The 57,671-nt window shown below is 40.8% G+C and carries 47 protein-coding genes, 1 pseudogene and 1 riboswitch (2 of these 49 running past the window's edge); of the genes and pseudogenes, 29 read left to right on the forward strand and 19 right to left on the reverse strand.

Annotated features, from left to right (window positions below):
• On the forward strand, positions 1 to 897 hold the 3' portion of the coding sequence (locus Q4600_RS06325) for a S8 family serine peptidase (RefSeq protein WP_303513888.1). Its footprint begins 4,134 nt before the window's first position; the window shows 897 of its 5,031 coding nt (coding positions 4,135-5,031); its start codon lies off the left edge, out of view; it ends in the stop codon at positions 895 to 897.
• Positions 898 to 1,053: 156 nt separating this feature from the next.
• Here the strand turns inward: Q4600_RS06325 and Q4600_RS06330 are convergent, their stop codons facing one another.
• A complete protein-coding gene (locus Q4600_RS06330) occupies positions 1,054 to 1,380 on the reverse strand; it encodes a DUF2956 domain-containing protein (RefSeq protein ID WP_248956151.1) in 327 nt (108 codons plus the stop codon).
• Positions 1,381 to 1,537: 157 nt separating this feature from the next.
• Between Q4600_RS06330 and Q4600_RS06335 the strand changes: the two genes are divergently transcribed.
• From Q4600_RS06335 to Q4600_RS06350, 4 genes are all read left to right on the forward strand, one after another.
• On the forward strand, positions 1,538 to 1,813 hold the full coding sequence (locus tag Q4600_RS06335; protein ID WP_303513889.1) for a YecH family protein: 276 nt from the start codon (positions 1,538 to 1,540) through the stop codon (positions 1,811 to 1,813).
• A gap of 216 nt (positions 1,814 to 2,029) precedes the next feature.
• On the forward strand, positions 2,030 to 4,831 hold the full coding sequence (locus Q4600_RS06340; protein ID WP_303513890.1) for a xanthine dehydrogenase family protein molybdopterin-binding subunit: 2,802 nt from the start codon (positions 2,030 to 2,032) through the stop codon (positions 4,829 to 4,831).
• Entirely contained in the window at positions 4,831 to 5,355 is a 525-nt protein-coding gene (locus tag Q4600_RS06345) for a (2Fe-2S)-binding protein (RefSeq protein WP_248956154.1), read from the forward strand. Before Q4600_RS06340 ends, Q4600_RS06345 begins: the two co-directional genes overlap by 1 nt.
• The gene (locus Q4600_RS06350) at positions 5,352 to 6,437 is read left to right on the forward strand and encodes a hypothetical protein (protein WP_303513895.1); all 1,086 of its coding nucleotides are present in this window, start codon (positions 5,352 to 5,354) and stop codon (positions 6,435 to 6,437) included. The genes Q4600_RS06345 and Q4600_RS06350 overlap by 4 nt, the downstream gene beginning before the upstream one ends.
• Before the next feature lie 60 nt (positions 6,438 to 6,497).
• Here Q4600_RS06350 and gltS read toward each other — a convergent pair whose 3' ends face one another.
• Both gltS and Q4600_RS06360 read right to left on the reverse strand, forming a co-directional pair.
• Complete coding sequence (gene gltS, locus Q4600_RS06355; protein ID WP_102528453.1) at positions 6,498 to 7,721, reverse strand: sodium/glutamate symporter; 1,224 nt, start codon at positions 7,719 to 7,721, stop codon at positions 6,498 to 6,500.
• Positions 7,722 to 8,195: 474 nt separating this feature from the next.
• Positions 8,196 to 8,405, reverse strand: a complete 210-nt coding sequence (locus Q4600_RS06360) for a molybdopterin-binding protein (RefSeq protein ID WP_102528454.1) — start codon at positions 8,403 to 8,405, stop codon at positions 8,196 to 8,198.
• Between the two features lie 352 nt (positions 8,406 to 8,757).
• Positions 8,758 to 8,835, forward strand: a riboswitch (cyclic di-GMP riboswitch).
• Positions 8,836 to 8,885: 50 nt separating this feature from the next.
• Between Q4600_RS06360 and Q4600_RS06365 the strand changes: the two genes are divergently transcribed.
• The 3 genes from Q4600_RS06365 (at position 8,886) to Q4600_RS06375 (ending at position 13,933) form a co-directional block, all read left to right on the forward strand.
• Positions 8,886 to 10,310, forward strand: a complete 1,425-nt coding sequence (locus Q4600_RS06365) for a hypothetical protein (protein ID WP_102528455.1) — start codon at positions 8,886 to 8,888, stop codon at positions 10,308 to 10,310.
• Between the two features lie 203 nt (positions 10,311 to 10,513).
• The gene (locus Q4600_RS06370) at positions 10,514 to 12,280 is read left to right on the forward strand and encodes an alkaline phosphatase (protein WP_303513898.1); all 1,767 of its coding nucleotides are present in this window, start codon (positions 10,514 to 10,516) and stop codon (positions 12,278 to 12,280) included.
• A 369-nt stretch (positions 12,281 to 12,649) separates the two neighbouring features.
• Entirely contained in the window at positions 12,650 to 13,933 is a 1,284-nt protein-coding gene (locus tag Q4600_RS06375; RefSeq protein ID WP_303513900.1) for a tetratricopeptide repeat protein, read from the forward strand.
• A 76-nt stretch (positions 13,934 to 14,009) separates the two neighbouring features.
• Here Q4600_RS06375 and Q4600_RS06380 read toward each other — a convergent pair whose 3' ends face one another.
• Positions 14,010 to 15,017, reverse strand: coding sequence for a class I SAM-dependent rRNA methyltransferase (locus Q4600_RS06380; protein WP_303513901.1), 1,008 nt, complete (start codon positions 15,015 to 15,017; stop codon positions 14,010 to 14,012).
• Positions 15,018 to 15,262: 245 nt separating this feature from the next.
• Here Q4600_RS06380 and Q4600_RS06385 point away from each other — a divergent pair, with 245 nt between their 5' ends.
• Entirely contained in the window at positions 15,263 to 17,239 is a 1,977-nt protein-coding gene (locus Q4600_RS06385; RefSeq protein ID WP_229370764.1) for a GGDEF domain-containing protein, read from the forward strand.
• Positions 17,240 to 17,241: 2 nt separating this feature from the next.
• On the opposite strand, the gene Q4600_RS06390 is transcribed toward Q4600_RS06385, so the two are convergent.
• From Q4600_RS06390 to arfB, 3 genes are all read right to left on the reverse strand, one after another.
• On the reverse strand, positions 17,242 to 17,631 hold the full coding sequence (locus tag Q4600_RS06390) for a DUF3859 domain-containing protein (protein ID WP_303513903.1): 390 nt from the start codon (positions 17,629 to 17,631) through the stop codon (positions 17,242 to 17,244).
• A gap of 34 nt (positions 17,632 to 17,665) precedes the next feature.
• Entirely contained in the window at positions 17,666 to 18,112 is a 447-nt protein-coding gene (gene aroQ / locus Q4600_RS06395) for a type II 3-dehydroquinate dehydratase (protein ID WP_248956161.1), read from the reverse strand.
• 132 nt (positions 18,113 to 18,244) lie between these two features.
• A complete protein-coding gene (gene arfB / locus Q4600_RS06400; protein WP_303513905.1) occupies positions 18,245 to 18,661 on the reverse strand; it encodes an alternative ribosome rescue aminoacyl-tRNA hydrolase ArfB in 417 nt (138 codons plus the stop codon).
• Between the two features lie 159 nt (positions 18,662 to 18,820).
• On the opposite strand from arfB, the gene Q4600_RS06405 reads away from it, so the two are divergent.
• The 14 genes from Q4600_RS06405 (at position 18,821) to Q4600_RS06470 (ending at position 34,460) form a co-directional block, all read left to right on the forward strand.
• On the forward strand, positions 18,821 to 19,174 hold the full coding sequence (locus Q4600_RS06405; protein ID WP_229370767.1) for an STAS/SEC14 domain-containing protein: 354 nt from the start codon (positions 18,821 to 18,823) through the stop codon (positions 19,172 to 19,174).
• Between the two features lie 58 nt (positions 19,175 to 19,232).
• Complete coding sequence (locus Q4600_RS06410) at positions 19,233 to 19,427, forward strand: DUF3012 domain-containing protein (RefSeq protein ID WP_102528464.1); 195 nt, start codon at positions 19,233 to 19,235, stop codon at positions 19,425 to 19,427.
• Positions 19,428 to 19,654: 227 nt separating this feature from the next.
• Positions 19,655 to 20,737, forward strand: coding sequence for a CsgG/HfaB family protein (locus Q4600_RS06415; RefSeq protein ID WP_157936222.1), 1,083 nt, complete (start codon positions 19,655 to 19,657; stop codon positions 20,735 to 20,737).
• A complete protein-coding gene (locus Q4600_RS06420; RefSeq protein ID WP_303513910.1) occupies positions 20,737 to 21,582 on the forward strand; it encodes a hypothetical protein in 846 nt (281 codons plus the stop codon). Before Q4600_RS06415 ends, Q4600_RS06420 begins: the two co-directional genes overlap by 1 nt.
• Positions 21,575 to 22,384: an ETEC_3214 domain-containing protein gene (locus tag Q4600_RS06425; protein WP_102528467.1), complete on the forward strand. Its 810-nt coding sequence runs from the start codon at positions 21,575 to 21,577 to the stop codon at positions 22,382 to 22,384. The genes Q4600_RS06420 and Q4600_RS06425 overlap by 8 nt, the downstream gene beginning before the upstream one ends.
• 4 nt (positions 22,385 to 22,388) lie before the next feature.
• A complete protein-coding gene (locus Q4600_RS06430) occupies positions 22,389 to 23,651 on the forward strand; it encodes a transglycosylase SLT domain-containing protein (protein ID WP_102528468.1) in 1,263 nt (420 codons plus the stop codon).
• Positions 23,644 to 24,213, forward strand: coding sequence for an LPP20 family lipoprotein (locus Q4600_RS06435; protein ID WP_241906428.1), 570 nt, complete (start codon positions 23,644 to 23,646; stop codon positions 24,211 to 24,213). The genes Q4600_RS06430 and Q4600_RS06435 overlap by 8 nt, the downstream gene beginning before the upstream one ends.
• Positions 24,214 to 24,416: 203 nt before the next feature.
• On the forward strand, positions 24,417 to 24,833 hold the full coding sequence (locus Q4600_RS06440) for a hypothetical protein (RefSeq protein ID WP_102528470.1): 417 nt from the start codon (positions 24,417 to 24,419) through the stop codon (positions 24,831 to 24,833).
• Between the two features lie 268 nt (positions 24,834 to 25,101).
• Positions 25,102 to 25,359, forward strand: a complete 258-nt coding sequence (locus Q4600_RS06445; protein ID WP_303524365.1) for a hypothetical protein — start codon at positions 25,102 to 25,104, stop codon at positions 25,357 to 25,359.
• Positions 25,360 to 25,440: 81 nt separating this feature from the next.
• The gene (locus Q4600_RS06450) at positions 25,441 to 26,748 is read left to right on the forward strand and encodes an efflux RND transporter periplasmic adaptor subunit (protein WP_303513913.1); all 1,308 of its coding nucleotides are present in this window, start codon (positions 25,441 to 25,443) and stop codon (positions 26,746 to 26,748) included.
• A 9-nt stretch (positions 26,749 to 26,757) separates the two neighbouring features.
• Complete coding sequence (locus tag Q4600_RS06455) at positions 26,758 to 29,928, forward strand: efflux RND transporter permease subunit (RefSeq protein ID WP_303513914.1); 3,171 nt, start codon at positions 26,758 to 26,760, stop codon at positions 29,926 to 29,928.
• Between the two features lie 245 nt (positions 29,929 to 30,173).
• Complete coding sequence (gene mepA / locus Q4600_RS06460; protein WP_303513915.1) at positions 30,174 to 31,067, forward strand: penicillin-insensitive murein endopeptidase; 894 nt, start codon at positions 30,174 to 30,176, stop codon at positions 31,065 to 31,067.
• A gap of 377 nt (positions 31,068 to 31,444) precedes the next feature.
• A complete protein-coding gene (locus tag Q4600_RS06465; RefSeq protein ID WP_248956167.1) occupies positions 31,445 to 32,368 on the forward strand; it encodes a TAXI family TRAP transporter solute-binding subunit in 924 nt (307 codons plus the stop codon).
• A 133-nt stretch (positions 32,369 to 32,501) separates the two neighbouring features.
• A complete protein-coding gene (locus Q4600_RS06470) occupies positions 32,502 to 34,460 on the forward strand; it encodes a TRAP transporter fused permease subunit (protein ID WP_303513917.1) in 1,959 nt (652 codons plus the stop codon).
• A gap of 77 nt (positions 34,461 to 34,537) precedes the next feature.
• Here the strand turns inward: Q4600_RS06470 and Q4600_RS06475 are convergent, their stop codons facing one another.
• On the reverse strand, positions 34,538 to 35,074 hold the full coding sequence (locus Q4600_RS06475; RefSeq protein WP_102528476.1) for a prepilin-type N-terminal cleavage/methylation domain-containing protein: 537 nt from the start codon (positions 35,072 to 35,074) through the stop codon (positions 34,538 to 34,540).
• A gap of 735 nt (positions 35,075 to 35,809) precedes the next feature.
• Here Q4600_RS06475 and Q4600_RS06480 point away from each other — a divergent pair.
• Both Q4600_RS06480 and Q4600_RS06485 read left to right on the forward strand, forming a co-directional pair.
• Positions 35,810 to 38,638, forward strand: a complete 2,829-nt coding sequence (locus tag Q4600_RS06480; RefSeq protein ID WP_303513920.1) for a hypothetical protein — start codon at positions 35,810 to 35,812, stop codon at positions 38,636 to 38,638.
• 184 nt (positions 38,639 to 38,822) lie between these two features.
• The gene (locus Q4600_RS06485; protein ID WP_229372539.1) at positions 38,823 to 41,495 is read left to right on the forward strand and encodes a TonB-dependent receptor; all 2,673 of its coding nucleotides are present in this window, start codon (positions 38,823 to 38,825) and stop codon (positions 41,493 to 41,495) included.
• A gap of 673 nt (positions 41,496 to 42,168) precedes the next feature.
• Here the strand turns inward: Q4600_RS06485 and Q4600_RS06490 are convergent.
• From Q4600_RS06490 to Q4600_RS06510, 5 genes are all read right to left on the reverse strand, one after another.
• Entirely contained in the window at positions 42,169 to 42,909 is a 741-nt protein-coding gene (locus Q4600_RS06490) for a cupin domain-containing protein (RefSeq protein WP_102528479.1), read from the reverse strand.
• Positions 42,910 to 43,193: 284 nt separating this feature from the next.
• A complete protein-coding gene (locus Q4600_RS06495) occupies positions 43,194 to 44,279 on the reverse strand; it encodes a hypothetical protein (protein ID WP_102528480.1) in 1,086 nt (361 codons plus the stop codon).
• 166 nt (positions 44,280 to 44,445) lie between these two features.
• Positions 44,446 to 45,576, reverse strand: coding sequence for a hypothetical protein (locus Q4600_RS06500; protein WP_102528481.1), 1,131 nt, complete (start codon positions 45,574 to 45,576; stop codon positions 44,446 to 44,448).
• Positions 45,577 to 45,615: 39 nt separating this feature from the next.
• Positions 45,616 to 45,984 carry a cytochrome c3 family protein gene (locus tag Q4600_RS06505; RefSeq protein WP_102528482.1) on the reverse strand — a complete coding sequence of 123 codons (369 nt, stop codon included), beginning with the start codon at positions 45,982 to 45,984 and terminating at the stop codon, positions 45,616 to 45,618.
• 11 nt (positions 45,985 to 45,995) lie between these two features.
• Positions 45,996 to 47,507, reverse strand: a complete 1,512-nt coding sequence (locus tag Q4600_RS06510) for a flavocytochrome c (RefSeq protein ID WP_102528483.1) — start codon at positions 47,505 to 47,507, stop codon at positions 45,996 to 45,998.
• A 323-nt stretch (positions 47,508 to 47,830) separates the two neighbouring features.
• On the opposite strand from Q4600_RS06510, the gene Q4600_RS06515 reads away from it, so the two are divergent.
• Positions 47,831 to 48,622 carry a TetR/AcrR family transcriptional regulator gene (locus Q4600_RS06515; protein ID WP_102528484.1) on the forward strand — a complete coding sequence of 264 codons (792 nt, stop codon included), beginning with the start codon at positions 47,831 to 47,833 and terminating at the stop codon, positions 48,620 to 48,622.
• 42 nt (positions 48,623 to 48,664) lie between these two features.
• Here Q4600_RS06515 and Q4600_RS06520 read toward each other — a convergent pair whose 3' ends face one another.
• Together Q4600_RS06520 and Q4600_RS06525 are read right to left on the reverse strand one after the other, a co-directional pair.
• Positions 48,665 to 49,273: a protein tyrosine phosphatase family protein gene (locus tag Q4600_RS06520; protein WP_241906430.1), complete on the reverse strand. Its 609-nt coding sequence runs from the start codon at positions 49,271 to 49,273 to the stop codon at positions 48,665 to 48,667.
• A gap of 10 nt (positions 49,274 to 49,283) precedes the next feature.
• Entirely contained in the window at positions 49,284 to 50,300 is a 1,017-nt protein-coding gene (locus Q4600_RS06525; protein ID WP_303513929.1) for an aldo/keto reductase, read from the reverse strand.
• A 298-nt stretch (positions 50,301 to 50,598) separates the two neighbouring features.
• Here Q4600_RS06525 and Q4600_RS06530 point away from each other — a divergent pair, with 298 nt between their 5' ends.
• Positions 50,599 to 51,885, forward strand: a complete 1,287-nt coding sequence (locus Q4600_RS06530; RefSeq protein WP_303513930.1) for a glycerophosphodiester phosphodiesterase family protein — start codon at positions 50,599 to 50,601, stop codon at positions 51,883 to 51,885.
• Between the two features lie 52 nt (positions 51,886 to 51,937).
• On the opposite strand, the gene Q4600_RS06535 is transcribed toward Q4600_RS06530, so the two are convergent.
• Positions 51,938 to 52,279: a DUF4156 domain-containing protein gene (locus tag Q4600_RS06535; RefSeq protein ID WP_102528486.1), complete on the reverse strand. Its 342-nt coding sequence runs from the start codon at positions 52,277 to 52,279 to the stop codon at positions 51,938 to 51,940.
• Between the two features lie 197 nt (positions 52,280 to 52,476).
• On the opposite strand from Q4600_RS06535, the gene Q4600_RS06540 reads away from it, so the two are divergent.
• Positions 52,477 to 52,800, forward strand: coding sequence for a hypothetical protein (locus Q4600_RS06540; protein WP_102528487.1), 324 nt, complete (start codon positions 52,477 to 52,479; stop codon positions 52,798 to 52,800).
• A gap of 145 nt (positions 52,801 to 52,945) precedes the next feature.
• Here Q4600_RS06540 and Q4600_RS06545 read toward each other — a convergent pair whose 3' ends face one another.
• On the reverse strand, positions 52,946 to 53,866 hold the full coding sequence (locus tag Q4600_RS06545) for a manganese-dependent inorganic pyrophosphatase (RefSeq protein WP_102528488.1): 921 nt from the start codon (positions 53,864 to 53,866) through the stop codon (positions 52,946 to 52,948).
• 340 nt (positions 53,867 to 54,206) lie between these two features.
• On the opposite strand from Q4600_RS06545, the pseudogene Q4600_RS06550 reads away from it, so the two are divergent.
• Positions 54,207 to 54,461 (forward strand): annotated as a pseudogene (locus tag Q4600_RS06550) (phosphoribosylformylglycinamidine synthase subunit PurQ); the annotation flags it as partial.
• 97 nt (positions 54,462 to 54,558) lie between these two features.
• Here Q4600_RS06550 and Q4600_RS06555 read toward each other — a convergent pair.
• The gene (locus Q4600_RS06555; protein WP_229372555.1) at positions 54,559 to 55,155 is read right to left on the reverse strand and encodes an Sbal_3080 family lipoprotein; all 597 of its coding nucleotides are present in this window, start codon (positions 55,153 to 55,155) and stop codon (positions 54,559 to 54,561) included.
• A gap of 903 nt (positions 55,156 to 56,058) precedes the next feature.
• Positions 56,059 to 57,671, reverse strand: partial view of an aminotransferase class V-fold PLP-dependent enzyme gene (locus Q4600_RS06560; protein ID WP_303513938.1) — the 3' portion only. The gene runs 658 nt beyond the window's last position; only the last 1,613 of its 2,271 coding nucleotides appear in the window; the start codon falls outside the window, past its right edge; its stop codon occupies positions 56,059 to 56,061.

Consider the following 57,671-nt stretch of genomic DNA (forward strand, 5'->3'; position numbering starts at 1 on the left):
GAAGAAATCTATAATCGCTTTACGGGTAACCGAGCGCCGGATGCAGCAGCGTATTTTGATGTTGAAACCATAATATCTACTAAATTGGATTTTGCACCAGGACAGCATGAAATCATGTTTGGTTATAAAGCTATTCATACTAGCAATGATCACTTTGGTTCCATTGGTCTTCACGGTTACTACGGTGAACGTGGCACCTTTGGCCCTGTAACTGGTTGGTTAAGCGATGGGTTTGCTTTTAATGATGTTAACGACAAAGTGTCTGATGGTATGTTGGTGTGTGCCAACTACCAAGGGCCTGAAAGCTCAGGTTTGAAAGTGACTTTCTCAGCTCGTGTATCTGCTAATGCTGTCGGTGTTGATAACGCACTAACAGTCAATAGCCAATATTCAGATTCTGAGTTAGTGACCGTGACTGAAGTGGTGAGCTCAGCGAGTAATATTCAACTAGCAAGCTTGAGTGATCATACTGTTGCTGAGAATACTGACTTAAGCCTTGATGTGGTTTATGTTGACCAAAAAGGGACTGTAAATGGTATTCAAGTGTCAGGTGAAAATATCACTGCGGTTGCCGATGGCGATACTGTCACTATCACGCCTGATGCAGATTGGCATGGTGAAACATTAGTGACCGTGATGGTGCACGATATGGCATATCCATCTGACAGTGCATCAACAAGCTTTATGTTAACAGTTACCTCTGATGGTATTGAAAATGGTTGTACTGACTCAGATGCAACTAATTATGATGCCAACGCTAATACCGATGATGGTTCATGCGCCTTCCCAGTTGAACAAGTGGCTGAAGAGAAGAAGTCTTCAAGTGGTGGTAGTTTAGGCTGGTTAGCATTAGGTGGATTAGGTTTACTGGCAATTCGTCGCCGTAAAACTCATTAAGTAATTAGGGCCTGTTGATCTTTCAACGTTTTTTATCTTGAACAGAAGTTAACCTGTAAAGAGCAACAGACTCCAGGTATGTTAAGCAAACTAACCTAAACAAAAGGCCTCGTGAGAGGCCTTTTTTATTGAGGAAGTTAACTTTTAACCTGAGCTCTATTGGCCGTTTAATAAGGCGTAGCTTAAAAAGCCAACCCAGCTAGCGACTAATAAAATCCATGGAAGTTTAGCGTTTGATGGATGTGCAATAATGTTTTCTTCCTGCTCAGTATTTTCTTGTTGAGATTTTAGCTTTAGGCTTTGCTTACGCAGTTTGTCCCTTCCTCGGGCTTTGGCCTTTTGCTGCTTTTTGTATTCAGCAATGCCTTTTTCGATGCCTAGCGCAATTAACTTGGTTTGTTCTTTGGTTTGCGAAGGCTTTTGAGTGGCTTTTGCTACCTTCATTGCTTCATTTTGGGTTTCTTGAGAAATACTCTTTGCCATCACTGCCTACTGTCACCATGTAAATTCTCGCTACACTATACCCAATCTTGCTACCGAAGATAAATTGTAGATTAATTATTGTTAAACCATGAGCTATCGCAATGAGTGGGTGTGCGCTTTGTCGTAAAATGGTTTTTTCAATATAAGGAATCGTTAAATGTCTGACTCAATTCATGGTCGTAATGTTATTAAGTTGATGAAAGCGCAGAATACGCCACAGCCACATCAACAATGGCTTGCTCTTATGGCGCAAGAGTTTGGCGAAAATGCACAGTTTCACACATGTCGTGCTAGTGATATGACGGGTTCTCAGTTGGTTGATTTGTTTATCAGCAACGGCCGTTTAACTGAAACTGAAACTGGCTTTGAGATCAATCAATGTGGTCATTGTGCGGGTAAAGAGCATGGTAAAGAGACTCACTCACACGATTAAATGAGACAGAATTCAGTTTTGATTATTCATAAAAGCCAGTCTCTGACTGGTTTTTTTATGGGGGTAAATAATGTAACTGGATTCTTTAATCGTGACAAATGCGCTGTCTTAATGAGATATATTGTCATAGCACTAAAGCATTTTTTAATTAAGATATTGATGAATTACCTATCACCTGCTTAAATTGTAAACAACATAGGATGCAGGAAATCATGGATGAACAAACTTAACAGTCACCCCATTAGTCGTCGCAGTTTTATTAAAACTATCGCTGGTGGCGCTGCCGTCAGTTTTACTATTTCAAGCCTTCCCATCTCTTTGCTTGCTGCAGAATCCCCACCTTTAACCGATATTTCCCCTGAGCCAGCATGGGCACCTGAGCCTGGTGTTGCGCAATGGCGGATCGATGGTAAGCCAAAAGTCATGGGGCAAAAGATATATGCTCGTGATTTTCGTGCTCGCGATTTAGCGGAATATGGCTGGCCATATCAAGCTGAAGAAAGGGTGGTGTATGCCCTAAGAACCAATCGGATAAATACGATTGTAATGGATTATCAGCTTTCAATGCTCCCAGCCGAATTACAACCCATTACCATTATTGATGCGCACAAACTGGTTGAAGATAAAGTGGATATTAGCTGTGATATGAAAAAGCCATTTTTTGTGTGTGCCAAGAATAGGAACAAGAGTAAGAGTAAGAGTAAGAGTAAGAGTAAGAGTAAGAGTAAGAGTAAGAGTAAGAGTAGGCATGTTGCTGATTATTACGGCCAGCCTGTAGCTTTGCTAATTTTTGCAAATTTTGATGTCTATCGCCGTGCTAAAAAAATCCTGCAATTTAATCAAGATACTATTATTTATGGTGATACAGTTACTCCACTTCAGCCGAGTATTTATGGTAACTCTTATGAATATGTAAAAGGCTCATTGAATGATAATCCCTTCAATGTGGTACATGATGAGCCTGAGTACTATAAAAGTCACAGTCCTTTAGTAAAGAGCAACATTAATTCTGCCATTGAGGTTAACACTGCCTCTGGAGTGTGGCAGCAATATTCTGCTAATTATGTCACTCAAGTTATGGATCCTATGTTCATGGAGCCTGAGGCTGGTTTAGCTTGGTATGACAAGCAATCGTCTCGTCTGCACTTATTACTCGGTACTCAATCACCCACAGGGGATATATCTGGAGCAGCAGAAATATTTCGAAATGCAAAATGTACTTATAATGTCAGTGAAGTAGATTTGATTGCTTGCTATCCAGGAGGAGGATTTGGTGGGCGTGATAGCTCTTACTTTACCATGTATTTAGCCATGGCAGCGCCCTATGCTAATGGCTATCCATTGCGCTGGGCACAAGACAGATTTGAGCAATTTCAAGTCGGGTTAAAACGTCATCATACTGAATTTACAGAAAATTTATGTATTGATGATAATGGCCTTATTCAAGCTGTTACTGCGAGTTTTACATTAAATGGGGGAGGAAGAAAAAACTTAAGCCCTTATGTTGCTGAACTTGCAGCGTTAAGTGTCTGTAATGCATATAATATCCCGCAAATCATCGCTTATGGTGAAGCCCTAGATACACCTGATTTAATTGGCGGGTCGCAACGTGGGTTTGGTGGACCACAAGCCTTTATTGCTTTAGAAACCTTATTGGATCAGGCTGCAGAAGATACAGGTCGAGACCCTTTCACTATCCGCCGTTTAAACTTGCTTGATAATCAGAGCACAACGGTAACAGGTGCACCTATTCAGCAAGATTTACAATTACCCCAAATTCTTGATGTATTAGAAGCTCAGCCATTGTGGACTAACCGTGAGGCAACAAAGCAACAGTTTGCCACTCAAGGGCTTAAATATGGTGTGGGGTTAGCGTTAGCAAACGAAGCGTATGGTACCGGTGGTGATGGTATGTTTGGCGCTGTGATGATTAACCCTGATGGCAGCATTACTGTTCGCACCCCCTATATCGATATGGGTAATGGCGCAGCCACGGCGCTTGGCTTAGCACCATCTGTTTGGTTAGGGAAAAATGCCAGTAATATTATGATGGGCGATGCTGGATTTTTTAATAATCTTGGCTTAACGAAGATAGATGCTTACCCTTCTTGCGAACCATCAGATGTTCAAGATGACCCTGCGAAACAAGTGGCACAGTTATCGGGTTCATCAAGTGCTTGTCTTGGGGCTTTTTACCAATACCATGCCGTATCATATGCGGGGCTAAGTCTACTTATAGGCTCTGTTATCCCGGCTTTACAGCAGCTTTGGCAAACACAAGTGGACTATAAACTGTTAGCTTTCTCCCAAGGAAGTATCAGTCTAGAAGGGTTTCCTGCTATTGAATGGAGCCAGATTGTTGAAGTAATTTTTAGTCAGCAACTACCCAATAGCGCTGCCGTTCATGCCAGCTTTGTTGGCGAGTTCGTCAATGCTGACTTTAGCTTTTCTTCATCAAGCCAAAACCCAATCACTCTGCCTTTAGACTATATTGCCCTTGGCACCTCGCCTAATGCTTTACAGACTGTCACTCGAACTAATATGACTACACTACCAAAGGTTAATTCACGTTATGGGCGTAGCACTTACGCACCGAGTGGGGCATTAATTGCGGTATCTGTCGATCCTAACACTGGTTATGTTGTTGTTGAAGATTGTATTACAGCGTTAAGTGCAGGTGTGCAACATTGCCCGCAATTGGTGAGTGGCCAATCTCAAGGTGGTGTTGCAATGGCAATGGGTTATGTACTGTCTGAAGACTGCCCTTTAAGTCCTGAAGGACCAGGTGCTGGCAATTGGAATTTAGATAAATATAAGCTAATGAAAATGGGTAATGTACCTTTAAATCAACAGTTGCTGGTTATGCCTCCTGCCGATAATGAAGCGACTGCGCGGGGCATTGCTGAGGCTGTAATGTGTCCAATTCCTCCAGCTATTCTCAACGCATTAGCGATGGCAACTCAACATCGTTTTACACAGTTACCTGTAACGCCAGCGGCAATAAGGACGGCAATCTAATGGATAATTTACGGATTTCTTTTGTGGTAAATGGTGAGGAAACTGAAGCGCCTACTACTGATGGTGATATGGCTTTAGTTGATTATCTACATGAACGACTAGGGTTAACTGGGACTAAATTTTGTTGTGGTATAGGAGAGTGCAGAGCGTGTACTGTTGCCACTAGAAATGGCCCTAACGCAGCAATGCAAACGACTTTATCTTGTTCAACTCCGGTTGATAGTTTGACAGGCTTAGAAATTTTTACTGTAGAAGGATTACAACAAGGAGATGAGTTGTTACCTCTTCAGCAAGCTTTTTTAAGGCACTTTTCTTTTCAATGTGGCTATTGTACTCCTGGATTTTTGATGGCCACCTGGGTGTTATTGCAGAAGTTACAGCTTTCTCCCATTTCAGAGAATGAGCTGGATGATGCCATAGAGCAGGGTGTTGGCCGCAATATTTGTCGCTGTAGTGGCTATGTTAGATATTATCAAGCAATCAGAGAGTTAGCGCTGCCTTTAACGAGGGAGCACTTGTCATGAAGGGATATAAACGATTTTTACCAGCTTGGTTATTTTATATTTGCAACTCAATATGTGTTTTAGCCTTGATTGGCTGTGATAGCTTGGGTACATCATCTCAGCAGAAGCAGAGTACAGTGATTGATGAAGTGGTTATTGTAGAGCCAAACCAATCGATTATTGAGTATGGCCAACAGTGCGCAAACTTGGTTGCTGAGGTGCCAGCATTTGACTGTAATGACGGGGTTGATGTGCCAATTACAGTTAATGGGCAAATACCAGAGTATCAAGAGTATACGCAAAATATGGTTTGCGACCGTCCTGCATTATTGCCTTATGGTGAAGGCACTTTTGGCCAGTGTACTCCTTATTCTAAGGTGTTAGATTTATCAAATAAGACAACTCAAATATCTGCTTTTTGTCGCCGAAAATACCTTCGACCCGATGATAGTCCGTTATATGACGAAGTTGACGTCATTTTGCATAGTACCACTACAGGTGATACGTGTTGGTTTCATGCTGAAGCCCCTTCTGGCACAAGTGCCGGCTTTGATGCTTCAAGGGTACCACCACCTAATGAAGTCAGTCCTCCTCCAGGGCATGTTGATGCAATGACTTTTTGGTGGAAGCCGCTTGATACAGTGAGCAAGAATTGTGGTGGTTGTCATGATGCAGATCCGTTTATGTATAGTCCATATATAGGGCAGGTTTGGCAACATGTGCCGGTTGATCCATTCGGACCATATAATAATGCGATTGGTGATTTTGCTCTGTGGCCAACGTCTTCAAGCATTGAAACCGAGGGAAATACCTGTACCACTTGTCATCGGATTGGTAATTTAGGGAGTTGTGTTAATGTCGATCTTGAAACGGGACAAACATTCCCTGGTAATATTCAAGTCGCCTCTGGAATGGCATTACCTGTTAATGGAGGGGATCAATTAGCGAACCAGTATCCTTTGAGTACTTGGATGCCGATTAATAATTTCCATAGCCAAGCGTTTTGGCAACAGGTATACAGTCCTTCAGTATCAGCTTTGTTGTCATGCTGCGATAATCCTCAGCAACTTCAGTGTCAATTAATTCCAATAACAGGTAGTTGAGCTAACTGATGCCATAAAAAAACGCCACTATTGAGTGGCGTTTTTATCACAGGTGACGGCTTAGCCTATCACGCTTAAATAGCCTTGCAAGATTATGGCATTAACAATATCAATAAAGAACGCGCCTACAATTGGCACTACCATAAAGGCTTGTGGAGAAGGGCCTGTTCTTGATACTAATGCACCCATATTCATTACAGCGGTTGGTGTTGCTCCCATACCAAACCCACAGTGACCACCTGCCATTACCGCGGCATCATAATTGCTACCCATCAACCTAAATGTCACGAAATAAGCAAAAAATGCCAGGATAATACCTTGAGTCAGCAAGATGATTAGTAATGGGATTGCAAGGTCAAAAATTTCCCATAACTTTAGATTCATCAATGCCATAGATAAAAATAGGGCCAATGACACCGTACCTAATATATCAACACTTTCTTTATTGATTTTAAATCCACGGGTTAACTCAGTGATGTTAGTGATAACAACACCTAAGAATAATGCATACACAAAGTCAGGCATTTTGAGCCAAGTGAGCCCTGATTCATGTACAAAGCTGCCAAACCACTTAGCACCTGCAACACAAAGCAATAATGTAAACAAGGTTTCTAATATACGTTTTGCAGTGACTCTGTCTTCTTCTAATTGGTCATAGGTGACCAAATCAGGATGATCTTTATGATGATTACCACCAACACCATAAGATGACACTAAGTTGTTCTTATTAATTAAGCGTTGCGCGACTGGTCCGCCAATAATACCGCCCATAACAAGACCGAAAGTTGCAGCAGCCATGGCAAATTCAAGCGTATTAATGCCGTAAGAGTCTTGGAATGTTTGCGCCCATGCTGCTCCGGTACCATGTCCACCAGAGAGAGTAATAGAACCAGCAATAAGCCCCATTATTGGTTCTAAACCGAGTGCTGAGGCCATGCCTACACCGACACCGTTTTGAATAATAATGTAGAGAGAAGCAATACCTAAAAATAAAAAGACTTTACTACCACCCTTGAGTAACAGCTTATAGCTGGCCGCTAACCCAACCGAACTGAAAAACATCAGCATCAAGGTGTTTTGCATCGATAAACTAAACTGCAGACTGACATTATTAAAATGCAAAACCGTGATGATTCCAGCGATAATCAAGCCACCTACAATAGGTTCTGGAATATTGTATTTTCTGAAAACGGCAACGTGACGGTTAACGCTATGGCCGATGAATAAAACTAAAATCGCGATAAGAAACGATTCAAGCTCTCCAATTGAGTAGACTGTATTCATGAAACTCCTCTTTGTAGCAGTAAAAAACAATTACGCACTGCCGTAACGCATCACCACATGGTATGCCTTTTATATATGACTCAAATTAATTAGTTATGCTGATTATAGATTATGAAGAAGCTAAATATAATGAGATTAAAGCCAAATGAAGGATTAACCAGCTGATCCAAGCTGTAATTAACATGGTCTTAAAGGGATTGAGAGGAATGTTAGCGTAATAGTTGTGAATGTAAAGTTGCTAGGTTCAGTTTGTTGCGTTTTTGAGGGTGATAAATCCCGAGAGATCTGGCTGGTGAATTCAATCTACAGTGGTGACAAAAAGTACGCTAAATCTGATCCCGCAATGAGATTCTTGATTTCTATTGCATTAAAGAGTGGAACCCAATTATGTTATGAATTCCACTTTGTTCTGATAAACCTCATCATTCAACAAGTGATTGAAATCGCTTGTATCAAGCTAACGGTTTAGCTGAATTAGTCTACAGCAACCATCACATTGCTTGCTTTGATTATCGCGTAAGCATTACCGCCAACCACTAAACCTAGTTGCTCACAAGATTTTTTCGTCACAACAGAAGTGATTTCTACGCCTTGAGCAAGCTCGATAACTACTTCGTTGTTGACTGAACCTTCTTCAATTGAAAGAATTTTTCCAACGAGCGAGTTGCGTGCACTGATCTTCATAATGTTTGTAATCCTTGTGTGTTATTTTTTTGTATCTAAATGATACTTATAGATAATTTATATTATAAAAATGTATTTGCAATCGTCTTGTACGACTAATGAGAATAGTTTAGTCGTTATTTTGGATATTTGAGGGGTGCTTCGCACTTTAAGTGATAAAAATGTAATTTATCTTGCTAATTTATTGTCATTCTTAAGTTGTATTTTTGATATGAATTACTAGTCAAAAGTTTTTTGTTTTAATTTAAATAGTTGTTTTTCAGTTACTTATGTGTTTCGTGTTTGTCAATATTTTGACTTGTTAACCTGATGTGGTCAATGTTAAAATGTGCTTAGATTTAGGATGTAATAGATACTCTAACGGCAAACTCGTTGTAAAATGAGGACGCAAAGTGACAGCACAGGCAGGTCTGTGGGCTGCATTACTGAGTGTTAAAAGATGGCAGATTGTTTGTACAACTTATAACACTAGGATTTTATATGAAATTAACAAAGAAGTTAGGGATGCTGTTAGCACTGTCTTGCTCCACAGTTTCTATGGCTCAAGCTAATGATCTAGAGCTTGTTGCTGGTCAGTACTTTTATGGCTATGAAGACCAGTTTAATAATGGTACTTGGGGGATTATTGATGACCTCGACTTTTCAGAACTACAAGAGGAAAACCCCAATTCACTTAAACGCGAATTGAAAGCGCTTTATTCTGAAGATGGTAAAATGTACTTTGACGTGCAGTGGACTCGAAAAACACTGAAGAAAATGTTTCCTGCTGAATGGGAAAACGTAAAGTCATTGGACGGTGATGAGCGCCGAGCTGCTATCAAACAGCTCCGTAATCAAGCTTGTGACGCGCGTATGGAAGTGGGTTATGCCACTACTTACGGCATTGATGGTGAAGGTTACGCAGCAGAACTTGATACGCATGCATGTAATAATGAACAAAAGCTAGGTACAGTCAGAATGCGTACATATGTACCTACTGTACCAGGTGCTGAATACGCTATTTCAGTTAAATATCAAAAGCGCGATTATGATTATGAAAGACTTGGTGCCCGCAATGAAGAGCAAGCATTTCGCGATTTGATTGTTCGAGTCGGTTCTGAAAAGCATAAACTCTCTATTGATGCAGTTGAAGGCGAGTCATTAGATCAGGGCTTTAAGAAAGCCTGGATAACATTTACTGCTGATCGCTTTTATACACCGCTAATTTTACGTGATAGTGGCTTTCCTGATAGTTACGGTATTTTAATCCGCGGAGTTCAAGCTTTTAAAACAGCTGATAATGAACGCGAGCTGGAATGTTCGGCTTATTATGCTGCCCACACGCGAGCGTTAAAACGTTGTTTAGTTGGGGATGTCGACCCTCAATCTATCGGCTGTGATTTGACAGCTGCTAACATAGAGTGGATTCAAGGGGAAAAAGTAAGTACGAACCCTGATCGTTCTACCGTTTCGAATGTTTTTAGTACTGCTAATGATAAGTTTTTAACGCTAGGTCAAGCGGGTAAGCTTAAGTTAACCATGAGACAGAACGGTATCAATGCTGCTTGCCCTATTGCTGGTAAAACTCTTAAATTCAATGAATTTACTGCAAATGATCAAACGTATTTAACTTACGCTGAGAAAGGGGTTATCGGTATTAAGCTAATAGGCTGTGAGGACGAAAGCCAAAATGGTCGCACACTATTAGCGAACCAACACTACTCTGCGGATCCAGAAAACCCTTATGAAGTTCAAACCAGTGATATTTTTGAATACAACTTCGCTCCAGAGTTTTACCAAGGTTGTCGTTTATCTAAAGTGGTTATCACAGATAGAACAGACCAGATCCCTGAAACTCAAGAAGGCTATATTTCTTACAGTTTAGGTATTGAAGTCAACAGTCTTAATTTGACAACTGAAGATTAATTTCAGTTTTTCGACTCTAAAAAGCTACCTTCGGGTAGCTTTTTTTTTGCTGTTTAAAAGTGCTATAAAGCTCACCGAGTAACGAACTCTATTCGTCACACTTTGATCATGTTGGTGTCACAAAATTCTCTCACAATAATCCAATTAGATTAGATGCTCTAATCGTAATCGTATCAGTAACAATTATAAATAAAGGAATAGGTATGAAGTTGTCAGTGACGAGACGTGATTTTTTGGCGATGTCTTCAAAAGGTGTTGGGGCTGTGGTTGTCTCATGTGGCTTAATGGGGTGCGTTTTTGATGATGACGATGAAAAGAGCGTTAATGCAGACTTTCTTCATGGTGTAGCAAGTGGTGATCCTACTCACGATGCGATTATTTTATGGACCAGAGCAACGCCAGAAAATTCGCAAGATAACGAAGTGAAAGTGTCATGGGAAGTGGCTACAGATGAAAATTTTGACTCAGTCGTGACAGATGGCCAAATGGTAGCGACTGTAGATCAAGACTTTATTGTTAAAGTCGATGCCGTTGGTTTAGAAGCGGGCACAATTTATTACTATCGCTTTAAAACGGCTAATAAAGTGTCTGTTGTAGGTCAAGGGCGCACCTTACCTGAAGGCGCTGTGAGTGCTGCTAAATTTGCTGTTATGTCATGCGCTAATTACCCAGCCGGTTATTTTAATGTATATGAATTAGCTGCTCAGCAAGATGATTTGGATGCTGTGATCCATCTTGGGGATTATATTTACGAATATGCTCGCGATGAATATGCCAGTGAAAAAGCCGTAGAGTATGACCGACAAGTGCTACCCGAAGGTGAGCTATTTACATTGGCCGATTACCGTACTCGTTATGGTCAGTATCGCACTGACACAAGTTTGCAAAAACTGCACTCTGCTGTCGCATTTATTACCGTTTGGGATGATCATGAAGTCGCGAATGATACTTGGCGTGATGGCGCTGAAAATCATAATGATGACGAAGGTGATTTCGACACAAGAAAACAAGCGGCGTTGCAAGCTTACTTTGAATGGTTGCCAATTAGACCATGGACAGAAGGTAACCATGAGGAAATCTACCGTAGTTTTGCATTCGGAGATTTAGTCGATTTACATATGCTGGACACTCGTGTGTTAGCTCGTGATAAACAATTGGAATATGCCACTTACACAGATCCTGCAACAGGTGCATTTGATAGCCAGCAGTTTATGGCTGATGTCACCAATACTGAGCGCACCATGCTAGGTCAAGAGCAATTATTATGGCTGCAAAGCTCACTATTACAGTCAACGGCAAAATGGCAAGTCTTAGGGCAGCAAGTGTTAATGGGGAGCATGTTACTACCTGCTGCGATTGCTACACTGCAAATGAGTATTCCTGAATTTGCTCGTTTAGGCGGATTAGCGCAATTAGCAGCAAGAGCACAAGCTGGCGATCCGAGTCTCACCGCTGAAGAGTTAGCCTATTTACAACAGAACCAAGCTGAACTGACTGATGAAGTACTAGCGTTACTGCAATTACCTGCCATTCCATACAATCTAGATGCATGGGATGGTTATGCTTATGAACGTGAAGTCATTTTCGCGTCAGCTAAGTCTATGGGACATAACTTGGTTGTCATCGCAGGCGATACTCATAATGCTTGGGCAAGTGATTTAACTGATGCAGCAGGGGATACTGTTGGGGTTGAGTTTGCAACGAGTTCAGTGACATCCCCAGGTCTTGAATACTATTTGGGCTTACCAGATGAGCAAATTCCAGCAACTGAAGCGGCTTTGGTGGATCTTGTTACTAATCTTAAATATACCAATATTAACGATCGTGGTTTGTTATTACTGACATTTACTCAAGATGAAGTAAAAAGTGAATGGATGTATGTGGATACCATTGCAAGCAAGACCTTTACTGAGAACTCATCTCGTTCACACTCCGTGACCAGTGCTGCGGGTAATCCTGCCATAAATTAAAGTGAAGCTTTGATTTTATAGCGCGTTTTAGACTGCGTTTTAGAGAGTATAGTAAAGCTACCTATTAGGTAGCTTTTTTGTTTACTGAGCTTCTAATTTACCCAACTTTGACTATTAATCCTTGTTAATGAATCTCTAAAAATCTTCACACTATACTCATGGAACTTGGCAGCTCAAACGGATATGCAGTGCTATCTGAAGAGTCATGTATATTGTTGATAATAAGAATTTATCTTGAGAGTAAATGCTAGTGGCGAGGTTGGTGCTGGAAATGTAAGCAGAAAACATGCTAGCTTAACTTAAATGATTAAATGCTCATCTAATGATGAGTGAAGTTGTGGTCGTTAGAAAGGGAAGGTTACGCCAAGGATGTCGAACAAAAAAATGTTTAACTCATATTTCAAAAAACAGCTATTTACCCCGTTATATATAAAGTCATTGCTTAAAAGCCCATTGCTAGGCCCTCAGTTTAATTCAAAATTTATATTGTCTGTTGGAGTGCTAAGTTGCTCTTTATTGAGTGCTTGTAGCTCAACAACATCAACACCCTCAGCGGCTTCATTACCCATGCCGGAAACTGCGAGCTATTTCATCAAGTCCGAAGCGCCATCAACAGTGCCTTCAATTGAAAGTTTGTCAGAGTTACTACCACAGCAGAAACAAGAGCTTAATGAATTTATAGCCCGTGACGATATTGTCGGTTTGTCGAAAAGGTATCAAGTTGCCCGATTTATTGAAGATAAAATGGTCAACTTTAATTATGAGGGCTTGAATTACAGCACTTCTCAAGCTTGGCAGCAGCGCGCGGGTAACTGTATGGCATTGGCGATGCTGACCTATGGAGTTGCAAAGCACTTAGACGTAAGAGCTGTATTTCAGGTCGTTCACTCGGCACCATTATTAACGCATATTTCTAATGACCTTATTGTAACCTCTGATCATGTTCGAACATTTTTGTATGAAACCGATGCTGGCGGCGTGTATTTAAACGGTAGTGAATTTACTGTGATTGACTATTTCCCAGATAGCAATGATCGCACTGGTGGGGTGGTGAGTGAGCATGAATTTATTGCAATGTTTTATCGTAACCTTGCAGCTGATGCTTTATTAGCGGGCGAATTAACCTATGCTTATACACTTCTTGAAAAAGGGCTCTCGTTGGCTCCTCGGTATGTACCATTGATCAATATGATGGCAGTAGTGCATAGACGCGTTGCCGAACACCAAATTGCAGATGCGTATTATCAATATGGGTTACAGTTTGAATCGAATTCACTTAGCTTGTTGAGTAACTATCAATACTCCTTGTCTGAACAAGGAAAAGCACTTGAAGCGGATGCCGTTCTTCAGCAATTGCTACAACTTGAAAATCATACCCCCTACGGTTGGTATTCGATGGGAATAGAGGCATTAACTTTACAACATTATTCAGCGGCAGAAACTTATTTTAAAAAGTTCATTAATAACAGCCCTTATTATCATCAAGCTTATTATGAATTGGCGAAAGCGCAGAATGCTTTGGGGAAATATGTCAGTGCTGAAAAAACCATTCAACAAGCGTTATCACTTACTTCAATGGGCGAGAGTCAGCAGAAGTATTTAGCCAAGTTGAATTGGCTAAAGCAATCTACAAAGCAAGAAGTGGTTGAGTGACAGCTGTTGTACCTTTGCGTTTCATTTGCATAAAAACCATTAACTGGCTTTTATGCAAACGTAATGTTCTGTATGACTAATCAATATTTAACGCCACGATTTTTAACGGGTGGTTATCATCAAATGAAGGGAAGTCTTCATGGCAATGAAGCCATTCGATAGTGCTTACCTGACGCCCTTGCTTTTCTACACAGCGTACTAGGCTATTTAACCAAGCTTCTCGGTCAACTTTAGCGACATTGTTACAACAAACAATGGTACCGCCGTCTTTTGTAGCTAACATGGCAGGTTTAAATAAACCTTGATAATCATTAATTAAATCAACGGTACCGAAAGGGCTTTTAGCGAAACGAGGTGGGTCTAAAAAGACTAGGTCAAATTGAGTTGCTGCCAGTTTTGGATACTTTGGTAGTTTTTGGCCTCGACGACCGCCAACTTTAAGTCCTGCTAGCTGCCTTAGGGCAGGAAACGCATCACTTTGAATGAACTCACAAACTTCTGATACATGGTTTAGCTCTGCATTTTTCTTACCTGCTGCAAGGGCAAAAGATGAAAAATCCACATTAACAGCCCGAGTTGCTCCGCCCATAGCAGCAGCGGTACCAATACCACAAGTGTACGAAAACAAGTTCAATACTGTTTTATCTTGGCTATTGGCTCGTACATATTCTCTGCCTATACGCATATCAAGAAACAATAATGGGTCCTGGCCTTCATGGCGAAGTTTAGAGGTGAACTTTATTCCATTTTCCTCAATAACTTGTTCTGAGCAAGCAAACTCATGATGTTCAGTTTGTAAGTTGTTTTCTATTCGAGAATTTCTTTTAGCACGATCATTATAGATCACAGGCAAAGGCGTTAGAGCAGTGAGTAAATCCGTTATTTGTTCTAGTTGTTCTTCAGTTAATGTTTGATGAAATGTTTGAATAAGCCAAGCATTACCGTAACGGTCAATATTAAGGCCATTTTCGCCTTCTACAGTGCCATGAAATAAGCGAAAGCAATCTGTTTGATTGACTTCGGATTGAGCGAGAAAATCAGCTCTTTGATTAATGGCTTGGGTTAACGAAGACTGAAGTGACATAAAAATGCTCGGTGACAAGAAAATTGAATAATGCGTAATTATATCAAGCTTGGGCGCATCTGTCGGTAAAAGCGCATTAAAACTAAATTGTAGATTTGTCTATCACTGACTAAGCTAAATAAGAGGTTAAATATCAATAAAGTGACCTAGCATGATTATTTATGTTTTAAGTGTATTGAACCGTGAAAAATCAGAATAATATTACAGGTATCTATCCCAACTTGGTTAGATTCTAGGGGTTTTAGTTGAAATCGTATAATGATCCTGCTTTTTTAAAAGTATTAATGGTTAGGTTTTTTATTGCCACACTGTTTTGCACTTTAGCTGTTAATAGTAAAGCTGATGAGGTGGTATTTGATCCTTTAGAGACTATTTATAACAGCCAGCAAGGTCGTGAGTTGGTTGAACTCTATTATCAAGCAGATGCAGAGCCTGAAAAAGTCGAAGCAGAGTTAGAGGTACTTAACAATCAAGGTGCTATAGATGAGAACCCCTATTACAAAGCCATTTATTATCGCATTAAGCATAATATAACCTTGGGGCGAACTGATATTGAACAAGCTGAAGTTATTGCGAAGGCAATGTATCAATACGGTCAAGATGTTGATCAACAATGGGTCGTGGCAGAGGCATTAACTTTAAAAGGTATTCTCGCCGCAAGACAAGGTGAAGGGGATAAAGCGAAACGCTTGATCGATCAGGCAATTGAATTAGCCTCACAGTTAAATTATCACCGCCTGTGGGCTAGAGCCTTAAATGCTAGGGGCGTATTACATTCTCGTGATTTACAATATGAAGCCTCGCTCAATGATTATCATCAGGCGATCTCCTTACTACTCAATATCAAATACAATAACTTTTTAAGTAAAGTTTATTCTAATATTTCAGTTGTTTACTCGCGCGTTAAAGATTGGCCTAATGCAATAAAATACAATGAGCTAGCAACAGATTTATATATCAACAGTGGCGCAGCGAGCTTTGAGCATTTAGTCGTGCTATACAGCAATGCCAGTCACATCATGCTGCAAGTAAATGATATTGAAGCGGCGACTGACTTCAGTCAAAAAAGTACAGCGGTCGCTCGTAAGTCAAATAATGCGCAATTAGTGGTTAACGCACTGTGGACTCAAGGTGAGCTTTTAATCAATCAGCAGCGTTATTTAGAGGCTGAGTCTATTGTTATGGAGTGTATTGAACTGTCGGCTGGAATGTACGACCCACTAGCGCGTAATCAATGCCTGTATGGTTTAAGCCAAGTACGTTTGTACCAGCAGAATTTTGAAGACGCTGAAACTAATGCGCTACAAGCGTTGGCTGGTTTTACTGAAATTAATAATCAAGATTTTTCACTCAGCGTGCATCAGTTATTAGCCAATTTATACCAACAAACGGAACGATTCCCTCAAGCTATCACCCATTTGATTGCTTATTACGAAGGAAGGAAAAAGCAGCTATTTGATAAACGCGAAGAGCAAATATTTGAACTGCAAATGAAGTTTGATACCCAATTACAAGAAGAGAAAATTGCCCTTTTAACCGCAGAGAATGAGCTCGCAGCAGCCACATTAGAAAAGAAAGGTTTGCAAGAGAAGCTGTGGATGCTGGTATTGGGTATATCTTTTATCGGCTTAGTGTTTTTGATTCATCGTTATGTGACTCATGAAAAGCGAATTAAGCACTTAAGTTCCACTAACAAAAATTTATTCATGCAATCAAACAAAGATCCGTTAACGGGTCTGCATAATCGCCGTTATCTTGAAAACTTTGTCGAGCATAAGGCGATAAGATCTCAAGTGAGTTATTACAGCGTCTTGATGCTTGATTGTGACAAGTTTAAAAATGTGAACGATACCTATGGTCATGAAGTGGGTGATGAAGTGCTGAAAACCTGTGCTGAAAGGTTGCAAAGCTGCATTAGAGGCAAAGATATTTTAGCTCGTTGGGGTGGCGAAGAGTTTATGGTGTTACTGGCGTTAGAATCAGCCGAACTACAACCACAGGTGCTTAAGCGATTTAATAATGTGATTGCTGAACAGCCAATGAAAATTGCCGAATTAGAGTTATTTGTGAGTATTTCTATTGGTGCGACAATGCCAGTGGCTGCCAATGAACTTGTAAAAGGCTGGCTACATTATAAAACCATGGCCGATGTTGCTCTATATCAAGCTAAAGGCCAAGGTCGAAATTGTGCTGTAATCAGCCGAAATGAAGAGGTGCTGTAGCTTTAAACGTTATGGACCTTAAAGGTTTTATCGGCAATGACTTTTTCATTCAGCTCTAATGTCATTCGCCAATTACCCACTTTATTACTCACGGGTGACCAAATACAGTCGCCCAAGTAAAACTTCCAATCGTTTTCTTTGATATACACTTCACCATCAAATGGTGGGCGGACATTGCCATCGGCATCAGGAATATCAGGATGGTAAATACAATACTTTAGTACTTGGTTTTTAGCTTTTTTAATGCGAGTAACAAAGCCAAACTCCATATCCAGTTCAGCAGGCACATGGACGGTCGCTTTCAAAAAGCGGGGTAACTCATCACTGTCTGAATCCCATTGGCTGAAGATGCCTGACTGGATAATGCTGATATCTGCTTTTAATTTACTCATGAAAGTTTACTTTATCGACGGGTATTGGCTGAAGTTACTCTGCTGATGATAAATGCTTAATCGCTGCTTGCATTGCAAACTCATAGCCTTGAATGCCTAATCCGCATATCACCCCAACAGCTTTATCTGAAAGGTAAGAGTGGTGTCTAAATGGCTCACGGGCATGCACATTGGAAATATGGACTTCAATGAAGGGAATATTCACTCCTAATAGTGCATCACGTAATGCGACACTTGTGTGGGTAAACGCGGCAGGGTTAATCACAATAAACTGAGCATCAGTTGCATGAATGGCGTTGATTAATTCAAATTCAGCATTGGACTGAATATGATCAAACTCGATACCCGCTGCTGCAGCTTGAATCTTAGCATTTGCCACTAGTGTGTCTAAATTATCACTGCCGTATAAACCCGGTTCACGACGACCTAATAAATTTAGATTAGGGCCATTCACTAATAAAATTTTGGCTTGAGTCGTCATTGAGGTTCCTTGCTAAGTTAGTGAGTCACTATTAATACATGAGCTAATGTATCTTATGTCAGTGTAATTTATCACGTTAATGAATGCCAAACGGGGAATTATTTTCATCATTATAAATGATTCAAATCTTTGCTAATAATCTGACTTTCCGCTTCGTAATACTTTGGTTGCACCACGTTTCTTTTTAGAGTCGACCCTGCGGCGTTGGCTTCCTTTGGTTGCCTTTGTGGGAATACGTGCCTTTTGCACAATGCCGACGCCTTTCACCAATTCAATAAACTGCTCTAATGCGAGCTGACGATTAAAGTCTTGGCTGCGACTTTGCTGACATTTGATGATGATTTTTCCGCTCTTGGTTATGCGGTGATCAGCTTTTGCCAACAGCTTTTGCTGATAAAACTCCGGTAATGAAGACTGTCTGATATCAAAAATAATCTGTGCCGCAGTAGAGACTTTATTAATATGCTGCCCGCCCGCACCACTTGAACGGATAAATTGCCATTCAATTTCATTGTCTTCAATGCTGACGCGGTTGGTAATATTTATCATTTTTAGGGTTAACTTAACTATTTTTAGCGCATTAGTGTGGAGAGTTTAACAAACTTTTCTATAGTACTGCTGATAAGATTTGTTACTATCAGCAAGAATATAGGCTGTCGTTGATGAATTAATATTGTCAGCCAGCCGCAATACCGTTGGAGTTGCTTTATGTTGTGCCAAATCCCAGATATCGCCGAAGGTGTTATCAGTTTATTTGTCAGTGGCCGTTTATCTACCGAAGATTACCAAACACACTTGCAGCCGTTAATCACTCAATATCGAGAAGATAGCGGTAAAGTACGTTTATACATTGAAGCCGATGTGCTACTTGAAGGTTGGGACGTTAGCTCGTTATCGGGTGGTGATAAAGTACAATTACCGCACTTTGATGCATTAGTCTTTGTTGGCGGACCAGACTGGGTGGGCAATGCGGTCAATTTACTTGGCCCATTTATGCAAGGCGAAGTCGCTTGGTATCCGCTAGAACAAAAACAACAGGCAATTGCTTGGCTTCAACAATAAAGACTGTGATGCCAATTTAATCCGTTTTAATCATGTTATTTCAAGGAAGTATTAGACAATGTTGAATAAAAAAGTAACCCACTTAGCCACCAAATTAACTGTTATTTTCGCAGCTGCAGCTTTGATATTAGGCCTTAGTGCTTGTGCACCTGAAGTGGGGAGTGAAGCTTGGTGTAAACAAATGCAAGATAAACCAAGTGGTGATTGGACAGCTAATGAAGCCGCTGATTACGCTAAGCATTGCGTATTTTAAGATTAAAACGCTAGACTGTCAGTGTACTTAGTTTAGCGTATTTTTTTACCTTTACAGTATAACTTTAGTGTCATTTTAATATCGAAAAAATACTTTTTTCAGATGTCTTTCATCCCTTTGTGTGATGCTAATTTAAGTGAATTGAACAAAAATTAATTCTGTACAAATAATAAACGATAGCTTTATGTGTCCAAACACGGATCGTTAAATTGGTTATGGAATTGACTATGAAACTTAACACCCTACTCGCCTCAATTATTATTTTTTTACTGCTTATTACAGGCTGTAAAATGACAGATATCAAAATTCCTGATCTAACAACGTTATTAAATTCATCAGAAAACTCTCTAACTATACCTGTTTCATACCTTAAACCAGCAAGGGAGCCTAGTAGCCAAAATATGCATCGAATTGCAGTTGTTTATGATAAAAGAGAACTTGAAGCTTCAAGTTTACTTGAGGCTAACTTGGCCAGTATCAAACTGAACAATTCTCCGTATTTTACACTTGTTGAGCGCTCAGCGATTGAAGCCATAATTGATGAACAAAAAATGCATGATGGCATACTGACTGACTCTGCGACCCGAGTGAAGTTAGGAAAGTTAACCGGCGCTGATACATTGTTAAGTGGCAAGCTTTCCATTAATACAATAAATACAAATTATAAAGAAGAGCGACAAGAGTGTATCAAGCAAGGAGATAATTGGTATAAGTGTGATAAGTACCGAACATATTCCGTTTCTTGCTCTAAGAAGGAAGTCGTTGCAAATTTAGACCCCAAAGCTATATCTGTTGAAACGGGCAGGATTATTTTGTCTAAGAAGTATCGTCAGGTAGCCGAACATAATTATTGCAATGATGATAATGAAGCCAATTTATCTGATGAGAAATTAACATCAGAGGCTTTAGCAAAGATATCTACTGAACTGAGGGCTGATGTGGCCCCATTTTTTGCTACGACGGATGTAGAACTTATGGAAAGTGTCAGTAGTAAAGTATCCGAAAAAGCACAAGATTTGTTCAAAATGGGGGTCGAATTTGCTGAAGAGCAGCTATACGAAAATGCATGTCTAATGTTCAAAAAATCTCAAAGTGAATATGCTTCCTCTATTGCTATTACTTATAACAATGCAGTATGTGCAGAATTTAGCGCAGATGTAGAAATGGCAGAAGCGTTTTATCATCATGCTACAGAAATGACAAATGATATAGATGCCCTTAAGTTAATCATTGCTGGCGAAAAACGGATTAAACAAAGATTAGTTGATACTAATAATGTTGAAGCTTTAAATGCTAGTGGGGCAACTTAATGCAACAACTTATTCTAGTTAGATGCTTTAAGTTTAGTATTCTTCTTTGCGCTTTTTTTACTTCATCTGTTTTTTCTTGTAGTTGTAGTCAATATTACATGCCACTCAAGGCAGAGCCTACTTGGGTGGTAAGTCAAAAAAGTAACGACTTAATATCGTTAGCATCAGGTGCCTATCAATGTAGCGGGATAAAAAGCCAAGACGAAAAGCGTGCAGATGAAGCTGCGCGAGTGTCATTATCCAAATTGATTAATACTCATGTCATTAGCGAAGAAAGGACTGCCATATCTGTTCATAACTCCATTGCAAAAAGTAAATATCAAGCCATTGCGTTACAAAAAAGTCAGCAAGTATTGAAAGGAGCCACAATATTTGATCGCTGGATTGATCCTCAAAATTGTATCGTGTATTCAGGCATAAAAGTTTCTCAACAAGATTTGCAGGCAGGTAAAGCGGAGTTGGAACATCAATTTAAACAGAAGCTTATTGCGCATAATACTTGCATTAAGGCATCCGGTGAACAAAGCGAACAGATAAAAAGCTTATTAAGTGAAGAATTAGTACAGCAAGGCATGATGTTCAATACTGCTAAAAAGTGTGAAATAACATATTTGATAGACAATCAAGTTGAGCTACTCAAAGCTGATGCAGCCATCAATTATTTAACGATAAAGGTTCTCCATGAAAACCGCTCTATTTGGCATAAAACTTACAAAGGGAAGGGGGTTACCTTTGGAGGAAAGTCGGCAATTGAACTGTTTGAATTAGCTATGGCTGATAGTATCGATTTGTTCCATGTTGATCTTATGAATGAAGCAAAATTAGAGCGCCTTCCTTATGAGTAAATTCATGCAAGGAGTGTCAAAAGTTGCTACAGGTTCCAGTATTGAAACTGAGCCAAAAGTAAAAGGCTTTTGGGCTAATCTATCGCGATTTATCATTTATTCGTCGCTTGTTTTAATGGGACTAGGCAATTGGAATGGAACAAAGAAGCTATTAACAGAAGGTTATCAAGGTTTCATTACCCACTTTACTGACAGGGTAGAAGAGCAAAAATTAAATGGTATCAACGTAGGTAACTATTTACCTTTTGTGGAAGCTAAAATAGGTGTACCACAAGTCATTAAAATTTCTTCAGTGGATCAAACACTTCAATATCGATATTACAAACAAGATAAATACTTAATGACTGTCATTAGTCGCCAGCAGCGGGTTGAAGGGCTAGTTGTTCACAGTTTAGTTCATGGCAGTATAGTGTTATCCGCTTTCTCACCAGATGTTCCATTTACAGACTTTAATTTGACTCAAGATGACATAGGGTCTATTTCAAAGCAAAACAATAGTTTCTTTTTTGACCATCATAATCTTGTTTATTTTATGACTTATCGTAATTTAGGCTCCAAAGGTATGAACTTAAATATAACTTCTGGTTTTACTGAATACGGACAGCAATACCAAGATACAAAAACACTTTTATCTCAATTAGAGCAAGCATCTATGTTAGATAAATCGGATGAAATAGAGGCGTTAGTGGGCCAATTGTTATTACAAAAGGCCAGTTTTTATGCGGTTACAGCTCTTGAGCCTGAAACGATTGCGGATGCTTTATTAACAAGACAAGAATTTAATACCTATTTCAAAGGATGAAGTGATGCGTATTTTATATTTTATAGTGATATTTTTTGTTGCTAATGATGGAGTGGCTAATAGTAAGTTTCAGGAGTATTTAAACAACAAAAATAATAAATTTGAACAATTTCAAATACAAAAAAATACCGAGTTTGAGGCTTATCGACAGCAAAAATTAGATGAGTTTGATCAATACCGTCAGCAAATAATGCAAGATTGGGTAGTACCAGATCAAACGTCTATTGAAGAAGAGGTTATTTACACTGAGGACCTTCAAACTAGAATTAAGATAAATGCCGTTACTAGAACTGTTAAGATTGAACACCTTACTGACGAGAAAGTCGAACCTAATGCGGTATATCAAAGTTTATCAAACGATCCCAACACAAAGTTAATAATCGATAATCTTGATATGGCCTCTGAAAATAGCGGAGCACGTCTCCTGACTACAGATTCTGTGGATTTAGTGGAACAGCCTACAGAAGCGGAAGCGAAGCGTGTGGTTAATAAACAAATAATCGCTCATAAAGAACAGTCCTTAGCGCAAGTTGGTATTGAAAACTCACAATCAGATAAAGCCAGTATTATAGAAACTACCAATACACGGTCAATTAAGGCTGAACAGCAATTTGAACAAAATAAGTTAAACAATCCAAGCTATAAAAATATTCAAGAACAAGTTATTCAATTACCAGACAAATTCGAATATTTTCAAGTACAAAAATATATTCCTTTCTATATAGAACAATCAACTGCTACAGATATAAATTTATCCTTGTTATTAGCTATTTCTCAAGCGGAATCTTCATTTATATCTGATGCCGAATCACATATTCCCGCATTTGGTTTAATGCAAATTGTGCCTCATACAGCAGGGTTAGATGTGGCTAATAAAGTACTCTATGAGTCACAGCCCACGCGTGAAATACTGATTGAACCCGAGAAAAATATCATTTATGGAGCAAGTTATTTACAACTTCTAACCACTCAATATTTATCGGGTATCGAACATCCACTTAGCCGTCAATATTGTATCACTGCAGCTTATAATACGGGGGCAGGAAATGTCGCTAAGGTGTTTAATAGCGACAGAAGTATGAAGTTAGTACCTGCAGTACAGAAAATAAATCTATTAGCCCCACAAGAAGTGTATCAAACACTAATTAATGAATTGCCTTACTCTGAGACACAAAAATACTTGATTAAAGTCAGTAAATTAGTGACTCGATACCAAGTGCAAACTCAACAATGGAACCTTTCAAATAAGGATATTAATGATGAATAAATTTATATTTATAATCGGACTAATTACGTTCTTGTGTGCCTGTAACAGTACGGCTCAAACAGAATCGATGCCTTTAGATTCCAACGACTCAATCCCTAGTTGGGTGTTGATGCCCACCAGTGAAACTGGGTTAGCGTCATCAAGTTGTGTGCTATGGGGAGGCAATATGTCAGCGGCTAGAGGCCAAGCAATAGCCAATGCAAGAGCTGATTTAGCAACGCAGATTCAAATTCGAGCTAAAGTAATGGATCAAACTAAGAATAGCCAAATCCAGCAAGGGCTGGAGGTGCAAACTCAATCTTCTTTCTATGGAGTCAGTAATCAAGTCGCTGAACAAAGTTTGACTGGAGCAAAAACAAAAGAAATTGCTTTTGCGCGACTTGATAATCAAAAGCAGCTTTGTGCACTGGTTGAAATGGAAAACACGGAGGCACTATTTGAAAAACTGTTAACAGCAGCAGGTGCTACAATAGACCCAAGTTCGAGAGAAGCAATGTATATTGACTTTAGAACGACTGAAATAACTAAAGAGTTACAAATGCAATTAGATTCAATGAATTAATTTGATACTTTAATTGTGATTTAGATTAATATTTTAAGATTTTTCACTAGTGGATTGAGAACTTTTAGCTAAACTCTAGGTCATATTGAATGAGAGCTAGCTGACACCAGTTAGCTCATTTTTACTTATTTTAGTTGCTTATTTTAGTATTTATTTTAGTTACTTATTTCAGCTCGTTACTGTTATGAATAAAAGGTTTTTACTTGTCACTTTCCACGTTTAGACAATTTGCTAAATTAATGGTCGCCGTTATGTTGCTGCAATTTATCAGCACTAACTTAGGTGAGCATCAATTACATCTTGGTGAAAGTGAAAATGAGCAAGTAAACCATTCACACCTCGTTTTTTCAGCGCCTGCTGATAGCTGTGATAAGGGCGATGATTTAGCCCACTTATTTAATACTCACTCAAACATTGAACGCCACGAACACATAGTATCTTCTGATACTCAGAGCTATGAATTGTGTTTAGATTGTCAGTGCCATGGTGGCTATAGTGCAACGATTGATGTCGTTGCTCATTTACTGCCTGCGGCCATTATTTCTGAGTCGCCCCATACCTTTATTCAAGCTTATATTCCACCTGACGCTCGCCTAAGTTACCGCCCTCCCATTGCGTAATCAGTTAACTCTATAACTGATTAACTCTGCAAATTTTAAAACTTGTTTGGCTTTTTTGCCGATGATATTGCTGTGCATGCTTGCGCATTAATACTTTCAGTTGTGCTTGGCACTAATTAGTGCTCGGGCATTAGCTAGCGAACAGTATTGAATTGCGTTTAGTGCAAGCGGCTCATCGCCATAAATATTGCTTATACAGAATCCACAAGTTTTGCTTGTTAATCATCACTTAATTTTACTGTTTTGACCTTTGTCGAAACGAGAATAAATGATGAAAAAATCGATTTTTTCCTCAGCGCTGATTGTACATTTCTGTGCAATGACTTCCTCTGCTAAAGCGGCTAGTGACCGAGTTTCTATTGGTCCAGTTTCTATTGTTCAAATACCTAATGGTCAAATGCTTAGCGATCAAACTTCTAGCGTTCAAAGGTCCAGTAGTTGCGGGATTTTATTCAACATTACTTTCAAAATTAAGCTCCAAAAATTAAGTGGATGCGAAGCAATTCCCCCAATCATTTTTCAATAAAAGTATTCCGTCGTTATTCGCAATATTGCAGTGGTTGTAACAGCAACATTGCCTGCGGGTAGCAACTCGAAAGGTAACACTATGAAGACTCAACTTTTAACACTAACTCAAATTAGACTAGCGATTATTTCTTTAGCTCTAATGACATCGTTAGCTGTAGCAAACACGGCGTGGGCTGCTCAGGCTGATGCAGCGGAGCATGGACATGCCCACAATGAAATAGAAACAAATTCCCAGACCGATTCAGTGGTCGATAAGCCTAGTTCTAGTTATAAACCTGGCAGTAAAAGAAGCGAACGACTTAGCAAAGAACTTAATAAAGGAATTAACAAAGAACCTAACAAAGAACTTATTACAGAACCCAATGAACGACCCAATGAACAACATAGCGACGCTTTAGTATTAACAGCGCAGCAGCAACAGCTCGCAGGTATCGAAGTCGTCAATTTATCCAGCAGCACATTCAATTTAGATGATGTAGCCACAGCCACATTAATCGTTGATCGCGATCGCACCATGACACTAGCTCCACAACTCGATGTCAGAGTATTAAAGCGACATGTGGTGCCGGGTCAATTAGTGAAACAAGGGCAAGTGTTATTGACCTTAGGTGGCGCGGCAGTGGCGCAAGCGCAAGCCGATTATATTAACGCTGCAGCTGAATGGGACAGGATTAAGCGTATGAGCCAAAACACGGTGAGTGAAAGCCAACGTTTAGAGGCGCAAGTACAAGCAGAGCTCACCCGCGCGAATCTTGAAGCGCTAAAAATGACTCGCGCGCAAATTAACGCTTTAGTTAACCAGCCAGAATCCATTGGCCGTTATCAATTATTAGCACCAATTAATGGCCGTGTGCAGCAGGATATTGCCATGTTAGGTCAGGTATCCGCTGGTGGAACACCGTTAATGCAGCTTACCGATGAATCACACTTGTGGGTTCAGGCTCAGTTGTCAGCGCACCAAGCGGAGGGGATTAGTAGAGGCGATAAAGCCTTAGTTAAAGTCGATGGTTTATCTATTGAGGGCACTATTATTGGCCGCTCACATGAACTTGATTTGGTTACCCGAACTGAACAAGTGCTCGTAAGCATTGATAACAGCAAATATAGATTACATGCAGGTCAATTTGCTGAGTTGTACTTACCAAGTGCATTGAGCGGTGGAGTGATATTACCTGATGCCGCTTTAACACGAGGATCTGATGGGCATTGGCAGGTGTTTATACAAGATGCTGATGGTTTTGAAGCGATGGAAGTTGAGGTAGTTGAAAGCCAACGTGGGATGAATATGGTAACGGGGATTGCTGCCAACAGTAGAGTGGTGGTGAGTGGCGCTTTTCTTTTAGCTTCTGAACTTGCGAAAGCAGGTTTTGATATCCATAACCACTAGGGGCCACTAATGCTACAGAAATTAATTGAAGCAGCGGTGAAAAACCAATTGCTAGTGGGCTTGGCATTGATATTTATTGTTGCCGCCAGCGTATTCATGCTGCCCAAATTAAACTTGGATGCATTTCCTGATGTAACCAATGTGCAAGTGACAGTGAATACTGAAGCCGAGGGGCTCGCTGCTGAAGAAGTTGAAAAACTGATCAGTTACCCGGTGGAATCGGCTATGTACGCCTTACCTGAAGTCACTGAGGTAAGGTCATTATCTCGCACTGGATTGTCGATAGTCACAGTGGTTTTTGCTGAAGGCACCGATATTTATTTTGCTCGTCAGCAGGTGTTTGAGCAGTTACAAGCGGCTAAAGAAATGATCCCAGATGGCGTTGGTGTACCTGAGATTGGCCCCAATACTTCTGGGTTAGGGCAAGTTTATCAGTATATTTTACGGGCAACCCCAGCGTCAGGCGTTGATGCTGCAGAGCTTCGTAGTATTAATGATTACTTAGTGAAGCTGATTTTAATGCCAGTAGAAGGGGTGACAGAGGTGTTGTCATTTGGTGGTGATGTTCGCCAATACCAAGTGCAAGTCGACCCGAATAAATTATTAAGCTACGGCCTATCTATGCCCCTAGTCACCGAGGCGCTCGAAAGCAATAACCGTAATGCGGGTGGTTGGTTTATGCCCCAAGGTCAAGAGCAGCTGGTTGTACGTGGTTATGGTTTATTGCCATCGGGTCAGGCGGGCTTAAAGGCGATAGGGCAAATTCCATTAACAGAGGTCGCGGGGACGCCAGTTCGTGTTACTGATATCGCCAAGGTGGAATATGGCCGTGAAATCCGTGTAGGGGCGGTTACTTTTACCCGTAAAGAGCAAAATCCAGTAAATGGCAAAACCGAAGTCAATGCTATGGGCGAAGTCGTTGCTGGCGTAGTACTTAAACGCATGGGCGCGAATACCAAAGCCACCATTGATGACATTTCAAAGCGCGTTAGTTTTATTGAACAAGCACTGCCAAAAGGCGTCTCATTTGAGGTGTTTTATGATCAATCCGATTTAGTTACGCAAGCGGTTACCACTGTGATTGATGCACTGTTAATGGCTTTTGTGTTTATCGTGATTATTCTGGCTTTATTCTTGGTGAACTTACGTGCCACTTTATTAGTGCTGCTATCCATTCCGATATCGATTGGGTTAGCGTTAATGATCATGTCTTACTTTGGATTGTCGGCTAACTTAATGTCGCTTGGTGGCCTAGCGGTAGCTATTGGCATGTTGGTTGATGGCTCAGTAGTGATGGTTGAGAATATTTTTAAACAATTAACTCAAGAGGAAAACAGCTCAGATCCAATAGCGGCTAAAGTTATGCGAGCGGCTAAAGAAGTGTGCAGTCCTATCTTCTTTGCTACCGCAATTATTATCGTAGTGTTCGCGCCACTATTTACCCTAGAAGGGGTTGAAGGCAAGTTATTTCAGCCAATGGCGGTAAGTATTATTTTAGCGATGATATCTGCATTGTTAGTTGCGCTGATTGCTGTTCCTGCAATGGCAGTCTACTTGTTTAATCGCGGTGTCACTCTCAAGCAAAGCCCAATCTTGACGCCAATTGAGAAAGGGTATCGGCAGTTGCTTTTGGCGGTAATGCATAAACCTGCAACTGTGATGGGAACTGCTGCTACATTATTTATCGCTAGTATGCTGTTAGTGCCAAAACTTGGCACTGAGTTTGTTCCTGAACTTGAAGAGGGCACTATTAACTTGCGGGTGACGCTTGCACCAACTGCGAGTTTGGCGACATCGTTAGATATAGCGCCGAAAATAGAGTCAATATTGATGGCATTCCCAGAGGTAGAATATGCCTTAAGTCGTATTGGCGCACCTGAACTTGGCGGCGACCCAGAGCCTGTGAGTAACATTGAAATCTATATTGGCCTAAAACCTGTTGAGCAGTGGCAAAGTGCTGATAACCGATATGAATTACAGCATTTAATGGAAGATAAACTCAGTGTGTTTCCTGGTTTGCTGTTTACCTTTTCACAACCCATTGCCACCAGAGTTGATGAACTGTTATCAGGGGTGAAAGCCCAATTAGCGATTAAAGTTTTTGGGCCTGATCTTGATATATTGTCTGAAAAGGGACAGCAACTCACAGAGCTTGTTAGTGGGATTGAAGGCGCGGTAGATGTGTCGCTTGAGCAAGTCAGCGGTGAGGCTCAATTGGTCGTTAGGCCATTAAGAGAGCAATTGGCGCGTTACGGTATCAGTGTCGATCAAGTGATGAGCTTAGTGAGTCAAGGTATTGGTGGCGTGAGTGCAGGACAGGTCATTGACGGTAATGCCCGCTACGATATCAATGTGCGTTTAGCTGAAACTTACCGCAGCTCACCTGATGCACTTAGAGATTTGATATTACGTGGTGTCAATGGCGCGCAAGTTCGTTTAGGCGATGTAGCGCAAGTAGGCGTAGAAATGGCGCCACCTAATATTCGCCGTGATGATGTGCAGCGCCGCGTTGTAGTACAAGCCAACGTTTCAGGGCGTGATATGGGCTCGGTGGTGAATGACATTTATGCCATAGTGCCAAAGGCAGAGTTACCAGCAGGTTACACTGTGGTGGTTGGTGGTCAATACGAGAACCAACAACGTGCGCAGCAAAAGCTGATGTTAGTGGTGCCAGTATCCATAGTATTAATTGCCTTGTTGTTATATTTCTCGTTCGGTTCAATCAAACAGGTTGGCTTAATTATGGCGAATGTACCACTGGCGCTAATTGGCGGGGTGGTTGCCTTATATAGTACAGGCACCTATTTGTCCGTGCCGAGTTCTATCGGCTTTATCACCTTATTTGGGGTAGCGGTGTTAAATGGCGTGGTGCTGGTGGACGCGATTAATCAGCGACGTTTACATGTTAGAAATATGGAAGGTGATGAGAGCTTATTTGAGAGTGTCTATGAAGGCACGGTGGGCCGATTGCGGCCAGTGCTAATGACCGCGCTCACATCTGCGCTAGGGTTAATTCCCATTTTAATTTCATCAGGTGCCGGCAGCGAAATCCAACAACCGTTAGCCGTGGTGATCATCGGTGGCTTGTTTAGCTCAACTGCGCTGACCTTACTGGTTTTACCGACCATGTATTTGTTGTTGTATAGAAATGAAATACCAAAAGGGAATAATGTTCGATAGGGTAAAGAGACAAGTTAGCTCAATTAGTTATCTTTGTGGTTAATGGCAATATGGGCATTATCATTTAAAAATGATAATGCCTTTTTAATTTCTTAACTCCTTTTTCTCAACTCCTTTTTCTTAATTCCTTCTTCTTAATGCCGAACAGGCTGACTTCACGGTCTTATTTTCTTGCTAGACTCTATAAAGATAAAGCTTAATTTGTTTATGTTTTTCATCATCTGAAGTGTAAAAGGGTGCTGCACATGTCATATTTGTTCAAAGTATTTCTGCCGAAAAACACACTACTTATTGGCACCATTCTAATCTCTATATCTATTCCTGCAGTTTTCGCTCAACAGATGAAATGGAGTCAATTTGATACTCCATCTTTAGGTAAGGTTGCAGCGATTGGTTCTTATGCCAATGGCTGTCTAGCAGGGGCAAAGGCATTACCCTTGATAGGTGAAGGTTATCAGGTGATACGCACAGAGCGTCATCGCTATTATGGTCACCCTCAATTAGTGGCCTTTATTACTAATTTTGCTAAACAGACCCAAGCAGCAGGGATGAATGATATTTTGATTGGTGATATCTCGATGGCTCGCGGTGGTAATTTTGAATCGGGTCATTCAAGTCACCAAGTTGGGCTTGATGCAGATATTTGGTTTCGCCAAGCTGAGCAGACATTGACAAGAGATGCCAGAGAAACCCCTCAGAAGTTAGATCTTGTTGATAAGTCGGCATTTAACGTTAGTCAAGATTGGCAAGCTCATCACGGCACTATGATCAGGTTAGCAGCTGAGTCTAGCGAGGTTGCGCGGATTTTTGTTAATCCAGCAATCAAACAGCAACTGTGCAATATGGACTGGCAAGATGACAGTTGGCTGACTAAAGTGCGCCCTTGGTGGGGACACTCTCTTCATATGCATGTGCGTTTGGCTTGCCCTGAAAATGATGCATTATGTCAAAACCAAAAAGCGCCACCAACGGGCACAGGTTGTGATGAGCTTGATTGGTGGCGCAAACAAATATTGGCGTCAAATGAAGCGAGTAAGCAACCTAAATACAAGTCCAAATCCAAACAAAAGTCTAAGCCGAAATCAAAAACCGTTAAGGTAAAACCTGAACAATGCCAAACACTTTATCAAGCTGAATAAGCCTTCATGTCGTTAATGAGATTTCATTGAGATTGAGCCGCTCAATAATGCATTCCTTACATGTCATCAGTTCAGCTGAATGAGAACGGGTGTATAAAATGATCTTGTTGCTTTATCAAAGTTAATTTAAGCCATAAAAACATGTTGCCGATACTGTTTTATTTTTAGTGTTTCATAAAAAGCTCTCATTCTTTGTTGACTATCTCGGTCTAGATAATACTAAACTCTTACGACTATTCTACACCTTGACTTTGCCTACCTCATAAGTGATTATCGATGGCTAATTAAATCGTAACTGTTAACAAAAAGTTATTAATAAACAAAGGTTTTTAATCATATCCTAATATTAGGACGTGATTGAAATTAAGGGGAAGGCTATGTTTCATCGTGCATTAGTTTTAGCGATATTATTAATATTGCCATCTGCGGTTCAAGCAGAAAACTATTCAATAGGTACTGGTGGCCAAAGTGGTATTTACTACCCATTTGGTGGTGCGTTAGCGAAAGTGTGGTCTGATAAAGTCCCAGAGGTTAATGTGAAAGCAGAGGTGACAGCCGCTTCTGTTGAAAATACCATTAAAGTGGTTCGCGGCGATATGATTGCTGGGATCGCGATGGGCAATGTTGTGCTTGATGCTTATAAAGGTGAAGGTAAGTTCAGAAGTGCTATGCCTGTGAATACCTTATTTGCACTATATCCAAATTTAGTTCACGCAATCAGTCTTGAAAAGTCTGGTATTACTTCACTAGCCGACCTTAAAGGTAAGCGTATTTCTTTAGGCGCTCCTGCCAGTGGTACAGCGGTGACCTCTGCTGCATTACTTGAGTCTATTGGTATTGATGTGAAAAAAGACATCACAGCGGTGTACCTAAACTATTCAGAAACGACCAATGCATTAGCCAATGGCCAAATTGATGCTGGCTTTATTGTTGGCGGGCAAGGTGTTGGCGCGGTTACTCAAGTGGCGTTAACTCATAAAGTGAGCATTATTCCTGTATCGGCAGATGAAAGTGCCTCTTTCATTGATAAAAATCCTGCTTACAGTAATTACACCATTCCTGCTGATGTATACAACAATGTAGGCGCAGTGCCGACATTAAGTGTGTGGAACGTGATTGTAGTTAGCGCCAAAATGAGCGATGAAATGGCGTTTAATTTAACTAAAGCAGCTTTTGAGAACATGTCAGAAGTGCAAAAAGTGGTTAAGGTTGCAGAAGCGACAACACCTGAAAATGCTGAACGACTACAAGGTGTACCATTACATCCTGGTGCGCAAAAGTATTTAGATAGCATTAAGTAAACTAACTTAGTTTTCTAGGTCGTTATAACACCTTTAGGTGAACGTGAAAAAGACAAAGGCAACGTAATGTTGCCTTTGTATATTTAGGTCATTGATTGTGGCTTAACTCAATCATTGGCAAAGAGGAAAAACTATGACCCAAGAACAGGGCAAAAAAGCCGAGCAGTATGTGAGTGGGGATAATGAGCAACAGGTCGATATTGACGCAGGTGTTGCCAGCGCTCTTCCTTATGAAAGAACCGTTAAAATTATTGGCTACACTACGCTAGTTATCGCAGTACTCTTATCATCATTTCAAATCTGGCAAGGTATTACCTCAACTATATCAGCAACCTATTTTCGCCCCGTTCATTTGTGTTGGGTGTTGATTCTGATTTTTTTACATTATCCATTAGTTAAAAATCGTCGTAAAAAAGGCTATATGCTTGGCAGGGTATTCGATCTTGCGTTGTGTGGCGTGACCGTGTTTGCCGGTTATCGGATGTCGATTTTTGACTATAACGATATTGACCATTTGCTTTATGGTTTAGGTACAGCCGACTTAGTCGCAGGTAGTGCATTATTACTCTTATTATTAGAAGGTTGTCGACGTACCGTTGGTTGGGTGATGGTGCTGATTGCTGGCGTATTTTTAGCTTATAGTGGCTTTGGTGATCTCTTGCCTGGAGCAATGGCGACTAAGGCGTATTCACTACAAGAGTTGATTCAATTCCAAATCTATTCTGCTAATGGTGTCTTCGGTTCTGCTTTGGGTATTGCGGCGACAACCGTGTTTATTTTTGTACTGTTCGGTGCATTTTTAGAGGTCACTGGCGCAGGTAAATTCTTTATTGATTTAGCTTTTTCGATTGCAGGTAAATATCGCGGCGGCCCTGCAAAAGCGGCTGTATTGGCATCTGCTGGATTAGGTTCAATTTCAGGTTCGGCAATTGCAAACACAGTAACCACTGGCGCAGTGACGATTCCAATGATGAAAAAACTGGGTTATACGCCTGAGCAGTCTGCTGGGATTGAAGCCTCGGCTTCAACAGGTGGTCAAATTATGCCGCCGATTATGGGCGCAGGTGCGTTTGTGATGGCGCAATTTACTGGTGTGCCTTACAGTGAGATCATGTTGGCATCCATTGCGCCTGCCATTTTGTATTTCTTCTGTACCTTACTTTATGTGCATTTAATGGCGTGCAAGTTGAACCTAAAAGCGGCAAGTCGCACTGAGGCCGTCATTGAGGTAATGAAACACGGCGCTCATCACCTTATTCCGCTCGCTATCATCACGTCATTATTGATGATGGCATACTCACCATTGCTAGTCGGGGTTGCAGGCTGCGCGGCAATTTTAGTGACAGCAGCACTGCGTAAACACAGCCGAATAGGTCTTAAAAAGTTTATCGAAGGCATGAAAAATGGCGCGTTATTAGCGCTACCAATTTCAGTTGCCTGTGGCGCCGCTGGCATCATTGTTGGTGTAGTAGGGCAAACCGGTATTGGGCTGCAGTTTACTCAATTTGTAATGGACTTTTCGGGCGGTTACATGCTGGTGGCGCTTGGGTTAATTAGCATAGTGGCATTAGTGTTAGGCATGGGATTACCTGTGACTGCAGCATATATTGTGCTGGCAGTAATGGCAGTGCCAATGTTGGGTGACTTTGGTTTGCCATTATTAACAGCGCACTTAATTGTGTTCTGGTTATCGCAAACTTCAAATGTAACCCCACCGATTGCGCTGGCTGCATTTGCGGGAGCTGGGGTGGCAAATGCCAACCCAATGAAGTCATCTGTTGAGGCATTTAAGCTAGCAGGTGGCTTGTTCATAATCCCAATTATGATGGCCTATACCGATTTGCTTAATCCTGATGCAGGCATGATGGCATTTACCTTCGCGATTATTCAGACCGCTAGCATTATCGTGGCTATTGCGATATCGATTGAAGGTTACCTTTTACGTCCGCTTTCAACGGTTGAACGACTGGTTGCAATCGCCACTGTCCCTTGGGTGTTGTTTAATCCATTTGGCACAGGCGTTATTGGTGTGGCGGTGGTGCTGGGATTATTGGCCGTACAATGGAAAACGCAAGATAAAGCAGCGATTTAGTAGGGCTTGTTAACAAAAAATAGGTTTAGCTTGAACGGCTAAACCTATTTTTTATCTACATGAAACCACATCGGTGGCTAACAACCTGAAATATCAACCGTTAACGTATAAGTGGTATCTGAACCATTGGTGCCAGTTGGTTCAATATAACGAACATGACAGTTTATCGTTTCATCATCTAAATCATAACCATAGCGAACATTAGACGAACCAACTTCAACATTAGGTGTACAGGTTCCACTACCAAAACAGAAATCAATTTCAGAGCCTATTTCCAACATTTGTGGTAAACCGCCACCCGCATTTTCACCAAATGCTTCTGGATAGCCAAGCTTCATCTCAATCACTTCACCATTGTAATCAATTACACTGCGGTCGTCTTTTTCAACGCCATCAATGGCTGCCCGTGAGTAGGCTAAATCCAGTGATGATTGTATTGCCGCTTTAACACCTTGAACGGTAGATATTTTGGCATCACTTTGTAGGTTGATGAACTTTGGCGCCGCAACGACTGCTAAAATACCAAGAATTATAATCACCACCACTAACTCAATCAGGGTAAAGCCTTTGCCAGTTGTGCGTTGTGTGAGTGACTTATTTGTATTGAATAACATTCCTTGTCCTTGATGTGAATGATGCTGTGAACTTCTCATTTGGGGAAATGAACCAAGTCTGTTCGTTTCTGAAAAATGACAGTTGAAGTATCAGTTTATATTTTGAATATTGTAAGCTGTTAATATTAATAGTACTAATATTAACAATTGCTAATATTATGGTAAAGCACAAATAAGCTTAAGTAAAATATTGACTAAATGAATAATATCACCATCAATATGGCATCACTTACGTGGTTTCTTTCGTTTTTTAAATCGGTACTAATCGATTAAATCTGTTATCTACAGGTTTCTTTTGGTGATGAACGTTGATTGATACCGTAAATCTAAAGGTGATTAGTTTTGTTATTTAACTTAATCATTTATAACTTCATCTTAAAGAGCCTGTTTCGACAGTCATAATATTGTCATTTTCAGTCAATATAGACTGTCTATTTTAGGTCAGATGTAGGTCTATTTTTAAGTTTTTCACCTGAGTTTTAGTTTATTTTTCCTCCAGTCGCCCCCTCTAAAGTTGTACCAAACGTTACCTCAGTAAAATAATTGTTAATAATGTGACAATAAAAAACAAGCTGTATCAAGTTGTAAGTCATTGTCTCTATTCGATTTTAATATTTACTTCATGTTAATGAAATGTTGTTGTCATTTTTACGCAGTCTTTTTGTCATTTTTGAGGGTTAGTTTGTCGTCCAGCCGAATTACTTAACACGCTTAAATCCGTCCTCGGAGATGACAATGGAACTGAAAAACATTTTTAAACTTAATGCTGTATCTGCAGCACTTTCTGCAACTTTGTTACTTGCTGGTTGTGGTGGTGACATTAATATTGATACAGGTTCAGACGGTGAAACGCCAACTAACCCAGGTCCTACAACTCCTGACATTTCAGAACAGGAAGCTGCTTACGGTGGTTTTGCTGAGAAGAGTGCAACTATTGCAGCAATCGACGGTAAAGAAGTTTGGGTATTGTCAGGCACATTAGCACCTTCTACTGCTGCATCGACAGTGAATGTTGGCGGCCAAGATGGTGACAATATTATTCTTGGTAACGATGTTGTTTGGATGCTAGATGGCGCTGTTATCGCTGGTAGCGATAAAGCCGATTCAGTTGAATTATCTATCATGCCAGGCACTAAAATTGTGGGTGGCAGTGAGTCTTACCTAGTGATTAGTCGTGACTCTAAAATCATGGCAGAAGGTTCAGAAGATGAACCTATCGTATTTACATCACTTGAATCTGCATTGGGTCAAGAAGGTCAAGCGGGTCAATGGGGCGGCTTAGTTGTTTTAGGTAACGCACCAGTTAACTCATGCCCTGATTTAACCAGTTGTGATGCTGCATTTGAAGTAGGAAGTCACAGCTACGGTGGTGATGACACTGAAGATAATTCAGGTGTTATCCAATATGTTCGCGTTGAGTTCGGTGGTTTTAAAATCAACGATACACAAGAAATGAACGGTATCAGCTTTGCAGCAGTCGGTGCGGGCACAACTGTTGACCATATCCAAATTCATAAAAATAACGATGATGGTGTTGAGTTCTGGGGCGGTAACGTATCGCTTTCTCACGTTGTGTTAACTGAAAACTTTGATGATTCTTTAGACTGGACAAACGGTTGGCAAGGTAGCGCGCAACACGTATATATCCGTCAAGAAGATAACGGTTCTAACCGTGGTATTGAAGCTGACAGTAACAGCAGCGCAGACGCAGAACCTCAATCTCGTCCAACTTTAGCTAACTTTACTATTCAAGTGGCTAATGGCACTAACAGTGGCGGCGATGATGCTGAAGGTATCTTATTCCGTAAAGGCACTGCAGTAGACGCTTACAACATGCTGGTTAAAGGTGATGTGGCATCTGGCGAGTGTTTAGAAGTGAATGATGACAACACAGTTATTACTGCAGAAGCTGGCAACTTAAACATGCAAAACAGCTTAATCGACTGTGTTGAGCCGTTTAAAAATGCAAAACCAGATGCTGATGAAGGTCGCGAACTTGCACTTGACGTTGAGCAATGGTTCCTTGAACAAGAAGGTAACCTAGCGGGTGCATCTGACCTAACTGGTTACATGCCTAACTCATCTTCAGTGGCATTAACTGGCGGTGCAGCAGATTTAGCTAACATGGATGACCGTTTAATGGATGCTGAGTATATCGGTGCATTCGACGGTACAACTGATTGGACTACGGGCTGGACAACTGCGATTCATGAAGACGCAGCGCCAGCGCCAACTGAATTACCAGTATTAACATCTTGCCCAGTTGGCACAACTGCAGAAGATGTGGTTGCAGGCCTTTATAAAGATGACAGCGTGACTTTAGTCTGTTCAATCGAAGGTAACATCACCACGAATACAACACTGCTTGCTGGTCAAAACGTGATGTATAAAGTGGATGGCGGTGCAGTGGTTGTTGGCGGTGATAAAACTGACTCAGCGACATTAGCCATTCAAGCTGGTACTCAGTTATTTGCAACAGATAACAGCTACATCGCGATTAGCCGTGGCTCAAAAATCATGGCTCAAGGTAGTGCTGAACATCCAATCGTGATGACTTCGCAGCAAGATGTGATTGCGGGTGCAGAAGGTGAGCGTGGCCAATGGGGTGGTTTAGTACTTCTTGGTAACGGCGAAACCAATACTTGTCCTGATAAAGATGCATGTGATGCTTCATTCGAAGTGGGCGACTTCCCATACGGCGGTAACGACAATGCTGATAACAGCGGTCAAATCAGCTATGTGGTAGTTAAGTATGCTGGCTTTAAAGTGAACGATACTCAAGAAATGAACGGTATCTCATTTGCGGCAGTAGGTAGCGGTACGCAAGTTGACCATATCCAAGTTCACGCTAATGGCGATGACGGTGTTGAGTTCTGGGGCGGTGCAGTCAACCTTAAATATGTTTACTTAACTGACAACTTCGATGACAGCTTAGATTGGACTAATGGCTGGCAGGGTAAAGCACAATATGTGTATATCACTCATGAAGATGGTCAAGCAAACCGTGGTTTTGAAGGTGATAGCCATAAAGGAACTGACGATACACCAGTGTCTAATCCAACTATCTCTAACGTGACCATCCTTCCAGGTACTGACATTGAAAATGCCAGTGGCGACAAAGGTGAAGGGATTATCCTTCGTGTTGCTACAGCAGCGTCAATCCACAACCTATTGATTCAAGGTCGTAAAGGTTCAACTTCGGAGACTGAATCAGGTGAGTGTCTAGAGCTAGACGGTACGTATGCAGGTCTTGTTGACAATGTTAATGATGGTTCATTAATGATTTCTCACTCAGTAATCGATTGTAACGAGCCATTTAAATACAGCTCAGATAATGATGCGACAACTGATGCGGTTGATACCGAAGCGTGGTTCCTAGCGCAAACAGGTAACTCTGCACAAGAAGTCACATTAACAGATGGCATGCCAGCAGGTACTGACACTGTGTTACTGGGTACTGGTCTTGATATGAGCACGACTGATACTTTCTTCGAATCAACTGATTATATCGGTGCATTCGATGGCCAGACTGACTGGCGTGAAGGTTGGGCATTTATCAAGTAAATCTGCCCTGATAATGCCAGCAAGCAGTGCTTGCTGGCATTAATTAAAACCCTTATCTCAGGGTTTTAGTAAGTGATATTGAGTCAATAAGACAATACTTTCTGCCTCGTCTGTGTAAGCCATGTAAATAGAGTTTCCCAAGACGAAGGCGCAACCTGAACTGTGTACAGGATTGAATAACGCTATGAAAACCAAGCCGAGTTTTATCGCTAACAAGCTAAGTCTAGCTGTTGTCACTGCCATTTCTGCAGCCTCTCTTTTTACAACGCTACCAGCTTACTCGGAAGAAACGCCTGCGGTTGATCCAGGTGAAGATTTCCCAATTGAAGTGATTGCTGTAACGGGTCGCTTGCGCACTTCTGCTTCAGCAGCAGTTGAAGAACGTCGTGAACAACCAACGGTTGTTGACATCATGGGTGCAGACCAAATTTCTCGTACCGGTGACAGTGACGCTGCCGCAGCGCTGCGCCGTGTGACCGGTTTGACACTAAAAGATGGCAAGTTTATTTACGTACGTGGTTTGGGAGAACGCTATTCAAGTACTTCTTTAAATGGTGCTGTTGTGCCATCACCAGACCCAACTCGTAACGTGGTGCCGCTGGATATGTTCCCAGCCTCTATTATTGAGTCACTATCAGTACAAAAAGCCAGTACAGCCAGTACGCCAGCAGCATTTGGTGGTGGTCATGTTGATATTCGCACTAAATCCATACCTGCAGACTTCTTTTTTAAAGTGTCTTTGGGTGGCCGTTACAACACCAACGATTCTGATGACACTTTCACTTATAACGGTGGTGGTGATGATTGGATGGGCCAAGATGACGGCACTCGTTCAATGCCTAACAGCATTAATGATGTCAATAATATGTATGGCGGGATCAGCCCAATTGATATCGTGACTGGTTCAAACGGTACCATTGATTTTGCCGAGGCGCAGGAAATTAACCGTGGGTTAGCCAGTGATATGTATCGTGATATGACGGTATTTACTGAAAGCACTGACCCAGGTATTCGCGGTAACATCGCTATTGGCGATCGCTGGGATATTACTGATGACATTATTTTTGGCGCAATGTCGGCAGTTTCTTATAAGAAACAAGCTGAAAACTACACCAAAACGGAAGTGGAATTAGCCGGTGATGCTGACAACGTGCAAATCGAAAACTCAAAAGATGTTATGGGTACTGATTCGATTGTGCAAATGTCTGGCATGCTCAATTTAGGTTTAGAAATTGGTTACGACCATAAAATTCAAACCTTCTCGACTTACCTGCGCGACACTTCAGATGATGTATCTGTGGCAATTGAAGAAACCATCGATACAATTTCAGAGCCTAATGCTCTGCAAGTTTACGATGTGGCATATGAAGAACGTAATCTGATTAGTAACCAAATTCAGGGTAACCATTTCTTTGAGTATCTATGGGACTTAGAAGCTAATTGGATGTATTCAAACGCAAGCTCTAAGCGTTATGCACCTAATGAGCTTTCGTACACTTATAACGTATTGTTTGATGATGCTAATAACATGACAAGCCGTAACTTGAATACTCAAGATGCGCCTAAATATGTTTATAGCCGCCTTGATGATAATACCGAAAATTACAAGTTCGATTTAACCCTACCGTTTGAATTTGGCATGAACGTGCTAAAAATTAGTGGTGGTTACGAATACTTTGAGCGCACCCGTGAAAGCTATGCAACACGTTTAGGTTTTGATGTTGGCTTAAGTCCAACCGATCCTAATGGCGACATCCTATCGACTGATTTTGATAATATTTTCTCTGATGACAATATTGCCAATGACACCCTTGATTTAGAACTTAAAGATGCTTCAACAGACACTGAAGATTACATTGCCGCAGAAATGATTGATGCAGGGTTTGTTAACCTTGATATCGACTTTGATGACGTATGGCGCTTTGTTGCGGGTGTTCGCTATGAAGATTTCCGCCGAGTGACATTACCACTAACGCCTGATGGCGAAATCTCAGATGAAGGTGGTCGTTATGACATGGAAGACTATGCTATCGCTGAAGATGGCTGGTTCCCATCAATGTCGTTAACCTGGAAATCATCTGATGTGAGTCAGTGGCGATTTGGTGCAAGTAAAACATTGGTGCGCCCTGACTTACGTGAAGTTGCGCCAGTACGTTTCCAAGACCCTATTACTGGTTTTGATTTCTTCGGTAACCCAGAGCTTGAAAGCTCTGATATTTACAACTTGGATTTACGTTGGGAATACTACTCAGAAGATGGCGCAAACTTAAGTGTTGGCGGTTTCTACAAAGACGTCGATGCCCCGATTGAAGCGATTCAACGTATTTCTGAAGCTGGTCGTCAGCTCAAGTTTTACAATGCTGAATCAGGCGTTATTTATGGTATCGAAACCGAGTTTTTACATGACCTTGGCTTTATCGGCACAGAAGGCGGATTCTGGGAAGACTTCTTTGTCGCGGGTAACTTAACCTTAAGTGATTCAGAAATTGAAATCTTAGCGAATGGTGAGATTGACCCAACTAATAATAAACGCCGTATGACAGGTCACTCTGAGTGGGTTGCCAACATGCAGTTTAGCTATGATTCAGCCAATGAATCACATAGTGCGACACTGGTATACAACGTGTTTGGTGAACGTATTGCTTATGGCGGACGCGGCGGGTTAGATGATGTTTATGAGCAACCTTTTCATAGTTTAGATTTCACATACAGCTACCTGCCAACAGAAAGCTTTGGGGTGAAATTTAAAGTGAAGAATATCCTAGGCGAAACTACCGAATACGATCAGCAAGACGTGGTGGTATACGCAAAAGAGCCAGGAACAGAATTCACTCTGCAATTCGATTACCAATACTAAAAATAGTAACAGGGTTATCTGTCACTGCACTGCGGGTATATGGTAACCCTTTGGTTTTCTTGAGTGTAACAAGGTACTGATTTTTAGCATTATTACTTCATCCTTTTAATGCTAAAAATCCAGTATGTAGTGTGATTTAGAGTAGGAAGTCTGGAACACTTCTTTGCAATTAATCACACGCTTCTTTATTGATAAGACGTTATTTAAGACAGGCGTTTTTAAACGAAGAAGTGATAAGTAAAAATAGCAAGATCAGTGTTCAATTTAGCGATATTACTTCATCCTTTTATTGCTAAAAAATAACACTAGGCCACTTTCTTCTGGAACAAGAAAGTGGCCGTTTTTGTTTCTGACGCTTAGCCATTTATGCTAATCGCTACAAAACATTTGAACGAAGACTAGGTCAGCTAATTTAAAGCTTCTGGAACAAGAAAGTGGCCGTTTTTGTTTCTGACGCTTAGCCATTTATGCTAATCAATACAAAACATTTGAACGAAAACTAGGGCCGCTAATTTAAAGCTTCTGGAACAAGAAAGTGGCCGTTTTTGTTTTTAAAACATAAAAAAGTGACCTACTTTAATATTAAAAGTAGGCCACTTATATTTGGAGGTGATATTTAAATGGGGATTATTAAATACTTAACGATCGATAAATTATAAAAGCTAGTCGCTATTTACTTTTTAAAGATTGCTTCATTTGTTCCGTAAGGACCTAAGTTTAGATCGCGCTTACGGATTTCATCTACGCGGTCAAAGGCTTCTTCTGCAACGCGAAGGTTTTTCACATCACGGCGCCAGTAGTATTTAAACCCGTTGAAATTAGCATTGTTTGGATACCAGTACATTACGCCAAGACCTTTATCTTCAAGGATTGGTGTGTTGTGGATAGCATTGCCTGGGATATAGAAATATTGGCCTTTTTCCAATGGCTGGAATTTGTTTTCTGCTAACGTTTTACTGCCACCGTTTACCACGTAATAACACTCAGGTTGGCCGTGGAAATGAGGCTCATGATCTGACTTGCCACCGTTAGTAATACCGATAACCACTGGTGAATCAGCCAAGTCTTTCCAGATGTATCCTACTGGAGAGTTAGCAACTTCACAGTTTTTAGCTTCAAGTACGTTGCCTTCATTATCCAGTGTTTTACAGAAACGCTGATCTTTAGCGATGCTGTCATTGGCTTGGATAGTGTTGAAATCAATCTTGCCAGCTTCCCAATCAGCGATATATGCTTCAACTTCAGGGTTACTACACTGCACTGGCATAGTGTTTTGAGGAGCATGAACACTGCTGTCAAATGGTACTGGTGTTGTTTGTTGGTAAGGAAGTTGTGCATGGTTACATTGTGGGCCTTGCGCAACAGCAGCTGTTGATGCAAGCGCAGCAATACCAAAAATCATTTTAAGTTTCATTGTTTATCCTAGTTGGAACTGTGAGATATTAATCTTTACTTTTGCTATGACTTAACTATAAATTCATCTTGGTAACATAAAGGTGAAATAGATCACGCAGGTATCGCAACGACAATTTTATTCGTGACTAGTATCGCTAATCTTAAGTAATTGAGAATATGTTCAAATATTCATTTGATTTATTGTTGTTGGTCAATTTTTATAAGTTTAATTGGTTTATAAATACGTACAATTATACGAAATAGGTTTTTAACCCTGCAATTTGAAATTAAATTCCACATTTATTACCTAAATGAATATTGCATACTGAGCTGGGCGTATTGTGATTGTCCAGTGTCTACTAATTCATTACTGTAACTCGGCGATTTATCGTTAATGGCGTATTGCCCCACTTCAAAACCAACAGAGAGCTCAGGAGTAAGATTGGTAAATATATTCGCGCCAAAATGATTTCGACGAGTGCGCTCAATTTCTGTCGTTGTATGGCCTATAAAAACGGTACTTCGGAGTCTGTGAGTCCAGAAATGGCGATAAGCCATCATAGCTGACAGCGTGGTTTCTAATTCACCATCAATAATATCTTTTGCGGCATCAGTCCCTACATAACGCCCTAAATGACCATAATGTAGTTGTAGACGAAGGTCATCTTTGCCGAAGGTTCTAAACTTTCCAGCCACTGAAATACCTTTACTTAATTGCTGGGTATCAACAGGATCGAGATAACGAATAATGCCTGATGCTGATATGTTGCCCCAATCGCCTTTTTTGTTATAGCGTACGATGAGATCAGGTACATAGTCGTTGCGGGTATCAATCCACTCTTGTTGGCTTGAGTCGTTACTTTCAGTGACTGCATCGGTACCGTAGGTATAAGGGTTTTCAAGTGCAAATTGCCAATCGTTATGGGTGTAACGAATTAAAGCTTGTCTCACCATAGCCTGACCAACCAATGGCCCGCCTAAATCTGCTGTTTCAGCAAAGGCTGAAGTATTGACTAACGTTGACCAAGTCTGCCCTGCCATAACATCTTGATATTCGATAAAAGCATGCCGTAGACGGGGGCTGTATGAATTTGAAATAACTGGGTTACCTTGAGAGGAACCGACAAAATCCATTTCAATAAAACCTTTTACCTCCTCGGAAAATATAGCAAGATTTAATCGTGATTCTTGAGCACTAAATTGTGTCCGTTTAGTGGGCTCAGAAATTGAACCTCCACCAGTCCATAAGTCTTGAAATTCGACATCACCACTCACATAGCGAGCGTTCATTTTAATGAACCCACCGAGTTCGACATCCATGGCATGTGAAGAATGAGCAACTACCGCCATACAGGCCAGTAGAGGCAGTTTAACTGAAGGTGTTTTCATAGTTGGAGTGATTACTGCTTAGTGGTTTATGACATTGGTTTTAGTTGATAAAGACAATGTTTGATTGATAAAGTGAGCAATAAAACAGACAGAAACGAGAGAGTCAGTTCCTGCCTGTTTGAGAGTAATGAATTAACCGTTGGTAACGGTTTTGATTACGACTTCATTAGAAGTAGTAACCAAAGTTTATGTTAATACGTTTGTCCCAATCATTACCAAACTCAGGTAAACCTACGTGGTCATTATTAGCGGTAGAAAACGTCATGTTCTTACCCAAAATAAAGTCAATCATAGTGTAAGTTGCACCAGCAGAAATCGCACAACCTGTGACGTTTTGCATGCTGTTGTCATAACTGTCATCAGCAACATCTGGGGTCATTAAACCGAAATCGTTGTAACATTTTACGCTACCGAAATCTGTGGCGAAGGTTTTAGCGATGTTAGCGCTATAGGCCTGGCCTTTAGAAGCGATTTCATATTGCCAACTCACCACTGCAATACCGATTTTATTGTCGTCAGCAGAGTCAGCCGCGTCATATTCGTATTGCATCGCTTGCAGTTGCAAGTTCCAGCCTTTGTAAGTGCTATCTAAATGCAACGCTACAGCATAACGGTCGCCCATATTACCTGTATCACTGTTATAGATTTGACCATATTGAGCAGAACCACCAAACGTTGTAGAGCCACCTTCATACTCAGAGGTATAGGTTTGTCTAAAGTTAAACCCATTGGTTTCTTCGTTATGATATTCAGTGCCATTGATTTCACCACTGAATAATGACGCTGAATAACGCTTGTTTTCAGTTGCACTGTAAACAGGATTTTTGTAGAACGCGAAATCAGTGTTCCAGCCATTATTGTCGTAAGAGGCTTTAATGCCCACATCGTGATTATCTTCAAAACCTAAGTAGTAAGGTAAACCAAACCACCAACTGTTAGAGATAAACTCAGGGTTACCAAAGGGCACTTTATTAATACCGACTTGTAGCTGCCAATTCGGATCAATATCATAATAGCCGTAACCATATTTGATGTAATTGGTGTTTGCGGTAAAGCGGTACTCAGCAGCTAAGCCCCAGTCATCTTTTTTACCATCAAACTTAATGGCAGCCATATCGAAATCAAGCTCACCTAATTTATCTTTATTAGATTCGTCGTAATCTCTATACGCATAATTGACGCGCACTGCGCCCCCGATGTTAATACCATCTTCTTGTTCTTCAGCCATTACTGGCGCAGAAGACATAGCAATCGCTGTGGCCACCATCGACAACATAAACTTGGCGGTTTTCTTCATTCTCGTTCCCTATAAAATCATTGTTGTTTTATTGTTGTGTTACATTTCATGGAACCAAGTACGGTGACAGTCAGCACAGGTAGGAGCTTTTTTTGTATGCTCGCTATGACAGGCTAAACAGCTTGCGCCTTGGTTATAATGCAAAGACTTGTGTGGGTGTGCTTCTGGTACTGCTAAAATTGATTCATCAATTTCAATTGTTTCAACAGTGCCATGACATGCCACACAGGCCTCATCTGTGGTATTCGCTCTTGGTGAACCTTGATGGCAAGCATTACAGCCATCTTGATAAAGCATCTCGTGGTTCACCCTGCCTTGCGTTTTTCCTTTGACGGTATATAGCTCACCCGCATTAGCGGTGGCTAAAAACGCAGTAGATAAAAAAGCGACTAGTAATAATTTTTTCATGGTGGTTCAGCCTACAGATCAGATTTAATAGTTTCAGAAACGATAATGCCCATTGCTAAGCACTCAAGACATGAGGTCGAACTTAAGCGAGCTTCACCATGAATGCCGCCAGTAGCTTCACCGATGGCATACATTTTTCTAATCGGTTTCATTGAGCGACCATCAATCACGCGGCCACCTAAATCTGTTTTTAATCCACCCATGCAGTAATGCACTTTTGGCCAAATACGTGAAACAACAAATGGCCCTGTTAATACCTCTGCAGTGTCCATCTTACGGTTGAATAACGGATCGGTTCTGTCTACAACATGCTGGTTATATTCAGTAATTGTGTTTTTCAACGCTGTCGCAGAAATACTAAACTTCTTGGCAACATCATCCAATGAGTCCAATTTCCAAGCCATTTCGTCACGTAATGAACGAACAACACGGTCGTCGTCTTTATAGTTCTCATAGTTGAACAGCACAATTGGGTAGGCTGGGCTGTTGTCTTCATAACGATTTTTCATAATCGCTTCAGAGCAGGTCTTGCGATCTGCACGCTCATCCATAAAGCGTTTGCCATTAAGTACACTAATAGCTGCACCTTGGTGCCAACCAATCGAAAGTAATGCATTCGACCAGCCGAATCCGCCTTCATCAGGAGAACCCCAATGACCGGTTTGGATTAAATTCATGTGGACAGGTAGGGCGCCGTTAGCCATTGCGGTTAAGGTTACTTCACCTGTAGCGCCGTGAGCATTGGTACAATCTAATGTTGGATCCAGTGATGGATCGACCATTTGGCGTAATTCCATATTCTGGGCAAAACCACCGTGCGCGAGGATAACGGCTTTGTTAGCCTTGATATAGATTGTTTTACCCGTTTTAAGATCTGGGTAACGATAATTCTGTCTTACCTTCACACCAACGATCTCTTGGCCGTCCATAATGAAGTCTTCAATGTAATGTTGTAAGCGATATTCCACGCCTACCTTTTTACCTGCTTCGAATAATTTAGTGGTGATATCACCGCCAGTACCATGCTGAGTTCTGATAGCGCGCGCTTTATTATGACCACCCACTTGGATGTTAAATCCTTCGCGAAATTTCACACCGGTTTCAATACATAGGTCATAAGAATCTAATGAACGATTCGCGATGGTTCTCAGCATATCGACATTTTGCATGCCTCTGCCTGAGATAATTTGGTCTTTAACTAATTCTTCTGGAGAATCATCGTTAATACCTTGAGCTAATTGAATTGGATTTTGAGGAATCGCTAACCAACCGCCATTAATTGCAGAATTACCACCAATTACCTGCATTTTTTCTAATACAAGTACACTACCGATTTGCTGCTTTTTGGCATTAATAGCAGCCGATAGTCCTGCAAACCCAGAACCAACAACAAGAACATCAACTGATTCATCCCAGTTAATTTCTTCACATTGACTTTGTTGTGCGCTAGCTGGCATGGCTGCAGTTAATCCGCCGATTGCAGCACCTGCGCTTAATTTTAAAAAGTTACGTCTGTTGTGCATTTATCTTTCCTCACATTTTGATGCGACTAAGATAAACAAATTGATGCTGTTCAAATTTGAATGGCATCACGCTTTTTTTGGGGGGGCAATTTTATTCGTGAAGTGGGTCAAGAACATTGTTCATGAACTACTGAGTTATCAATGCGTTTTTACGTGAATAAACGGGAGTTAATTATCACTATTGAAATAAGATATGAACTGAATCACAAAGACCAATGAAAAAGCTTAATGAGCGTGAACTTAATCCCGATTATCTACCGATGTTATACCTATAAAGAGTAATAAGGATGATAATTGAGTTAATCAAATATTAGGTATGCATTATGAAATGTCCTACAGAAACATTGACTCAACTTCGCTGTGACCAAATTTTAGATGTTGCAGAGCTTTTGATTGAGTCCCAAGGGATTGTGTCATTCAAATTTTCACAGATAGCTAAAGATGTCGGCTGCTCAACAGGGACTTTGTATAAGTTATTTGAACGCAAAGAAGATGTTTTAGTGTGCTTGTTTTTACGCAGTGCGACTTCAAATTACATGCCGCTATTTGTAGAAAAAAATCCTCAACTATCTGCACAAGAAAGATTACTGCTACCTATTTTATTTACTTTTGAAACCATTAAAAGAAGCAGAAGCTTTTTTACCTTACGGTCTGTTTCTGTTAATGCAATGATTTGGAAGTTAGCAAGTGATGAAAAAGTAAAGCTATTCAAACAACGTATTAATTCGTTTTGGCAATGGTTAACTGATGCGGTGCAATTAGCTATTGAAAATGGTGAACTAACAGCAACACCTTTACAAGCCAAAGAGTTGGTTCAAGGGATAGCTTTTTACTTAACAGGGTCACTGACTCAATTTGAGAGTAAATTGATTTCACCAGACTTTTTGTCAGATCAATCTACGACATGTTACCGCCACTTATCGAGATTGATGGCTCAATATCAGTGGCAAACGGCACTCAATCAAGAATTGTTCCAGAGCCTAGAAAATCGAACTTCAGAGTTTTTTGAAAAGAACTATAAAAGGCGCTTAAGCTGCAGTTCGTGTAAAGCATTATCCGCGAAACTTGATGGACATCATCGTGGCTGCTTAAGTCACTCAAGTGCAAGCAGCTAAGATGTAGGACTGCCACGGATAGATTGCCCTTAAACGCTTAGGTTATTGATTTGTATATTTGAGCTTTACTTGTTCAATGAGTGCTTGCCATTGTGGGTATTTTTCAAAGCTTTGTTGTAAGTCCCCCCAAGGCGATAATGTATCTTCTAGTACTTCTCCAGAAACATCGATACCTTGGGTAGCTAGGTACAAATAGTAAAATGCTGAGGCGCGATAGTTGGCGGCGCAATGCACTAAAATCGACTTATCATTGTTTTGTTCCATCACATTAAAAAACTGCTCAACATTTTCTATTGTTGGCTGCTGCCAATCGACTTCGATGTTTTCATATTTCATCCCTGAATCGTTTACTAATTCGGGTTCTTCAGCAAGAAAGTTAGGATTATTGGTCGGAATTAGGTTAATCACGACCTCAACGCCTGCTTGTTTGAGCGTTTCAAACTCAGAGCTTGTCGGCAAACCTGCTGTAATCACCTGGCTGTTGTTAATTTTGATCGCTTTTATATCTGCAAGCTGTGCGGGATTAATTTCAGCGGCAACAGGGTTAACTAGGGCTAATGCGGTTATCATCATTGTCATGGCTATAGCCCCTTTTGCACGGTGTTTTAGTGGTTTGCCAGATGTTGCTTTATCATTGATTAGGCTGTTCATCGTTTAAATCCTATTCCTTTAGAATGTTATTGATTGCAGTTAATTCCTGTTGGCTAAAGTCTAGCTTATTCAGTGCATTAACAGAGTCGAGAATTTGCGCCGGACGACTGGCACCAATTAAACAGGTTGTTACAGCTTCATTATTCAGTGTCCATGCAATGGCCATCTGCGCTAACGATTGTCCACGCTGCTGTGCTAGTTCATTAAAGGCTTTCACCTTTGCTATTTTTGCTGAAGTGAGGTCTTTTTCGGCGAGGTAAATTTGATGTTCTTGTGCTGCTCTAGAATCTTTAGGAATACCATTGAGGTACTTACTGGTTAATAAGCCTTGCGCCAGAGGCGAAAATACAATCGAGCCAACGCCTTCAGTTTTTAGCACTTCCGTAAGACCATTTTCAATCCAGCGATCAAACAGGTTATACCGTGGTTGATGGATTAATAAAGGAGTACCTAAATCTTGCAGTATCTTAATGGCTTGTTGGGTTTGCTGAGGTTGATAATTTGAAATCCCGACGTATAAAGCACGGCCTGAACGCACAATGTAATCCAGTGCCTGCATGGTTTCTTCTAATGGCGTATCAGCATCCATACAATGATGATAAAAGATATCAAAGTAGTCCAAGCCAGTGCGTTTAAGGCTTTGATCGCAGCTTGATACCAAGTACTTACGTGACCCACCCATTCCGTAAGGGCCTGGCGACATGTCATAACCCGCTTTGCTAGAAATAATCAATTCATCACGATAAGGCGTTAAGTCGTGTTTAAAGATTGAACCAAAAGTTGATTCGGCAGCACCATAATTAGGGCCATAATTATTAGCTAAGTCAAAATGGGTTATACCAGAGTCAAAGGCTGTATGAAGCATGTTAGCAGCATTGACTCGAGAGTCGTTTTCACCGAAGTTTTGCCATAACCCTAGGGAGAGCTTAGGTAACAAAATGCCACTGCGCCCGCATCGTTCGTAAGCCATATTTTTATATCGGTTAGGATTGGCCATATAGTGTGCATTGGGTTCGTGAGTAATCATTTATCATCCTAAAAATGAGCGGTTTTGAGCAAACATTATCTCAGTAAGGTTTGACGCCTATGAACTATTACAAGTTATCCATTAGCTATTTAAAATAGATTATTACAGTTAGTCGGAGAGTTCACCCATTAATGGGACTCTTTGTATTATTAAATGCTAATAAATGTCATATTTTGTTTGTTTTGTAGTCACATTTACTCTTTAGATTATGCAAGGTTACGTTCCGAAGTGGCTTAGCAAATTGTGCTTAAGTTTGAGCTGATTGCTAGGTACATCTAAAAATTAAATGGAGTTAAGCATGTTGATGAAGAGTGAAAACAAACTTGCGCTAATAGCGATGTCACTAGGTTTGTTATTTATTTCAGGTTGTAATGATGACGATGATAACGGCCAAGGTGAGGTTGATGCGAAATTAGATAAAACCGTGGTGGTAAGTGTTGGCCCAAGACCCTCATATTTAGTTGAGCAAATGCAAGACAGTGAGTTAAAAAACCAATTGACCCAATGTGCTGGTGAAACAATGTATCGACATGACTTTTCCATCGGCCATCGGGGCGCGGCAATGCAGTTTCCTGAGCATACTAAAGAGTCTTATCAAGCTGCGATTGATTCAGGTGCAGGTGTAGTGGAATGTGATGTGACATTTACTCAAGATAAAGCGCTGGTATGTCGTCATTCGCAATGTGATTTGGCAACAACAACTAATATTTTAGCTATTCCTGAGCTTGCTGCTAAGTGCTCAGTCCCTTTCAGCCCTGCAGACTTAGTAAATGGCGTTATGGCGACGGCGCAATGTTGTACCAGTGATATCACCTTGGCTGAGTTTAAAATGCTTGAAGGTAAAATGGATGGTGCAAACCCAAATGCGACGACAGTTGAAGAGTTTATGGCTGGAACGGCTAACTGGCGCACCGATTTATACTCAGGTAGCGGCACGCTAATGACCCATGCTGAAAGTATCACTATGTTTAAAGCGGCTGGAGTAAAGATGACACCAGAGCTAAAGTCGGCCAGTGTAGCAATGCCATTTGACGGTTTTAGCCAGCAAGATTATGCCCAAAAAATGGTAGATGAATATGTTGCTGCAGATGTCGATGCCGCCAATGTTTACCCTCAATCATTTAACCTTGAAGATGTGAAATACTGGATTGCCAATAGTCCAGATTTTGGTGAGCAAGGAGTGTATCTTGACGATAGATACGATTTGGCTGACTTTGACCCACAAAACAGTGCGACGTGGTCACCGACTATGGATGAGCTAGCAAATGATGGCGTGAAGATTATTGCCCCGCCATTGTGGGGGTTGGTGACACTAGATGCCGAGAATCAAATAGTTCCCTCAGAGTATGCTGTCGCGGCTAAAGGGGCGGGACTGAATATTATTACTTGGACACTTGAACGTTCAGGTCTATTAACTCAAGGCGCAGGCGGTTGGTATTATCAATCGATAACTGACGCTGTCGATAATGAAGGTGATGCATTTGAGTTATTGGATGTGCTAACAAAAGACGTCGGTGTTATGGGCGTGTTTTCAGACTGGCCCGCGACTGTGACTTATTATGCTAACTGTATGGATGTAAAGTGATATTAAAATAATTTCAATGCCTATATCAATGTTGAGTTGATATAGGGGTTGACTATGTTACGTTAGCTGGACAGGTATAAGCATTAGCTAACAAGGTGACTGAAGTGGTAAAGACTTTTGGCTTATAAAGAAATACCGTATTAGCACCTAGTGTAAGTGCATCATTTCTTAATTGATTAATAGCACCTTGAGTTAAATCTTTATTGGTAATAAACAGATAATCATACCAATGCCCCTGTGAACCAATAAGAGTGCCTTTTAATTCACAGATATCCATATCACCTTGTTCTGACCACAAGACTGCGACATGTTCACTATTCATTTCTGGGGTTGTGATACAGCCAGTCAGACTAAGTATGCTCAAACTTATCAAAAGTACTTTAAGGGTATTCATAATCGCCTTATTCATATTTATTTTATTCAATGGCTGTTCAGCTTTAGCCGACTATAATTAATTCAGTAAAATGAAATTTATGGCTAATGATAGCAGTAATATCGGTGATGCTAACTGATAGTACATCTATTTATTGTTAGAGAACAGCGAGCAATATTAACGGTGATATCAGTGAGCGACAAGGTGAGGAATGACCAATGAGTACAATAGATTTTGGTGATGAAACAGTTGTAAGGTCTACATTTGCTACTGCGCAGAATGGGGCATTTAGTGGAGATGGCCAGCTATCGTTAACTAAAAGCCGTTTGTATTTTGAAGCTTCAAATAAGATATTTGAAATGGGGCCGTATGAGATTGCACTCACTGATATTGAGAAGGTTGAAAAGTGCTGGGGAACGGGAGGCGGGATATTACCCGTAACCGCTGATGCGATTAAAATAGAGTTAAACAATCATAAAAGTTACAAGTTTATGGTTGCAGATTCAGAGGCTTGGATTGAACTTCTGACCGAAACACATTAATCGTGAGTATTGATACTTTATGTTTTTAACTCTCGATTCTTAAGTGCTAACGCTGCATTTTGTTTTTGATACAAAAAAGCTGAATCAAATGATTCAGCTTTTTTCGTTTTAGCGAGGTACATTGAAGACTCGCAGTTTCTGCAATTTATGCAAACACATCTTGTAGAGATGGTACAACTTGCTTCTTACGGCTTAATACACCGTCTAACCATACGCGGCCATCAACACTGGCTTTACCGTATGCTTTTTCTGTAAGGAATTCATCGTCAGAAACCACTAACATTTCTGAACCTTCTTTCATGATGTCAGTTAGCAATAATAAAACACTGTGGCGATTGCCTTCAGCCTTTAGTGCTGCAATATCAGCTTCTAAATCTGCTTTGATATCATCAAATACTGCTAAGTCGATAACTTCTAGCTGACCGATACCCACAAGGTTACCGTTCATGTTGAAGTCTTTAAAATCACGCAATACAAGGTCACGGGCTGGTGTGCCTTCAACTGCTGATTTTACTTTGAACATTTCCATGCCGACTTCTTTAAAGTCTTCAATACCAGCGATTTCAGCTAATGCTTCAACACAACGGATATCAGCAGTGGTACAGGTAGGCGATTTGAAGATAACCGTGTCACTTAAAATAGCGCACATCATGATGCCAGCGATATTAGCTGGGATTTCTACTTGGTAGAAATCGTACATCATTTTAATCACTGTATTTGAACAGCCTACTGGACGGATCCAACACTCAAGCGGGGTAGAGGTCGTTAAGTCACCTAATTTGTGATGATCAACGATACCCACGATAGTCGCTTCAGCGATATCATCTGGTGCTTGGGTAAGTTCTGAATGGTCAACGATGTAAACTTCTTCGCCTGCGTAGCTTTCTTTGAATTCTGGTGCTTCAAAACCAAATCTATCTAAGATATAGGCTGTTTCAGGTGAAAGCTCACCTAAACGTGCTGCAATTGCAGGCTCTTCAATTTGATTTTTTAAGTAAGCTAGTGCGATTGCACCGCAGATTGAATCTGAATCTGGGATCTTATGACCCACTACATACATTGCCATTGTTAAACGCTCCTATAAATTTGCTGCGATTTTAACAAGAAATCACCAAGCGACCAATAACTAAAAAGCCTGAAGTGGTTTATTAAGCGCGGACAGCGCAGCAATGACTGCTAATTGCGAGGGAAAAGCTAGCGTTTAATCGTGCAACAAGCATAAGCAGAGAAATGGATTACCATTGATAAACCCGCTCATAAGGCATGTTACTTTATTACCGATGTTGGCTTCACAAACACTAACAAATATTTGGACAGAAACGAGTTAGAGCAAAGGGTATAAAATTGGTCTTGAGGTCAGGAAATGTATGGTGCTCAAATAAAGCTTACACTGACCCTACTAAATTTCTGAAGTATCAGATACAGTGGCGCTGTGTTACGTTGACGGTTACGGTCAAATTGCAACGCAATACCCAGAAAACCCAAATGGTTCACCAAATGCAAACCCTGCATTAACTACCATAGATGGCTGAGTGACTATTATGATGCCGCATCTAGAGCGTGTATTCAGAAGCGTTGCGAACTCTTAGCACCCAGACGAGTGGGCAGAAGACAGCCCATGGATGCGTATGTTCCGTAATGCACGCGTTAAGTTAGGATAATTTGAAATTAACCTAATATGAGTTAACAGCAAAAAGGCGACCAAACTGTCGCCTTTCTTATTGGATTTTAATCTCTAACTAATTAGCTTTTGCTTTGTTATAACTTCTCTGTAAGTACCTTTTGTTTTTCTAGTTCATACTCTTCCTGAGTAATAAGCTGTTCCCCCAACCACCTTTTCAATTTCCTTAATTGATCTTCTGTACTTTCTGAGGCTAACTTCTTAGGTTTATTCGTTGGGATAGCTTTACGGTAAGCATCAACAATCTCAGGTGAGTAACCTGATAGAAGTTTATTAATAACCGGATCCATTTTGGAATCTACACTTGCCCACTTATTTAAAGCTAATCCACCTTTACCATTAAGGTGATATTCGGCATATGCAATATTATCTAGCCCACGGTATAGCCATAACTCTGCATGGTGCATGTACATAGCCATGTCCCAAGTTTTCAAAGCGGTGTAGTTCAAATGGTAGTCACAATAGTTTGGCATACTGTCAGTATAAACTTCAGTTGTTATTCCGTGACGTTTAAAGCCTTTTTGAACAACAGGTAAAAAGTCGTGAACGATTACTTTGGGATTTTCTTCAATACATACGTGACTTACTTGCATTTTAGGGTCAAGTTGCTCGATATTGACACTTGTACAACCTGTTAAAAGTATAAAACCTACGCTAATTAATACTTTCTTCAAAATTAACTCCATTTTAATTTTTAAAAATAATGACTTCTAATTAACTGTTATTGACTTAAGTTTATAACATATTGGTGGTTTTATGTTATTGATATAAATCACTAAAAATGTTTAGGCGTAAAGTCGTGGCGCTTCGCCCACACCCGACGAAAGGGAAACAACAGCATTTCCCTTTTCGATATCCCTTGCCGCTCCGGCGAAGTGTTTTTCCTCATGCTACAGAGCTAATTTACTACCGCCTCAGATTCGCCATCCTTGGCTCAATCTGAGGCTATGTCGGCGTCCTGCCTCCATCACGTAAATTAGCTCAACGCATTCGGACATTTCCAACGGAGATCATTGTGCCCGCAGGTTCGTTTATTTAGTCTGTGCGATAAATTGAATACATAGGTTTTTAGGTGCTATTGATCTTCTTTGAATGTTCAATTTGAATTGAGGCAAGTAAGAAAATCGCGTGAGTCCAGACATGGATGTCTGGCTAGCTTTCGAGGGGAAGGGACGCCCCATCGTAAGCGTTAGTGATTTTTGTAGCTTGCCGAAGCGGACTCAAAATGAAGTTTAAAACTGGATGATTCTCCGTTGGAAATTTTGCTGTTTAAATTTCGCCGGAGCTGCGGGGGCCTAATTCTTTAATAAAGAGTATAGAGGGAGTCGCAGTTCACTCCCTTTTAGTCTGCTCTTTACAAAAGAATGGGCGAAGCGCCACGACCTTGATTTAGACTTTGATTAAGATTGGATTCAAATCTAGAAATCAATACCTGACTAAAGCTGCTAACAAATCTTGGGACACAAGCTTGGTAGGGCTTTACGAAAACACACCATATTGAATGTGGTTACGCCAGTGACTGGTTTAATGGCATTCATTGGTTTGATGAATGCCATTAGTGCTAACCCTTACACCGATTAACTACTTAATGCGTATCCGCCCTTAAGATGAGCAACATTATCAAATCCTAAACGATGCATAGCTTGAGCTGCTACAAATGAGCGACTGCCACTGCGACAGACTAATACCCATTTATGATGCTTTTGCTGTTGCTGTTGTTGAATAAACTGCACTAAGCGAGTGAGCGGAACGTTTTCACTGGAATCTTCAGTGTGTTGCAGTGCGTACTCGTGAGGTTCTCTGATATCAATTAATGTGACTTCATCATTGGCTAAGGCATAGTTCAAACTCTGATGGTTATATTCAACAATAGCTTGCCCCGCTAACTGGCTGTCAGTTAATGCTCCGCACATAATTTCGCTGCCAGTTTGATCGCAAAGATGGCTGTCCAAATCAGCTTTTAACTTTTCAAACTCGTATACGTCGAGCTGTCCATTAAGGGTATTTCTTAAAAGTGGGTTACGTTGACATTCTGCGCTGAGATGAGTTGTAAACTCATTATTATAATCATGGCTAGCACATATAAGCGTATCACTACCAATCAAGCTATGTATCAACTTAAGGCTTGAGAACATGTCAGTTGCACTACTTGAATCAAAGTTTGTTCGACCTAAGCTGCCCATTAAAACGGTGTCGCCGCAAAAGGCGAACTGACACTGTTGTTTGATGTCGTTTTTATCCTTGAATGGACTGCATAGTAATAGCGTCATACTGTCATCGGTGTGGCCAGGTGTAGCGACTTTAACTAGCCATTGATGACCAATTTCAATGTATTGAAGTTGCGAATGCTGCAAACAAGCTTGTGGCCAACCTAATGCATCAGTTTGCTGAGTAGGTAGGTGCTTATCGGCTAAGAAAGTTCGGCCTGATTGATGGTCTGCGTGGCCGTGGGTGTCGATTACAGCCACCAGTTCCAACTGCTGGCATTGCAATAAGGTATCTAAGCGATCGTTTAGCTCTGGCAGTGGATCAATAATAAAGGCTTGTTTGCTTTGTTGGTCGGCGTATACCCAAGTGCAATTGGAGGCAAATCTTAGTTGCACTAAACCGTTGAGCGGCTGCTTTTCATCAATTTCACCATTGTCTAATATCATACAGCTATGGGTTAACGCTTTGGCTGCAGAGGTGATGCGTTGACAGGCTTGATCAACTTCTGTCTGGGTAATTGCAGGACCAAATGACAATCGAATTGCTGATTCACTTTGCCAGGCAGGTAATCCCATGGCATCGAGTACAAAACTGCGAGTGACTTTTGATGAGCAAGCAGAGCCTGAACTAACACGAATGTTAGCCGCATCAAATAAATCCATGATTTCTTTACTGCTAAACCCTGAAATTGCAAAGTTAATTGTAGTTGGCACGCTGTTTTCAACGCTATGGTTATATACCACTTCAGGAAAAGCGGTATTTAACGTGTTCACTAATTGTGTTTGATACCCTCTTAGGGTATCGAGGTTAGCAAATACACTATCTTGCTCATTGAGTAACATTTCAAAAATGACGTTAATAGCTGCCATACCAGGTAGGTTTTCTGTGCCTGAACGCAAACCGCTTTCTTGGCCGCCACCAGCAATGATAGGGGTAAATGGTGCTGACTGACGTATATATACAAAGCCAATGCCTTTCGGTG

The organism is Shewanella sp. 2_MG-2023, from assembly GCF_030548905.1.
GTDB classification, from domain to species: Bacteria; Pseudomonadota; Gammaproteobacteria; order Enterobacterales; family Shewanellaceae; genus Shewanella; species Shewanella electrodiphila.

Bases quoted from the DNA above. Each gene is read 5' to 3' on its own strand.
- Q4600_RS06520 (WP_241906430.1), bottom strand. From the start codon at position 49,273: ATGAACAGCCTAATCAATGATAAAGCAACATCTGGCAAACCACTAAAA.
- Q4600_RS06470 (WP_303513917.1), top strand. From the start codon at position 32,502: ATGACCCAAGAACAGGGCAAAAAAGCCGAGCAGTATGTGAGTGGGGAT.
- Q4600_RS06425 (WP_102528467.1), top strand. From the start codon at position 21,575: ATGAGTAAATTCATGCAAGGAGTGTCAAAAGTTGCTACAGGTTCCAGT.
- Q4600_RS06390 (WP_303513903.1), bottom strand. From the start codon at position 17,631: ATGAGTAAATTAAAAGCAGATATCAGCATTATCCAGTCAGGCATCTTC.
- Q4600_RS06515 (WP_102528484.1), top strand. From the start codon at position 47,831: ATGAAATGTCCTACAGAAACATTGACTCAACTTCGCTGTGACCAAATT.
- Q4600_RS06340 (WP_303513890.1), top strand. From the start codon at position 2,030: ATGAACAAACTTAACAGTCACCCCATTAGTCGTCGCAGTTTTATTAAA.
- Q4600_RS06510 (WP_102528483.1), bottom strand. From the start codon at position 47,507: ATGCACAACAGACGTAACTTTTTAAAATTAAGCGCAGGTGCTGCAATC.
- aroQ (WP_248956161.1), bottom strand. From the start codon at position 18,112: ATGACGACTCAAGCCAAAATTTTATTAGTGAATGGCCCTAATCTAAAT.
- gltS (WP_102528453.1), bottom strand. From the start codon at position 7,721: ATGAATACAGTCTACTCAATTGGAGAGCTTGAATCGTTTCTTATCGCG.
- Q4600_RS06535 (WP_102528486.1), bottom strand. From the start codon at position 52,279: ATGAATACCCTTAAAGTACTTTTGATAAGTTTGAGCATACTTAGTCTG.
- Q4600_RS06475 (WP_102528476.1), bottom strand. From the start codon at position 35,074: ATGTTATTCAATACAAATAAGTCACTCACACAACGCACAACTGGCAAA.
- Q4600_RS06490 (WP_102528479.1), bottom strand. From the start codon at position 42,909: ATGAAACTTAAAATGATTTTTGGTATTGCTGCGCTTGCATCAACAGCT.
- Q4600_RS06455 (WP_303513914.1), top strand. From the start codon at position 26,758: ATGCTACAGAAATTAATTGAAGCAGCGGTGAAAAACCAATTGCTAGTG.
- mepA (WP_303513915.1), top strand. From the start codon at position 30,174: ATGTCATATTTGTTCAAAGTATTTCTGCCGAAAAACACACTACTTATT.
- Q4600_RS06410 (WP_102528464.1), top strand. From the start codon at position 19,233: ATGTTGAATAAAAAAGTAACCCACTTAGCCACCAAATTAACTGTTATT.
- Q4600_RS06420 (WP_303513910.1), top strand. From the start codon at position 20,737: ATGCAACAACTTATTCTAGTTAGATGCTTTAAGTTTAGTATTCTTCTT.
- Q4600_RS06430 (WP_102528468.1), top strand. From the start codon at position 22,389: ATGCGTATTTTATATTTTATAGTGATATTTTTTGTTGCTAATGATGGA.
- Q4600_RS06495 (WP_102528480.1), bottom strand. From the start codon at position 44,279: ATGAAAACACCTTCAGTTAAACTGCCTCTACTGGCCTGTATGGCGGTA.
- Q4600_RS06330 (WP_248956151.1), bottom strand. From the start codon at position 1,380: ATGGCAAAGAGTATTTCTCAAGAAACCCAAAATGAAGCAATGAAGGTA.
- Q4600_RS06530 (WP_303513930.1), top strand. From the start codon at position 50,599: ATGTTGATGAAGAGTGAAAACAAACTTGCGCTAATAGCGATGTCACTA.
- Q4600_RS06525 (WP_303513929.1), bottom strand. From the start codon at position 50,300: ATGATTACTCACGAACCCAATGCACACTATATGGCCAATCCTAACCGA.
- Q4600_RS06450 (WP_303513913.1), top strand. From the start codon at position 25,441: ATGAAGACTCAACTTTTAACACTAACTCAAATTAGACTAGCGATTATT.
- Q4600_RS06350 (WP_303513895.1), top strand. From the start codon at position 5,352: ATGAAGGGATATAAACGATTTTTACCAGCTTGGTTATTTTATATTTGC.
- Q4600_RS06370 (WP_303513898.1), top strand. From the start codon at position 10,514: ATGAAGTTGTCAGTGACGAGACGTGATTTTTTGGCGATGTCTTCAAAA.
- Q4600_RS06505 (WP_102528482.1), bottom strand. From the start codon at position 45,984: ATGAAAAAATTATTACTAGTCGCTTTTTTATCTACTGCGTTTTTAGCC.
- Q4600_RS06465 (WP_248956167.1), top strand. From the start codon at position 31,445: ATGTTTCATCGTGCATTAGTTTTAGCGATATTATTAATATTGCCATCT.
- Q4600_RS06375 (WP_303513900.1), top strand. From the start codon at position 12,650: ATGTCGAACAAAAAAATGTTTAACTCATATTTCAAAAAACAGCTATTT.
- arfB (WP_303513905.1), bottom strand. From the start codon at position 18,661: ATGATAAATATTACCAACCGCGTCAGCATTGAAGACAATGAAATTGAA.
- Q4600_RS06485 (WP_229372539.1), top strand. From the start codon at position 38,823: ATGAAAACCAAGCCGAGTTTTATCGCTAACAAGCTAAGTCTAGCTGTT.
- Q4600_RS06405 (WP_229370767.1), top strand. From the start codon at position 18,821: ATGTTGTGCCAAATCCCAGATATCGCCGAAGGTGTTATCAGTTTATTT.
- Q4600_RS06415 (WP_157936222.1), top strand. From the start codon at position 19,655: ATGAAACTTAACACCCTACTCGCCTCAATTATTATTTTTTTACTGCTT.
- Q4600_RS06380 (WP_303513901.1), bottom strand. From the start codon at position 15,017: ATGTCACTTCAGTCTTCGTTAACCCAAGCCATTAATCAAAGAGCTGAT.
- Q4600_RS06545 (WP_102528488.1), bottom strand. From the start codon at position 53,866: ATGGCAATGTATGTAGTGGGTCATAAGATCCCAGATTCAGATTCAATC.
- Q4600_RS06540 (WP_102528487.1), top strand. From the start codon at position 52,477: ATGAGTACAATAGATTTTGGTGATGAAACAGTTGTAAGGTCTACATTT.
- Q4600_RS06500 (WP_102528481.1), bottom strand. From the start codon at position 45,576: ATGAAGAAAACCGCCAAGTTTATGTTGTCGATGGTGGCCACAGCGATT.
- Q4600_RS06445 (WP_303524365.1), top strand. From the start codon at position 25,102: ATGATGAAAAAATCGATTTTTTCCTCAGCGCTGATTGTACATTTCTGT.
- Q4600_RS06435 (WP_241906428.1), top strand. From the start codon at position 23,644: ATGAATAAATTTATATTTATAATCGGACTAATTACGTTCTTGTGTGCC.
- Q4600_RS06365 (WP_102528455.1), top strand. From the start codon at position 8,886: ATGAAATTAACAAAGAAGTTAGGGATGCTGTTAGCACTGTCTTGCTCC.
- Q4600_RS06335 (WP_303513889.1), top strand. From the start codon at position 1,538: ATGTCTGACTCAATTCATGGTCGTAATGTTATTAAGTTGATGAAAGCG.
- Q4600_RS06360 (WP_102528454.1), bottom strand. From the start codon at position 8,405: ATGAAGATCAGTGCACGCAACTCGCTCGTTGGAAAAATTCTTTCAATT.
- Q4600_RS06345 (WP_248956154.1), top strand. From the start codon at position 4,831: ATGGATAATTTACGGATTTCTTTTGTGGTAAATGGTGAGGAAACTGAA.
- Q4600_RS06480 (WP_303513920.1), top strand. From the start codon at position 35,810: ATGGAACTGAAAAACATTTTTAAACTTAATGCTGTATCTGCAGCACTT.